We start from the raw sequence: 57671 nt of genomic DNA on the forward strand, positions 1-57671 counted from the left end.
ACCTTGTCCGGCGGCCAGCGCCAGGGTGTCGCGGTGGCGCGCAGCACGGCCTTCGCGAAGCACCTGGTGATCCTCGATGAGCCGACCGCTGCGTTGGGCGTCAAGGAAGGCAACATGGTGCTGGAGCTGATTCGCCGCGTGCGCGACAAGGGCTTGCCGGTGATCCTGATCAGTCACAACATGCCGCATGTGTTCGAGATCGCCGACCGAATTCACATCCAGCGACTGGGCAAGCGCGCTGCGGTGGTCAATCCGAAAAAGATCAGCATGTCGGATGCGGTGGCCGTGATGACAGGCGCCAAACTGGCGCACGAATTGCCGCAGGATGCGCATGCCTGAGCCGCGCATCCGGATTGAATCCGCAGCCCGATGACGACGGCATCAGGCACCGTCGACGCCGACGATCTCGGGCGTCTGCGACCGCGCGGCTCGAACCAGATTGGCATGAGCCAGTTCAACGAGCGCGTGGTGCTGCAGGCGATCCGCTTTCACGGCAGCATGCCCAAGGCGGATATTGCGCGGCTCACCAATCTGAGCAGCCAGACCATTTCGCTGATCATCAACCGGCTGCTGGACGAAGGGCTGGTACTCAAGCAGCCGTCGCGCAAGGGCCGCATCGGCCAGCCATCGGTGCCGATCGCACTCAACCCGGAAGGCGCCTACGCGATCGGGGTCAACATCGGACGCCGCAGCATGGATGTGCTGCTGATCGATTTTGTCGGGAATGTGCAGAGCCGTTCGTCGTTGCCGTATGCGTATCCTGATCCAGCCCGGCTGTTTCCTGAAATTGCCAACCAGTTGGCGCGTCTGCATGATGTGATCGGCGCCGAACGCGCGCGGCGACTGTGCGGCATTGGTGTCGCGGCGCCGCTGATGCTGGGTGGCTGGCATCAATTGCTGACGCTGGAGCCGGCCCAGACCGATCAATGGAACCAGATCGATATTGCCGCGCGCATCCAGGCCATGACGGCGCTGCCGGTGCAGTTTGCCAAGGACACGGCGGCGGCCTGCGTGGCCGAGCTGGTGGCAGGGCGGGGACGCGGCATCAAGAGTTTTTTGTATGTCTTCGTCGGTACCTTCATTGGCGGTGGCGTGGTGCTCGACAGTCATCTGCGCAGCGGGCGACACGGCAATGCCGGTGCCCTCGGCTCGATGCCGCTCGGACTGGCCAGGGCCGATGCGGCTGCGCCGCCGGAGCAGCTGCTCAGTGCCGCCTCGTTGTTCAATCTGGAGCAGTTGTTCGATGCAGCCGGCCTGGACACGACCGCCTCGACCGACGCGCGCGCCCTCGAGGCGCCGTGGTACACGCACACGATGGCGTGGCTCGATGATGCCGCCTGCGCGATTGCGCTGACCATCAACAGCGCCACCGGCCTGCTTGATCTCGACGACATCATCATCGACGGTTCGCTCGATCGCCGTCTGCTGGCGCTGCTGCTGGTGCGGGTCGAGGCGGCACTGGATGATTACAGCTGGGAAGGCATCAGCCGGCCGGCCGTGCTTGCCGGTACCATTGGCGCTGATGCGCGCGCCATCGGCGGGGCGCTGCTGCCGTTGTATGCGCACTTCGCGCCGGATCGCGACCTGTTTCTGAAACTGGATAAATGACATGCCAACGCTGCCCGATTTTCGTTCCCGCACCACCTTGCTCGATCACATTCGCGCCACGCTGGCGTTCTACGATCCGCGCTGCGTCGATCCGAGCGGCGGCTTCTTCCATTTCTTCCTGGACGATGGCAGCGTGTACGACCGGCATACCCGCCATCTGGTCAGCAGCACGCGCTTCATCTTCAATTATGCGATGGCCTCACGCCAGTTCCGGCGACCGGACTATCTGCAGCAGGTGCGCCACGGCCTGGCCTTTTTGCGCGACGTCCATCGCGATCCCGATACCGGCGCCTATGCCTGGCAATTGCAATGGCGCGACGGCCGCACAACCATCGATGATGCGACCAATCATTGCTACGGTCTGGCCTTCGTGCTGCTGGCGTATGCGCATGCGTGGATGGCCGGGGTGCCGGAAGCGGGGCCGTACATCGCCGAAACCTTCGCGTTGATGGAGCAGCATTTCTGGCAAGCGGAGCATGGGCTGTATGCCGATGAAGCCAGTGCCGACTGGTCCACGCTGGCGCCGTATCGCGGCCAGAACGCCAACATGCACGCCTGCGAAGCGCTGCTGGCGGCGTTCGATGCCACCGGCGAGGTGCGCTATCTGCATCGCGCCGAGACGCTGGCCCACAACATCACGGTGCGCCAGGCAGCGCGCGCCGGCGGCATGATCTGGGAGCATTACCACGCCGACTGGTCGGTCGACTGGGACTACAACAAGCACGACAAGACGAATATCTTCCGGCCGTGGGGCGTGCAGCCCGGGCATTTGACCGAGTGGGCCAAACTGCTGCTGATCATGGAGCGCCATGGCCCGGCATTGAACACCCCGGGTGACTGGCTGCTGCCGCGCGCGCGCCCTGTTCGACAGCGCACTGGCGCATGCCTGGGATGGGCAGCATGGCGGCATGCATTACGGCTTCGGTCCGAATGGCGCTGTCTGCGATGGCGACAAGTATTTCTGGGTGCAGGCCGAGAGCCTGGCTGCAGCCGCACTGCTGGCCGAACGCAGCGGCGATCCGGTGTATTGGGAGTGGTACCAGCGCATCTGGGCCTGGTGCTGGGAGCATTTCATCGACCATGAGCATGGCGCCTGGTATCGCATTCTCGGCCCCGACAACCGCAAGCTCACCAATCAAAAAAGCCCGGCCGGAAAGACCGACTATCACACCATGGGCGCCTGCTACGAAGTGCTCAATGTGCTCTGACCGTCAGCCAAAAAAGCCATGCAGGAACCAGCCGCTGCCGTGACTGCCTGAGCGCAGCCGGAATATCCACAGCAGTGCAAACAGCTCGTTCTCGGCGATGAAGTAATCGCGCAACGCCAGCGCATCGTCCCACCAGCCCGATTCAATCCGTTCCGGTCCGGCCAGCAGCGTCAACGGACTCTGGTAGAACGGTTTGTGCTGGCGCGTGATCAAGGGCAACGGCTGTTGCAGCAGCCAGGCCGGACGGGCCGCCAGCGGCAGGCTGAGGACGCCGGTGCCGCGTGCACGCCGTTGCAGCAGCGGCTGTGACTGGTGACTTCGTTCGGGGCGGTGATCGGCGTAAAAGGCCAATTGGCGTACCGCGTCGGCGCCGAGCCGGCTTTGCAGGCGTTCGACCAGACGGCCCACGCTTTCGGTCTGCGACGCCGGGCTGGCGAACAGTTCCTGGTTGGGCGCCGCCAGCGCGGTGACCTGGTCTGCGCGCAAGGTCAGTTCGATCACCGGCGCCATCAGCGCGAGCTGGCCCAGCCGTTCGCGCAGCAGCAGCGTCAGGTGGTCGGGATCGCGGCTGGCGCTGGCCAGCTGGATCGTCACGGGGGTGCTGCGATGATCGCGCTGGCGGGTCGGTTCGTGGTGCAGCCACAAGGTGATGCTGCTGATGGCCGAGTGGTGCGCATGGAGCCAGCCGGTCAGTTGCAGCAGCAGCCGGCGCGCGGCAAACAGCAAGGCATCGGTGTGCTCCACCCGGGCCGGCAATTCCAGCCGCACATCGAAGCAGGCCGGAGCGGTAAACCAGCCATGCACTTCGGCTTCATCGCCATACGCACGATCGATGGTGCGCAGCAGGTCGTTGCCAAAGCGGCGCGCGATACCGGCCCGTGGCATCTGGCGCAACTGTCCCAGGGTATGGCAACCGATGCCGGTCAGCGTCGCCAGATGCGGGCGTGCCGCTGCGATCGCCGCAAGCGCAATCGGCGCCAGCATCTCAGGCAGGTTCTTGTCACGCCAATCGCTGTCGTCTTGCGCCAGCAGCCAGGCCGCCGTCGCCGTGGGCGCGCAGGCCCATTGCGTTTGCAGGCCCAGATCAGCGATGCCGGCCAGCAGTTGCGCGGCGAGCTGGTCGAGTCCATTGAACAGCGTCAGGCTGGCGCCGACGTCGAGCAGCAAGCCGTCGGGTTGCAGCGCGACCTGCGGTGTGAAGCGCAGCGCCCACAACGCCGCTTCGTGCAAGGCCTGTTGCTCTTGTTCGGGAATGCGCGGCACGACCTGCAACTGCGCACTGAGCGACCACGCATTGGCTTCCGACATGCCTGCTGCGATGCCGGCATCGAGCGCGGCCCGGTTGCACCAGCCGACCCGTTTGTGCTGGGTCACGACCACCGGTGTACCGGGTTCGTCAAGCCGGCAGCGCAGTACGGTATCGAGCGGCAGTTGCGATAAATTGAGGGCGATCCACAGCATGGTCAGGTGTCACGGAGAAGTCGGGCACGCGCACGCGCTCGGCAAAAGGTTGATGGAGTACGGCGGGTACGGCCAGCGGCAGGATCACCGGCTGCGCATGCACCGGGCCACGGCGCTTGATGACCTCGACCGACAACTGGCCGGACGGCGCCGCCCGGCAGGCCAGCCGCAGCGGCGCCGGCGAGGATTCATGCTGGGCATTGGCCGGGCGCATCACGAAAGTCAGGCCCTCGCAGCCGGCCGCAGCCAGTTGCAGGCGGCGCAGATGATCGGCGCGGCATTGCGGTAGCCAGCACAGCAGGGCGCCGAAACTGGTGCTCTTCAAGGTTTGTTCAATGGCCCAGATGCGGTCGGCCGGTTTGTCGGCCTCGACCAGCAGCACATGGGTCAGATCGATGCCCAGCTCGGTCAGCGCAGCGGCAAACGGGATATGCGGCGGCGCCATCAGGATCACGGTTTTTCTGGCCTGGGTGAGGCTGGCAATGATGGGTGCGAGCAAGCGCAATTCGCCAATGCCCGGTTGCGCCAGCAACAGTTCGATCAAGACCGAGGCGGGCCAGCCGCCATTGGGCAACTCGCGGTCCAGCGCCGTAAAACCGGACGGCGTCGTCACGGCGCGATAGGAGCCCATCTGGTTGCCGCGCCAGACGACATCGGGCATTTGCGCCAGCAAGGCGGCGGCGGCTTGCGGTGCGGCCATTCGGGTGGGGGATGCGAGCATGGGAACCTCCGGGCAGGTGAGTTGGACAAGTGACAGTGGTTTGATGAAACACTGTATGAATACACAGTATATGTGATATCCGATGCCTGTCGTCAAATGCCGGGAAAACAATTCGCCATGCTGTCTGTTTAGCGTTTCACCCGCGTTGCCGTTTTATTCACAAATCGCAATGATCTGGTTGAGAGAATCACACGCCAGCGCAAATACATCGGCAGGTGCTTGCTTCATCGGATGCGGTTTTGCCTGACGCATCTTCCAGTCAAAGGACTTTGGCTGATGCGTGAGGATGTAGCTGACAACGCCCTTGACGCCGACAAACTGAATGGCGAAGGGGTTCGTTTCGTTGTATGCCGCGGTCGTCATTGGCAATCCGATGACGATGCCGGTGCGCTCATTAAACGCTTTTGGCGACAGCACCAGCAAGGGATGGACATCACGCATTTCTTTGCCCACTTGCGGGTTGCAGTCAATCCAGATCACGTCGCGGCGGTCAGGCGACCAGAATTTACCAGTCGCCATCAAAATACCTCGACACCAACACGGCCACCGGTCGTCATCACCTCACCGCCGTGTTTTGCGGGATCGAATGCCGCCAGTTTCTGCGCCAGCGACAATGTTGGCGTGCCGACACGCTTGACGACAACGCCCGACTCCTGAATCGATATTTCGACCGGTTGCCCGACTGCGAATCGGGCCGATCTGGCGATGGCGGCGGGAATGCGTACAGCCAGGCTGTTGCCCCACTGTTGAACGGTAAGACTTGCTTTGACCATGTCAATTCTCCATTGATGTGTAAAGTAGATACGAGTCTATACATTTATCCATCTGTGTCAACGCGTTAATACACGCGCCTGCGATGAGATCGGAATGCATTGTTGATCAAACCACATGCCGCCAAAAATGGATTCAACCATGCAGCTTTATCCCGCTGACCGACCGATGCAGCTATGATCTGTGCCTGACCCGCACTGACTTGCCCCATGAACTTCGATCCGCTGCATCCCCGCCTGGCCTTTGTCGACCTCGAAACCACCGGCGCCACCGCCACCTCCGACCGCATCACCGAAGTCGGCATCGTCGAAGTCGATGAGGACGGCGTGCGCGAGTGGAGCAGTCTGGTCAATCCGCATTGCAGGATTCCGGAATTCATCGAAGGCCTGACCGGCATTTCGAATGCCATGGTGGCCGATGCGCCGAGCTTCGAAGACCTTGCGGCGGAAATCCATGCGCGCCTCGAAGGACGGATTTTTCTGGCCCACAATGCGCGCTTCGATCATGGTTTTCTGAAGAACGAATTCCGCCGCCTCGGCATCGATTTTCGGCCGACCGTGCTGTGCACCGTCAAGCTCTCGCGCAAGCTCTACCCCGGCTTTGCCAAACACAATCTGGATACGCTGGCCGAGCGCCATCGCCTGCAGGTCACGGAGCGCCATCGCGCGCTGGGCGATGCCAAGCTGATCTGGCAGTTCTGGCAGGTCATTCACGCCACGCTGCCGCACGAGCAGATCCATGCAGCGGTGAAGGAATTGACCACGCTGCCCAGCCTGCCGTCGAATCTGGATGCCGCGCTGATCGACGACTTGCCGACCACGCACGGTGTCTACCTGTTTTACGATGACAGCCAATTGCCGCTGTATGTCGGCAAGGCCAACAATTTACGCCGGCGCGTGCTGTCGCATTTCAGCGGTGATCACACCTCGTCGAAAGAGCTGCAACTGTCGCAGCAAATCCGGCGCGTGGAATGGATCGAGACGGCCGGCGAACTGGGTGCGCTGCTCAAGGAAGCCGCGCTGATCAAGCAGCTGATGCCGACCCACAATCATCAGTTGCGCCGCAATGAAGAGACCTGCGCCTGGCGGCTGGTGCAGCATGGCGAGCAGTGGAAGCTGGCGCTGGTCAATACCGAGGATCTGTTTTTCGGCGATGAAGAACATCTGTTCGGACCGTACGCCAGCACGCGCAAGGCGACCACTGCCCTGAAAGCGATTGCCGATGCCCATCAGTTGTGCCACGCCTTGCTGGGTCTGGAAAAGGTCCGCAGCGGCAAGGCCTGCTTTGCCAGTCAGGTCATGCAATGTCCGGGCGCCTGTGTCGGGCGCGAAACGGCGCAATCGCACACGGCCCGCATGTTCGCCGCACTGGAAAGCGAACGCATGCAGCGCTGGCCGTATGCCGGGCCGGTCGGAATTCGCGAGGGCGCTGCGCTGCACATCGTGAATAACTGGAGTTATTACGGCACCGCCGGCGACGAGGCCGCCGCGTGGGAGTTGATCGAACACGGTCAGGCACGGTTTGATCGCGACGTGTACAAGATCCTGCACAAGAAGCTGGCCGCGTTCGGCACGCAGGTACGGCGGTTTTTTTAAGGTGGCAACGATGCGACGATGGATGGTGTCGATGCTGTTGCTGCCGGCGCTGTGCCAGGCCGACGAGATTCCAGCCTTTTCGCAGATGCAGGCAGGTGCGGCGGTGACTGGCTGGAGCGTGCTCAAGCCGGCCCCGAAAGCGCCCGATACGCTGTACGCATTGGTGCAGGACGAAGGCCGTGTTGTGCTCCGGGCCGATGCCAACCAGTCGATGTCAGGGCTGGTGTTTGCCAACCGCATTGATCTGAAAAAAACACCATTGCTGCAATGGCGCTGGAAGATCACCGCGCCGGTCAAGAGCGGTGACATGACGCGCAAGTCGGGCGATGACTATGCGGTGCGGATTTACGTGATGTTTGATTATCCGGCCGACAAACTCTCGTTTGCCACCCGCGCCAAACTGAAAATCGGCGAAGCGCTGTATGGCCAGAATATCCCGACCGCGGCAATCAACTATGTCTGGGACAACCATCAGCCGGTCGGCACCATCGCATCCAATGCCTACACCGATCGGGCCCGCATGATGGTGCTTGAAAGCGGCGCCGGCAAGGCCGGGCAATGGGTCACGGAAACGCGTGATGTGGCGGCGGATTTTCGCGCCGCGTTCGGTGAGGATGCGCCGGATGTGGTGGCCGTTGCGCTGGCCACCGATACCGATAACACCGGCGAACATGCGATCGCGTGGTACGGCGATCTGCAGTTTATCGGGCGTTAAACCGCGGCACGCTCACGCTTCGGCGTTCTGGCCGGCTTCCGTGCGGCAATCAGCGCAACCGTTCAATTTGCCTGTCGATAAAAGCGATACGTCGCGGTGTACGGCACCCGTGCGACTTGCTGCGCGATGGCTGCCGTACAAGGCGTGGAGGGCGCCAGCCCGGCCGAGGTAAACAGGCGCTGGATGCTGGTGGTTTTGCCCAGCACGCCACTGCCAGAGGTTGACCTGGCGCTCAGCAGCAACCAGGGAATCGCCGCTGCATCCGGGCCGGGATCGCTGCCCACCACGGCGCCGACAACGCGACTGCCGTCGATCGATTCCCAGGTCGGCCCGCCAAAGTGCTTGCCCAGTGGCTGGCCGGCGCGATCCAGCAGCGTTGCTTCCGGTCCCTTGAATTTCCAGGCATAGGCTGCCGGCATATCGGGCTTGGCGCTGCATTCATAGATTTGCACGCCAGACGCCAACGCTTCCAGAAACATGGACTGATCCGGGGCGGCGCGCAATGCCGCCGGGACATCGGCCTGCTTCGCGGGACTGGACACGCAGCCAGCGATCGTGAGGCCGGCAATCAGATACAACGCGGGTTGGAGTCTGGATGGTTTCATTGGAGATCCCTGGAGTGGCGTACATGAATGAATGCGCGCTAAACATCGCGTCGCAGCGGTTCGACTTGGAGGTGCGCAGGCGGAAGTTCGTTCCACCCCTCCCGCATTGGTTCTGACCGATAGCCAGCCCGGGGCGGCCAACACGAATTCCGCTCACGACATATACTCCAGCTCCCATCTTCCCACGTCACGCTGCCATGAAAATTGCTCGCATCCCGATTGCGCTGGCCTTGCTTTCCGCTGTCTTGCTGGCTCTGTCCGGCCTTGGCGTGCGGCTCGGCTGGTGGTCGTTTCCCACCGGATTCCAGATGCTGCGCTGGGTGGTCTACATCGGGCTGGCGGCGGCAGCCGGCGGGCTCATCGGGCTTGCAGTGCCACGCTGGCGCGCCGGCGCGGCGGTGGTCCTGCTGCTTGGTGCCGTGCTTGGCGCTGCATGCGCCTGGTTTCCGTGGCACATGCTGCAAACCGCAAAATCCTTGCCGCCGATTCACGATATTTCTACCGACCTGTCGGACCCGCCCGCGTTCGTGGCGGTCGCACCGCAACGTCCTGCCCCGGCCGCATACGGCGGCAGCGCGATTGCGGCGCAACAGCGCGCCGGCTATCCGGATATCCAGCCGTTGCTGCTGACCGATAGCAAAGCGCTGGCCTTCGCGCGCGCATTGTCTGCGGCAAAGCAGGCCGGCTGGGAAATCATCGCGGCCGACCCGCAAGACGGTCGCATTGAGGCAGTCGCGACGACCTTGTGGTTTGGCTTCAAGGACGATATCGCGGTGCGCGTCAGGGCGGCCGACGGCGGCAGTCGCATCGATGTCCGATCGGTATCGCGGGTCGGCAAAAGCGATGTTGGCGCCAATGCTGCGCGCATCCGCGCCTACTTTGCCGCGGTGCAGGCGGAGCCGGCGGCACGCGCTGCCGGCTCCGCGTATTGAATACCTTGATGTGCTACCCATCCATCTTTCGAAAGACTTCATCATGACTGACCTGTCCGCTTTCCCGATCACGCGCAAATGGCCCGCGACCCACCCTGAACGCCTGCAGTTGTATTCGCTGCCGACGCCAAACGGGGTCAAGGTCTCGATCATGCTGGAAGAATGCGCGCTGCCTTACGAACCGCATCTGGTCCGTTTCGACGCGGAAGATCAGCTGTCGCCGGAATTCCTGTCGCTCAATCCAAACAACAAGATCCCGGCCATCCTCGACCCGAATGGCCCCGGCGGCCAGCCGCTGGCGCTGTTCGAGTCCGGCGCGATCCTGCTGTACCTGGCCGAAAAAACCGGCCAGTTCCTGCCGGCCGATCCGGCGCGGCGCTATGAAACGATCCAGTGGCTGATGTTTCAGATGGGTGGCATCGGGCCGATGTTCGGACAGCTTGGCTTCTTCAATAAATTCGCCGGCAAGGACTATGAGGACAAGCGCCCGCGTGACCGCTATGCGGCGGAATCGCGTCGCCTGGTGGGCGTGGTCAATCAGCGCCTGGCCGAGCGCGCGTGGATCATGGGCGACGACTACACCATTGCCGATGTCGCCACTTTTCCGTGGATACGCAACCTGATCGGTTTTTACGAGGCCGGCGATCTGGTGGGCATGGCGGATTTTCCGCATGTCACGCGCGCGCTGGATGCTTTCGTGGCACGTCCGGCGGTGCAGCGCGGACTGGAGATCCCGGCGCGGGTCTGAACCTTTCCGGGGCGCAGCGGCTGCGGTAGAATCGGCAGCCCGGCGCGATCCGCCGGCAATGCCACTTCCTTGTTCACCTACCCCGCTGCAAAGGCCGTTGCATGACCCTGTTTCGATTGATCGGCACCTTCGTGCGCCTGCACTGGCGTTCGTATGGCGCAGCTGGTGTAATGTTGTTACTGGTCGCCATCCTGACGGTCTGGGTGCCGCGCAAGATCGGGCATGTCATCGATGCGCTGGTGGCCGGGCAGCTCAGCGGCATGGCGTTGCTGCAGGAATTGGGCTGGCTGGTCGCGATGGGGGTGGCGATTTACTTTCTGCGGGTCGGCTGGCGCCTGGAACTGTTTGCCGCCGCCTATCAATTCGGGGTCGACCTGCGCACCCGCCTGTATGCGCGGCTGTGCCTGCAGGGTCCGAGCTTTTATCAAAAACAGCGTACCGGCGATTTGATGGCGCTGGCCACCAATGACATCGATGCCGTGGAAATGGCGGCGGGCGAAGCCATGCTGGCCGGCTTCGATGGCTCGCTGACGCTGGTGATGGTGCTGGCGATCATGTTGCTCGGCGTCGACTGGCGTCTGACGTTGATTGCACTGGTGCCGTTTCCCTTCATGGCCTTCGCGTTCTGGCGCATTTCGAACCAGATCCATACTGCCTCGACCGACGCCCTCAAGCGTTTCAGCGACCTCAACGATCACGTGCAGGAGACGCTGGCAGGGGTGCGCACGCTGCGTGCCCTCGGTCTGGAGCAACGCAGCGCGGCACGCTTTGCCGAACTGGCCGAACATGCCGCTGCAGCCAATCTGGCCGCGCAAAGCTGGGAAGCGGCCTACGAACCGGCGGTCGGGATCACGTTGTCCACCGCCGGCGTGCTGACCCTGGCGCTGGGTGGCTATCTGGTCTGGAACAATCAACTGAGCATCGGCGCGCTGACCAGTTTCACGATCTATCTGAGCCAGTTGATCTGGCCCATGTTTGCGGCCGGCTGGGTACTGTCCTTGATCGAACGCGGCCGCGCTGCATGGGAACGGCTCGAACCGGTGCTGGAAGTGCCGCTGTCAGTCGACGATCACGGCACCGTCACGGACTGGACGCCGGGACGGCTGGCCTTCAACGCGGTGGATTTTTCGTATCCGACCCATGACGCGCTGGCCTTGCACGACATTTCGCTGCATCTGGAGTCAGGCCAGACACTCGGCCTGGTCGGTCCGACCGGGTCAGGCAAGACCAGCCTGTTGCGGCTGCTGCTGCGGCAGTTCCACCCGCTGCGCGGCAGCGTCGAATGGGGCCGGCACTCGCTGGAAGACTACACGCTGGCGACCTTGCGCGAGGCGATCAGCTGGGTCCCTCAGGAATCGTTCCTGTTCTCGGCCACGATTGCCGACAATATCGCCATGGCCCGACCGCACGCCAGTCGCGCCGAGATCGAGCAGGTCGCCGAGCTGGCTGCCGTGCGCGAAGATATCGGCCGCTTTGCGCAGGGCTTCGACACCCCGGTCGGCGAGCGCGGCATCACCTTGTCCGGCGGCCAGCGCCAGCGCGTGGCGATTGCGCGCGCGTTGCTGGCCGACAGTCCCTTGCTGCTGCTCGACGATGCGCTGTCGGCAGTCGACACCGGCACCGAAGCGGCGATCCTGCAGCACCTGCGCGAGGCGCGCCGCGACCGCACGGTGATCATTGCCAGCCATCGCCTGAGTGCGGTGGTCGACGCGGACCAGATCCTGGTGCTGCGCGACGGCCGCATTACCGAACGCGGCAACCACGCGCAACTGCTGGCGCTGGATGGCTGGTATGCCAGCCAGTGGCGTTACCAACAACTGGAGGCCAGTCTCGATGCGCTCTGAAACCCTGCAGGCGATCGACCTGCTGCGCCATTCGGCTGCGCCAGACCGTAAACATCTGTGGCTGGGCGTGCTCTGGCTGGTGGTGGCCGCGGGACTCGAAGTGCTGGGCCCATTGATGGGGAAAGTGCTGATCGACGATCACCTGCTGCCGCGTCACCTCGACTGGCCGCGGATGATCGGGCTGCTGGCGGCCTTCCTGGTCAGCGGCTGGATCGCCAGCGCGCTGCGGTATCTGCAACTGGTGCGCCTGTCCGGGCTGGCGATGCGCTCGGTGCGACGCCTGCGCGAATCGGTCTACAACCATGTGTTGCGCCTGCCGATGACCTTCTTTGACACCGCCATCACCGGCAAGCTGGTCAGCCGTGTCACCAATGACACCGAAGCAGTCAAGAATCTGTATATCCAGGTGCTGTTCGTCATGCTCGACAGCAGCATCGTGGTCACCGGTGCGATGCTGGCGATGGCGTGGCTGGACTGGCGCCTGATGCTGATCGTACTGGGGTTGTTTCCGACCGTGGTGGTGATCGTCTGGTTTTATCAGCGCATGAGCGCGCCGGCGGTGGCGCGGGCGCGCGAGTTGCGCAGCGAGATCAATGCGCAGATGGCCGAGTCGATCGGCGGCATGACGGTGCTGCAGGCGAGCAATGCCACCGCGCGCTTCAGCCAGCGTTTCTTGCGCACCAACCAGCTGCATTACGCCGCCCGCGTTACCGAATTGCGCGCCAATGCCTGGCTGTTGCGACCGGCACTCGATTTTCTCAATATCCTGCTGCTGGTCGGCGTGATCTACAGCTTTGGCCAGCGCCAGTTCAGCGCGCTGGAAGTTGGCATCCTGTACGCGTTCGTCAGCTACATCGCGCGCGTGGTCGATCCACTGATCCAGATCACCCTGCAGTTCAGCCAGTTGCAGCAATCGGTGGTGGCGGCGGCGCGCGTGAACACCTTGCTGCATGAGTCCCGTCCGCAACGCAATGTCAGCGACCTCCATATTGGCGCGGGCGCGGTGTCGATTCGCAACCTGCGCTTCGGCTACCGCCCCGACCAGATCGTGCTGCACGACCTGAGCCTGGATATTCCGGCCGGTGCGTTCTATGGCGTGGTTGGCCACACCGGCAGCGGCAAGTCGACGCTGCTCAGTTTGCTGCTGCGTTTTTACACCGCATCGGCCGGGCGCATCGACATCGACGGCATGGCGCTGGCGACGATTGGCGACGATGCGTTTCGCGCCGACGTCGGCCTGGTCCCGCAAGATCCGTTTCTGCTGGCCGCCAGCGCGCGTGAAAATATCGACATGGGACGCGGTTACTCGCAGGCGCAGATCGAAACGGCGGCACGTGCAGCCAAGGCGCATGGCTTCATCAGCGCGCTGGAGCAGGGCTACGATACGCCGCTGGGCGAAGGCGGCGCGCGTCTGTCGACCGGACAAAAGCAGTTGATCGCGATTGCGCGGGCGCTGGCCGGGCAACCGAAAATCCTGTTCCTGGACGAGGCCACCTCACATATCGACAGCGAAACCGAACAGGTGGTGCAGGCTGCGTTGAACGAGTTGCGCGGCAGCGTCACCATCATCGCGATTGCGCACCGTTTGTCGACCATCCGCGATGCCGATCGGATCATCGTACTCAATCATGGACAGATTGCCGAGTCCGGTGCGCACGAGGCGCTGATGGCCATCGAGGACGGGATTTACCAGAAGCTGTATCTGTTGCAGCAGCTGGGGGATTAACCCGGTAACGCTTGAAGCAGGGCGCTCACAGCGCAGCCGGTGGCGCAGTGCTGCAGAGCAGGGCGGCGACGGCCAGCACGGCGGCCAGCAGCGCAGCTTCAAGCTGCAGCAGGCGTTTAAACCGGCGTTGCCACAGGGCCGACACGGATGCATCGGTGCGCAGACTCGCCAGCAGCGGCGGCATCGCCCACCAGCGATTGATGGCGCCAAGAATGACTGCCAGCGCCACCAGCAGCAACTTCAGCGTGAGCCACTGCGCCCACGCGTTTCCCTGAAGACCGGCGAGGGTTCCGGCGCCGCGCCAGCTGCTGATGGCGCCCGTCAGGACAATGCCTGCCAGCGCTACCGTCGCCGAGGCCGACAGGCTTTGTACGTAGCCTGACTGCGCCAGACGATCGGCGGACAGCGTGCTGCCGCGGCGGCGCAGCACCACCAGCGCCGACAGCATGACCTCGCCGACCCAGACGCTGACCAGCAGCAAATGTGCCGTCTCGATCACGAACGGCCAGCTCAGCATGCCGTCCGCGACGGCGTGACTGACCGCGCTGCGACTGAGTGCAAATACCAGCAGGCTGAGCCATCCGAGCCTGGCGCCGATGCCCCAGCGCTGGCCAACGCGTTGCAGGGTCGGCAAAAGGCACAGCGCGGCGATGCTGACCAGCCAGCCGTGTCCGAAATGGGTGGAGATAATCAGCGGCCAGAGCGCCGGTCCCGCCTGCGTGACCGGCAGTTCTGCCATGGCCGCCGCTTCCAGCACCAGCACCACCAGCAACAGCAGGCCGACCCAGACCATCGCGCCAGTCTGCCAGCGCGCCACCAGCAGGCGCTGCTGCCGCCCCCATGGGCCCTGACTGCCGGTCAGCTGCCAATCGGTCACGGCCGCGCCGACCAGCACGGCGAACCCGAGGTTGAGTAGCGCAATGGCCGCTACCGTGACGAAACTGACCTCCTCCACTACTTCACCTGAAAACCGAATTGGCCCTTGGTGCGATGCCCATCGTGGGTCATGGTCGACCATTGCACCCGATAGCTGCCTGACAGCAGCGCGGGCACTGCCAGCAGCATGGTCTCCGGCTGGTCCGGCGCAATCGTGGCCGGGGCGGTGTTGACGGCGCGACCCTGCCGGTCCAGCAGCGTCACCCTGGAAAACGGTGCGTCCAGTGCTTCGTTAAAGCGCAAGCGGATTTCGCCTGGCGGGCTGGCCAGCGTCGCACCGGCGGCCGGACTGGATTCCTTCAGCACCGCGTGGGCAAAGGCAGAGGGCGCCACCAGGATGGCGCTTGCTGCGGTCAACGCCAGCAGCAGGGTGGATTTCTTCATACTCGGTGCTCCGTAAAAAATTGAATTGGTCAGTGCTGCATCTTGCCGTCACGGGTGACGGTCATGGTGCTGGCATCGGCTTGCGGACCCTGCGCCGACGTCACCGGCGGCAGCTCGCCGGTCCATTCCTGGGCCACGGTTCCGGCCGGATGGCGATACCAGCCGGGATCGCGGTAGTCATCGCGCGCCAGTCCGTCGCGCACCTTGACGGTGGTGAACATGCCGCCCATCTCGATGCCGCCGAACGGGCCGTCGCCGGACATCATTGGAAGCGTGTTTTCCGGCAGCGGCATCTGCATGCCACCCATTGCGCCGCCCTTGTCGCCCATCACCATGTAGGACGGCAGCAGCGCATTGATTTTTTCCGACACGCCGCCTTGGTCGACCCCGATCATGGTGGGCACCTGATGGCCCATGGCGTTCATCGTGTGATGCGATTTATGGCAATGGAAAGCCCAGTCGCCCGGCGCATTGGCGTTGAATTCGATGGCGCGCATCTGTCCGACGCCGATGTCCGTCGTCACTTCAGGCCAGCGTGCCGTCGCTGGCACCCAACCGCCATCGGTGCCGGTGACCTCGAAGGCGTGGCCGTGCAAATGCACCGGATGATTCGTCATCGTCAGGTTGCCGGCCCGGATCCTGACGCGGTCGCCGCGTCGCACCACCATCGGATCGATGCCGGGAAAGGCGCGGCTGTTGAAGGTCCACAGGTTGAACTCCAGCATGGTGCTGGTCTTCGGTGTGTACGCGCCCGGATCGATGTCGTACGCATTGAGCAGGAAAACAAAGTCGCGATCGACTGCGTGCTCGGCCGGATTCTTCGGATGCGTAATCCACGAACCCATCATGCCCATGGCCATCTGCACCATTTCGTCGGCATGCGGGTGGTACATGAAGGTGCCGGCGCGCTGTGCCACGAATTCATAGACGAAGGTCTTGCCCGGTGCGATGCCGGGCTGGGTCAGTCCGGTCACGCCATCCATGCCATTCGGCAGCGGCTGGCCATGCCAGTGAATGCTGGTGTGCTCGGGCAATTTGTTGGTGACAAAAATCCGCACGCGATCGCCTTCCACCACCTCGATGGTCGGGCCCGGACTCTGGCCGTTGTACCCCCACAGGTTGGCTTTCATGCCGGGCGCAATCTCGCGCACCACCGGTTCGGCCACCAGATGGAATTCCTTGACGCCGTTTTTCATCCGCCACGGCAGGCTCCAGCCATTGAGCGTGACCACCGGGTGGTAGGGACGGCCGTTTGGCGGGGGCAAGGGCGGCATGGTCGCCGCACTCGGTTGCAACGGGGCTTCCGGCAGCGATGCTGCGCCGACCTTGCTCACCAGCGCGGCGCCCAGCATGGTGCCGACACTGCCGGATAAAAATGCGCGACGGGTTGTCATGGTGTAGCTCCTTGTTGGGTGACGGGCAAGCGACCGCCCAGTGCCGCCTGCAGATTGGTGTCGGCGATCCAGTAGTCTTTCAGTGCCGTGATGAAGCCGTTGCCGGCGTTGGCCTGTTCGCGCGCATCGGCCAGCAAGGCGAAGGGGCTCGCCAGCATGCCGTTGTAGCGCAACTGCATTTCATCGGCGATCCGCTTGCGCAGCGGCAGGACCTGATCGCGGTAATGGCGCGCCAGTTGCCACGCGGCGCGATAGTTGGCATGGCTTTCACGCGCCTCGCTGCGCGCATTCACGGCAATTTCGGCCAGGCGGCCGGCGGACGCGAGGTAGCTGGCTTCGGCACGCGCAACGCGGGCGCCGCCCCAGTCGAACAGCGGGATTTCGAGTGTCACTTCGTAACCCGGCGCGCTGGGCTGGCCGGTGGCTGAATTGCGCACCAGGCCGAGGTCAAGCACGTTGACGAAGCGGGTGGTTCTGGTGAGCCCAAGCGATGCGGCGGTTTCCTGCAACTGCAATTGTCCGGCTTGCACATCGAGCCGGTCGCGCAGGGCGCTTTGTTCGACCTCCGGCAGTTCTGCAATCGCCGCCGGCAAATCCGGCAGGCGCTCCGGCAGCCGGAACTGCGCGGCGTCGCCCGACAGGCCGAGCAGGCGTGTCAGCTTTTCGCGCGCGGCCAGCGCGTCTTTGGTAGCGCGGCTTGCTGCACCGATCGCATCGACGTGGAAGGCCTGCTCGCGCAGCAGATCGAGCTGGCTCCAGTTACCCGCCTGCGTCATGCGCGCCGCCAGTTCGGCGCCGGCAGCTGCAGCCGCATTGACTGTGCCGGCATAGTCGGCGCTCTGTTGCGCCGCGATCGCCTCAAAATACGCGCGCCGCGTGTCGTACGCCATCTTCAGCGCGGCGTCTGTCACCAGCAATTTCGTTTGTTCGAAGCGACGGCTTTCGATGCGACCGGCCAGCGGCAGCGTCAGCACGCGCAGCAGATTAAACGTCAGCGTGCGTTCGATCGCAACCTCGTCGCCGGAATGGGTACGCTTGAAGCCAAACGCGGGGTTGGTCAAACGACCAGCCTGCACCAGATCGGCTTCGGCAATGCCGAGACTGGCATAGGTGGCCTGCAGCCCGCGATTGTTGAGCAAGGCAATCGTGACAGCGTCGTCGACCGAGAGCGGCGTCTGCAATTTTTGTGTGATCAGGGCCGCCAGCGCGCGTTCGTCGTTCTCGGTTTTGATCGGATGCACTTCGATGCCGAGGCGCTGCCGGGTGAGTTGATTGACGCTGTCGAAGCCGCCGTCCTGCGAAAAGCTGGCGCAGCCGGCGAGCAGCAATATTGCGGCAGCCACGCCGGGCCGCGCCAGCGCGACCCTCCGTAACATGGTTTTTTTCAAGATGACCTCATCTGCGAATTAGCACGAATGGTCTGCGCGCAGCGCGCGCAAAACCAGCCTCTGGGTGTCAGGCGAATGAGGTTTTGGGCGGGCGTTCCGGATGCCCGGTGACAACCGATGGAGGAAACACCTGCAGCGTGGCGATGCGGGCCGAAGGGAAATGCAGTTCAGGAAGGGCCGGCAGTGCTGGCGGCGTCATCATCACGCCAACGCAGCAGGCGGCGCAGGCCCCGCATTGGTGTGTCCCATGGTGACTGCCCTGGGTGAGGTCGGCGTGTTCCGCCATGTTCGCGTGATGATGGGCATGATCGGTCGGCGCGATGGCCGCAGCGCCTGCGTTCGAGGGCGCGCACGGCAACATGCCTGACGCCACGGCGCCATGCAACGGCATCGCGAACATCAGGCAGATCATCAATATGTGAAAAATTGCGCGCATGGCGGAAGGTTACACGACTTCGGCGAACAGCCGCGCGCAATTGGCACGAACCGGTCGCGCGCGCGGGCCGCGCTGCTGGTATTGTCTGTGACCAAATCAATGATCACCGAGTGCAATGAAACGTCCCCGCTTCGCCCCCGATAATTTCATGCTGCTGATGATTGCCACCGTGATCATGGCCAGCTTGCTGCCATGCTCCGGCGTCACGGCGCAGGCCTTCAATGGCATCACCAATGTCGCCATCTGCCTGCTGTTCTTTCTGCACGGCGCCAAGTTGCCGCGCGAGGCAGTGATCGCCGGCCTGACGCACTGGCGACTGCACCTGACGGTGCTGGCCTGCACGTTTGTCGTGCTGCCTTTGCTGGGACTGCTGCTCAAGCCGCTCGCCTCGGTACTGGTGACTCCCGACCTGTATCTCGGCCTGTTGTTCGTGTGCGTGCTGCCATCAACGGTGCAGTCGTCGATCGCATTCACTTCGGTGGCGCGCGGTAACGTGCCGGCGGCAGTGTGCGCCGCCTCCGCCTCGAATCTTCTGGGAATATTTCTTACTCCGGTGCTGGTCGGCTTGTTGGTGGTCGCCCATAGCGGCGCGGCGTCGTCGTTCGAGGCAATTGGCAAGATCGCGCTGCAGTTGCTGCTGCCGTTCATCGCCGGGCAGATTGCCCGCAGGTGGATCAGCGGCTGGCTGGACCGCAACAAGGGGGTGCTCAAATTCGTCGATCAGGGCTCGATTCTGCTGGTCGTCTACACCGCCTTCAGCGAGGCGGTCAATCAAGGACTGTGGCAGCAATTGCCGATGCATTCCCTGTTGGGCCTGCTGTTGCTCGATGTGTTGTTGCTGCTGTTGATCATCGCGATTGCCACCGTCGGCAGCCGCTGGCTCGGCTTCAACAAGGAAGATGAAATCACGATCGTGTTTTGCGGTTCGAAAAAGAGCATGGCCAGCGGTATTCCGATGGCGAAGATTTTGTTTGCCGGACCCGCGCTCGGGGCGGTGGTCTTGCCATTGATGCTGTTTCATCAGATCCAGTTGATGGTGTGTGCCGTGTTGGCACAACGCTATGCGCAGCGGCTAAATCCAGTGACGAGGGTTCGGGAAGCACCGAAGATTTAGTGATGTCTGTTCGCTTTTTCCAACAAAATTCGTGGCGTAAAAATTTGCAACACAAGATTTAACAAAATTTCACATATGCATGATATGTTTCTCCAAGGCAAATTATGATGCCCTTGACCAGGAGACATGCATGTCGTTCACACAACTTCGCGCCGCGCTTGCGCTTTCCGCACTGACCTTGCTGGCTTCCTGCGGCGGCGGTGGCAGCAGCACTGCCGGCAGCGGCGGTGCTGCCGCTGTCACTCCCGGCCGGGACGGCAACACGCTGCCCATTGAGGTCACCAATCCAACCGACGCGCAGGCCTCGCGTTTTCTGGCACAGGCATCGTTCGGCGCGACCAGTCCGGGCATCACGGAAGTCGTCGCCGGCGGCGACAACGGCTGGCTGACCAGCCAGTTCGCCAAGCCGCAAACACTGCACCGCGACTATCTCAATGCAGTGGCAGCGACGCTGGCAGCAGGCACGACACTGAATCAAAACAACTTCTTCGAAACGTTCTGGAAGCAAGCCGCCACAGGCGATGACCAGCTACGGCAACGCATGGCATTTGCGCTGTCGCAAATCTTTGTGATTTCGATGCAGGATGCCGGCATTGGTGACAATCCTGTCACTGCCGCCGCCTTCTACGACATGCTGGGCGCGGATGCTTTCGGTAACTTCCGCAAGCTGCTCGAGGATGTCTCGCTGCACCCGGCGATGGGGGTGTATCTGACCTCGATTCACAATCAGAAAGAATCCAGCACACGTACGCCGGATGAAAATTATGGTCGCGAAGTCATGCAGCTGATGACCATCGGGCTGTATCAACTGAACCAGGACGGCAGCCTGAAGCTGACCAATGGCTTGCCCGTCGAGACCTATACCAGTGCCGACATCAGCGGCATGGCGAAGGTGTTCACCGGCTGGAGCTGGGCCGGCCCGGACAAGACCAACACGCGCTTTTTTGGCGGCACGCCAGACCCGGATCGTTACTGGAAGCCGATGCAGAGCTATCCGCAATACCATTCGACCGCCGAGAAATCCTTTCTTGGCGTGACCATCCCGGCGCAAACCACGGCCAATCCGGAAGCCAGTCTGAAGATCGCGCTGGACACCCTGTTCAACCATCCGAATGTCGGTCCGTTCATCGGCCGCCAGCTGATTCAACGGCTGGTCACCAGCAATCCGAGTCCAGCCTACGTGGCGCGCGTCGCAGCTGCGTTTGCCGACAATGGCGCCGGCGTGCGGGGCGACCTGCAGGCCGTCATCCGTGCGATTCTGCTTGATACCGAAGCCCGCACCGACAGCCGCATCGGCGCCATCGACAGCGGCAAGCTGCGCGAGCCGATCCTGCGCCTGGCGGGCTGGATGCGGGCGTTCAATGTCACCTCGACGTCCGGCCGGTTCCTGCTGACCAATCTGGATGACGCGCTGTTTTCGATCGGCCAGTCGCCATTGCGCTCGCCCTCGGTATTCAATTTTTACCGGCCTGGCTATGTGCCGCCCAACACCTCCATCGCGGCTGCCAACCTGGTCGCGCCGGAGATGCAGTTGACCGGCGACACGTCAGTGGTCGGCTATCTGAACACGATGCGCGACATCGTCCCCAACGGCATCGGCACCAGCCGCGACGTCAAGAGCAGCTACGCCACCGAGCTGACGCTGGCGGACACACCGGACAAACTGATCGATCGCGTCAACCTGCTGCTGCTGGCCAACCAGATGTCGGCGACCCTGCGCAGCCAGATTCTGACCGCGATGAATTCGGTGGCGATCTCGGCGACCGATGCGACGGCCGCTGACAAGGCGCGCCGCAACCGTATTTCGCTGGCGGTGTTTCTGACGCTGGCTTCCAATGAATATCTTGTCCAGAAATGATCGGGGCCTGACATGACGACCAAACCCAACGCTTCACGCCGTGAATTCCTGCGCACCGCCTCGATCCTGTCGATGGTGGGCAGCGCCGGCGCACCGTTTGCACTTAACCTTGCCACCATCGGCGCCGCTGCAGCGCAGACAGCACCGACCGATTACAAGGCCATCGTTTGCCTGTTCATGGCGGGCGGCAATGATCACGGCAACACCGTGATGGCGACCGACAGCACGTCGTGGAGCGAATACATCCGGCTGCGCACCACGACCGATGCCGGCTCGATCGCCTTGCCGGCAGTCGGCAACACCGGCGGCGTCCTGCCGATTACCCCGCTTACGGTCCAGAGTGGCCGCACTTTCGCGCTGCACCCGTCGATGCAGGCGCTCAAGACGGTCTTTGACGCCGGTCGCGTTGCGGTGGTGGCCAATGTCGGTCCGCTCATCATGCCGACCACGCTGGCCCAGTACAAGGCCAACAGCGTCAAGTTGCCGCCCAAGCTGTTTTCGCATAACGACCAGCAATCACTGTGGCAGTCGTCGATGCCGGAGGGCGCCAAATCGGGCTGGGGCGGGCGCATGGGCGACTTGCTGGTGGCGTCGAATTCGACCCCGATCTTCACCGCCATCTCGGTCTCCGGCAATGCCGTCTTTCTGGCCGGCCAGACCATCAATCAGTATCAGGTCAGCAATTCCGGTGCGGTGCCGATCAACTCCTTGTCCGGATCACTGTATGGTTCGAGCGCCGCGGCCAATCCGCTGCAGGCGATCGTCTCGGCCGACCGCGGCAACCTGTTCGAAAAGGAGCAGGCCGCTGTGATTCGGCGCTCGATCGCGGCGCAGGGCACGCTAGCTACCGGCATGCTGGCGGCGGGCGGCAGCGGCATTCCCAATCCGGCCCAGTACATCAATCCGAACACCGGAAACCTGGCGACCAACTCGCTGGCGGTGCAATTGCAAACCGTCGCGCGCATCATTGGCGGGCGCAGCGCGCTGGGCGCCAAACGACAAATCTTTTTCGTCAATATCGGCGGCTTCGATACCCATGATAACCAGCGCACCAACCAGGCCGATCTGCTGGCGCGCGTGGCGCATGGCCTGGCGTATTTCGACAGCATGATGGGCAGCCTGCAGGGCACCGACTTCCGTAATCAGGTGACACTATTTACCGCATCGGATTTCGGCCGCACCTTCACCAGCAATGGCGATGGCACCGATCATGGCTGGGGTTCGCACCATTTCGTCATGGGTGGCGCGGTCAAAGGCCAGGATATGTACGGCCTTTTCCCGGTCACCGGGGTGAAGCACGATCAGGACGTCGGGTCCGGCAGCTTGTTGCCACAATTTTCTGTGGATCAATACGGCGCGACGCTGGCAAGCTGGTTCGGGCTCAGTGCGACGCAGATCGCCGATGTCTTCCCGTCCATCAACAATTTCACCCAAAAGAACATTGGCTTCATGATGTAAATTTCGCCGCCAACGCGACCAAAAAATCGTGCGTTTCAGCACGATTTTTTTTGCGTGCAAGTCGGGTTTTTGTCGTTAAAGCAGCTGGAAATTTGATGGACAAGTGATCCCTTCAAAATCCGTTGCGCATTTAATAATCGACGCAAGCATGGGCATTCTGAAGATGCAAATCTGACCATGTAGCGTGCTCTTTTCGCAATCATTGCAGAGTTGAAAAGCCAAATCGTTCGTCGCAAGACGGCCTGATTTTTCTTTCAATCCACTTCGTAATATTGTCGACAAGGGAGTTTTCATGCGCAAATCAATCATCACAACGCTCGGGGCGGTTTTTTTCGTTCTCGGTGAATCAAGCGGTCAGGCGTCTACGCTCGTTTCCATGGATCTGCTGGGCAGCGGCGACGGACTGTTGACGGTCGACAGCACGACCAACCTGCAATGGCTCGATATTCCGGCCACCCAGGGACTTTCGGTGGACCAGGTGCTTGGCGGGTCCGGCGGATGGGCCGGGCGCGGCTTTCGGTACGCTACCTTTGACGAAATCAAGGGTTTTCTGGTCGATGCAGGGTTGACCGAATTCGGCAGCTATTCCAACCCGACTGGCGCTGGCTGGATGCACGGCAGCGTGGCTACAGGTCAGCAACTGCTCGACCTGACCGGCACCACCAACCCCGGCCGCATCGCCGGTCTGATCGCACCGATACCCTGCGGATCGTGGACTTCCAGCGTATGCGACCAGCATCTGGAAAACGGCGTGTGGACCGACACCAAGAACTACACCTACACCGTTGTGCTGCAGCTCAATAACGCCAATGGCATCAATACGATTTCCTCGGACGGCGCCAACGCCACTTATGCCAATTACGTCAACGCGGGAAGCTGGCTGGTGCGGGCGGTGCCGGAGCCGAGTGCGTTTGTCTTGACGCTCACCGGACTGGGGATATTGGGCATGGCCGGCTGGCGCAAGAAAAAATACTCGGCCTTTGCCTGAGTGGCGGGGATGCCATGGCCGAGGATCGTCGCCTTCATGATTTCCGCGCCTGTGCCGCGTCTGCGGCGCGCGGCGGATTTCGGCGGCCGTCACTGTTTTCGATCGGTACGGTGAAGAACTTTCAACAACGACACCAGAATTCCCGCGTACAGTGCAGTCACCTTCATTTCCTTCGACTGCTTCCATGATCATCACCAATATTGAAGACCTGCGCATTCTTGCCAAACAGCGCGTGCCGCGCATGTTTTACGATTACGCCGATTCGGGATCGTGGAGCGAGTCCACGTATCGCGCCAATGTCAGTGATTTTGAGGGCATCAAGTTTCGACAGCGGGTTGCCATCAACATGGAAAACCGGTCATTGATGACCACCATGATCGGACAGAACGTGGCCATGCCGGTGGCCATCGCGCCGTGCGGCATGACCGGCATGCAGCATGCGGACGGCGAGATTCTTGCAGCGCGTGCGGCCGAGGCGTTTGGCGTGCCGTTCACGCTGTCGACAATGAGCATTGCATCCATCGAAGATGTTGCCGCCAACGTCAGCAAGCCGTTCTGGTTCCAGCTGTACGTGATGAAGGACCGCGCCTTCGTCAACGATCTGATCGACCGTGCCAAGGCCGCCGGCTGTTCGGCCCTGGTGCTCACACTCGATTTGCAGATTCTCGGTCAGCGCCACAAGGACCTAAAGAATGGCCTGTCGGCGCCACCGAAACTGACGCTGCCAAACATACTCAACATGATGACCAAGCCGCGCTGGTGCACCGGGATGCTGGGCACGAAACGCCGGATATTCGGCAACATTGTCGGCCACGTCAAAGGCGTCGAAAACATGTCATCGCTGTCGGCATGGACCGCGCAACAGTTCGATCCCGCGCTCTGCTGGGACGACGTGCAATGGATCAAGGAACGCTGGGGTGGCAAACTGATCCTCAAGGGCATCATGGACCCGGAAGATGCACAGCTTGCTGTCAAGAGTGGCGCCGATGCCCTGATCGTCTCCAATCATGGGGGACGGCAGCTTGATGGCGCAGCGTCGTCGATCGCGGCACTGCCGGAGGTGATTGCCGCCGTCGGCGACAGCATCGAGGTGCACATGGACGGGGGCATTCGCAGTGGTCAGGATGTGCTCAAGGCGCTGGCGTTGGGCGCCCGCGGTGTCTATATCGGACGTCCGGTGTTGTATGGGCTGGGGGCGATGGGTGAGGCAGGGGTGGCGAAATGCCTGGAACTGATCCAGCGCGAACTTGATATCACCATGGCGCTATGCGGCCAGACCGATGTGCAGAAAATCGGCCGGCACATATTGCGATAATTACGTCAATCCTTCGGCAGTCGGGATGACGCCGGCCTGAGGTCGGTTTCCTGCATGTTGTCGACGAACTGGGCGTCGGCAACCTGATAGCGGTTCTTGCCAAGGCCTTTGGCCTCGTACAATGCCGCATCGGCGAGATTGATCAACGCATCCGATGCGCGGGCATTGAACGGATAGATGCTGATGCCAATGCTGCTCGTCACCGAGACCGCGGTGCCGTTGATCAGGTACGGTTCGGCAACCTCGCGCAGCAGTTTTTGTGCCGGCACATGCACATCAGCCGGATCGTTCATCTCGCCCAACAGCATCATGAATTCGTCGCCGCCGATGCGCGCAACAGTGTCTTCGCCGCGCGCGGCATGCAGCAAGCGAGTGGCGACCATTTGCAGCAAGGCGTCGCCCACGTCGTGACCCAAGGTGTCGTTGATGTCCTTGAATCCATCGAGATCGATGTAGAGGACCGCGACATGATTGCGCTTGCGTTTGGCATGCTCGATCGCGCTGGCGATGCGATCCTTGAGCAGGCGCCGGTTCGGCAGGCCAGTCAGCGGGTCGTGCAGCGCCAGCACGCGCATCGCTTCGCGGTTACGGGTCGCCTCCTTGTACAGCAGGCGCACCTCCAGCGAATTGCGAATGCGCTGGACCAGTTCAACCACGTCATACGGCTTGCCAATGAAGTCCTTGGCGCCGGCTTCCAGCGCCTGATTGGTGCAGTCGATGCGCGCGCTAATGGCCAGGACCGGCAGCCAGTCATCCTGTTTGAGCTTGTGCAGCTGCGCCATGACGCCGAAACCGTCCAATCCCGGCATTTCCAGATCGAGCAGGATCAGATCGTACTGATGGTGCTGGTGCAGCGCCGCGACATCGTGCGGTAGCGTGGTCGCACTGACATTCGTATAGCCCTCGCGTTCGAGGATGGCCTGAAGCAAGTCGATATTGGCAAAGCCATCATCGACAATCAGGATCTTCGCCTTGCGTAACGCATCGGTACTGAGAATCATGACTGCAGGAGGTGAAAAAAGCGCGCGGTTCGGAGGAGAAAAATGTGTGGAAATCATCATTACCCCGAGCGTAACAAATCTTGCACGGTATCAATGTACGGCAACACGCATAACTTCCAGTTAGCAATGACGACTACCGCAAGGTGAAAAGCGGGATCCTCCCGCTTCGCGAGCTTAATTCCCGGCAGGCACCGGATTGGCAATATAGGCAATGAAGGCGTCTGTCGGCACCGGCCGGCTGAAGAAATAGCCCTGGTAGAAAAAACAGCCCAGCGTCGCCAGTCGTTGCTTTTGCGCCAGCGTTTCAACGCCCTCGGCAATGACCGCCAGTCCGAGGCTGTTACCCAACGCAACGATGGTCCGGGCGATGGCTTCATCATTCGGATCGGTCAGGATATCGCGTACGAAGGATTGATCGATCTTCAGTTGGTCGAGCGGCAGGCGCTTCAAATAGGACAGCGACGAATAGCCGATACCGAAATCATCCAGCGAAAAGCCAACGCCTTTGGCCTTGAGCTGGCACATCTTGAGCACCGTGTCTTCGACGTTGTCGATCAACAGACTTTCGGTCAGCTCAAGTTTCAGCCGGCGCGGATTGATGCCGGTCTGGTGCACCACGGCCAAGACATTGGCGACAAAATCGGGTTGCCGGAACTGGCGCGCACTGACATTGACGGCCAGCGTCAGGTCCGACAGCGCCGGGCTGAGCGCCCATTTCGCCAGTTCGCGACAGGCAGTCTCAAGCACCCAGTTCCCCAACGGGATAATCAGGCCGTTTTCTTCCGCCAGCGGAATGAATGCACCCGGCGGAACCAGGCCGCGCACCGGATGATGCCAGCGCACCAGCGCTTCCGCGCCGGTGGGCATTCCGTTGGCATCGACTTGCGGCTGGAAATGCAGCAGGAACTGATTCAATTTGAGCGCGCTGCGCATTTCACTTTCCAGCGCCATGCGCGCACTGACCGTGGCCTGCATGTCCGAATCAAAAAATTGCATCGTATTGCGGCCGGAGGCCTTGGCCTGGTACATCGCCAGGTCGGCGCGTTGCAGCAATTCGTCGACCCCGCATGATGCATTGGAGAATAGCGTGATGCCGATACTTGGCGTGGTGAATGCTTCGTGCTCGCCCATCAGGAAGGCGTCGCCAAACGCGGCGATGATCTTTTCCGCCACTTGCTTGGCGCGCGAGGCGCCTTCCGCCGCGGTGTCGCCCAGATCGACCAGCAGGATCACGAATTCATCGCCGCTGAGCCGGGCCACCGTATCGCAGGCACGCATGCAGTACGACAGGCGCACCGCCACCAGTTGCAGCAACAGATCGCCCATGTCGTGGCCGAGCGAATCGTTCAAGGCCTTGAAATTGTCCAGGTTGATGCAGAGCAGGGCGCCGAACCGATAGCTCCGGTCACTCGCATCGATCGCGTGCTGCAGGCGGTTACGCAGCAGCATCCGGTTTGGCAGGTCGGTCAGCGGATCGTAGAAGGCGAGGTGCTCGAGGGCATGCTCTGCCGCCTTGCGTTTGGAAATATCGCTTTCAATGGCAAGGATGCCGGACGGCTGCCCCTGCTCATCACGGATCAGGGTCCAGCGCGCTTCGACCGCAATCGAGCCGCCATCCTTGCGTCGCTGCAGCAGCTCGCCGCGCCATTCACCGTCGAGCTGAACGCGCTCCAGCGGTTCGTGCAGATCGAGCGCTTCCTCGGCGCTGCGCGTAATCATGGCCATGTCGAGTGCTTCGTCACGCCCCCAGCCATACAGCCGCTCGGCGCCCTGATTCCAGAATGTCACCGCACCGAGCATGTCGCGCACCATGATCGCATCGGTGGCGTGGTCCAGCAGTGCGGCCTGGCTGCGCATGCGGGTATTGGTCATTTGCTGGGCCAGTTCGGCGCCGACGCGGGCGCCAACAATACGTAACGTTGACAGCGTGTGCTCAACCCGCTGCAGCTGCTGGTCGGAGCACACGAACAACACGCCAACCGGCATGCCGTCGGCATCGTCGAGACGCAATCCGACAAATGAGCGCAGATGACCGGTAGCCTCCGGTGCAAGGCCGGGGAAGCGCATCGGGGCCGCGTCGTCAATCGCGCAATGGCCGGCCGACAGGACCTTGGCAAAGGTCGTGTCGCGCAGTGAACAACTGAAATTGGAGACGGTCTCGTCATCAATGACGGCGGCAATGATCTGGACGGATTCACACTGGGTGTCGGTAAAACTGCCAATGAAACCGGCGCGCGCGCCGACCGCTTCGGTCATGCTGCGCGCCAGCTGGGCAAAGAAACTGCCACTGTCCGATGTGGTGGCCGAGACGGCGATGGCCACCTTCTCGACGGCGACCTGAAGTCGCTGACGTTCGTCCTGAACGCGCCGGTTCACGATGCCGAATGCCAGATTGTCGGCCAGTTCGCACAGCAGCGACATCTCGGTCGACGAAATCGGATTGGCTTCGGTTGCGTACAGCGCCAGCACGCCGAACGTATGTTTGCCTTCGCGCAGCGGCAGGCACACCACCCCGCGAAAACCAAACTCATCGACATGTTCACGCCACGACGCAAAGGCCGGATCGGTCGCGGCGTTCTCGATCATGGTTGCCTCGCCGCTGCGGATGGTCATCGCTGCCGGACCCTTGCCAGGCCCGCCTTCGATTGACCAGCTCAATGGCACGGCGGAGAGAAAATCGGCTGGCAGCCCCACTTGCGCCATCGGTTCGATACTGCAGGCGGCGTCCTGCCGCGCATAGCCAACCCAGGCGACGCGGTAGCCACCGAGCTCGCAGACGATGCGACACACTTCGGCCAGCAACGCCAGTTCCGGCGTCGCCTGCACCACGACCTGGTTACAGGCGCTCAACATGCGCAAGGCCCGGTTCAGGCGCGCTACCCGCTGTTCGGCTTGACGTCGTGGCGTGACATCGCTGATGCCGCCGACCATGCGCACCGCGCGGGCCTGGGCATCGCGGATCACGAAGCCGCGGTCCGCGACATCGGCATAGCTGCCGTCGTGGCGGCGAAAGCGATGTTCGTCGATCCAGCTGGTACCGACCCCGTCGATGACGGTGTGAATGCCGTCGGTCACCCGAGCCAGGTCGTCCGGATGAATTCGGCTGGTCCATGAGGAGATATCGGCTTCGATCTCTTGTTCCGGGTAGCCAAACACGCTTTGCATGCCGTCGTTCCACCAGATCGCGTCCGATGTCAGATCCCAGTCCCACACGGTATCGGTGGTTGCGCGGGCGACATTGCGAAAGCGTTCTTCGCTGACGCGTCGCTCCTGCTGCCCGATGATCTGCTCCGAGATATCCCTGGCGACGCCGTATATGCTGACGATCTTGCCGTCCACGACGACCGGGACATTGGTCACCTGCAGATGCACCGGTTTGCCCGACTGGCTGATGATCGCGGTCTGGTAATGGGCGCTTTCACCACCGACGGCGCGCTGGAAATGGACCAGCGTATCGGCCAGCCTGTCAGGGGCGATCAATTGCGCGAACGAGGCTCCCACGATCCCTTCGCGCGGATAGCCTGCCATTTGTTCGGCGCGGCGGTTGATCGTGACGAACTTGCCATCGAGGTCGAACAAATAGACCGCATCCGGGTGGTTGTCGAACAGCGATTGATGGTACTGCTCGCTGATGGTCATGCGTGCGGCAGCAGTCTGCTCGACCTGCCGTGCCAAGGCCGCGTGCTCAAGCTCAAGGCTGACAAGTTGGCGCTGCAGGCGCCGATTCGTGACGATCAAATTGATTTGTGCGGCAAGTTCGCCGGCGTCGCTGCTGCGCACCACGGTGGCGCCAGCAGGCGAGGCCCCATGCAGCCGGCCGGTTTGCAGCACCACGGCGCACGGGTGGGTTGTTGCAGGATGCCGCAGGGACTTAAGAAAGTCGCCGGATGGGTCCTCGATCGCATCGATATTGAGCACGACCACATCGGCCGGTTCGTTCTGCAACAAGGTGGCCAGCGCGTGATTGGGCAGCCGCACGACCACCTGACCAGCTTCCTCTAACCGGACGCAAAGTGCATCACCCAACGCATCGGGCAGTTCTCCGACAATCACGATTTCAGAAAAAGCGGGCATGTGCATGACTTGGGTCAGATGCGAAAAGTTAACGAACGTGGAAGTGCCAATGTAACGAATACCATACTTTCAGTCATGCCTACAAAAACACCGTTGGATAAATGCAATCACCGGTCGCCCTCAGCCCGCGAGCGGTTGCTCGGGTTTGGCAAGCAACGTCCAGACCGCAATGAACATCGCGGCAATTGCCGGCCCGATGACGAAGCCTGTCAGCCCGAACAGGGCAATGCCGCCGACCGTCGACAGCAGCACCAGGTAATCCGGCATCTGCGTCTCCTTGCCGACCAACAGCGGACGCAACAGGTTGTCGACCAGTCCGATCACCAGCACCCCAAACAGGATCAGTGTCACCCCCTGCCAAAGCATGCCGGTAAGCAAAAAATACAGCGCAACCGGCGCCCAGATGAGTGCGGCGCCAATGGCCGGCAACAGCGACAGCACGGCCATCACGACGCCCCACAGCAGTGCCCCCTGAATCCCGAGAAACCAGAACATCAGCCCACCCAGCGTGCCCTGGCTGGCCGCGACCACCAGGTTGCCTTTGACGGTGGCGCGCACCACGGTACTGAACTTGATGAACAGATGGTCCTTTTGCGCCGGGGCGAGCGGAATCGCCTGTTTGATCCGGGCGGTCAGCGCCGCACCGTCGCGCAGCAAAAAAAACAGCAAGTACAGCATCACGCCAAAGCCGATCACGAAATCGAGCGTGTTCTGGGTCAGATGAACCACCTGCGCAGTGATCGCCTGGCTGCCGGCGCGCACAGTCTCAGTCAGTTTCGCCTGAAAGGCGGGCAGATCATCGAGGCCAAAGCGGGTCATCCAGTGCACCAGCCATTGCGGCAGGGCATCCATCGCCTGCTGGAAATACGCACCGAAATCCATCGATCCGCTGCGGATTTTCTGGACGACCAGCGCGCCTTCCTGGATTAATGCCAGGCCGGCCAGGATCAGTGGCAAGATCACGATCAGCGTGACGATTCCCATCGTGATCAGCGCCGCGAGCGTGGCGCGCGCTCCGCATCGCAGCAATACGCGCTGCTGCAGCGGCGCGAACAGCAAGGCCAGCACCGCCGCCCAGAAGACTGCGCCGGAAAATTGCCAGAGCACGCAGCCAAATGCCAGCGTGACAAGAACCAGGAGGAGCAGAAAGGTTTTTTCGTGGAGTTCGGCTTTGGTCATCGGAGCTTCTCAGTGGGTGAGGGAGTGTCGCATGGATAGTTGGCTTTTAGCAACTATTCGTTGTGACAGACGATGTAAATACCAGACCAGCAGGACTGCCGCCACAGTCAATCCCAGCACCAGCCCGATCCAGAAACCGGTGGCGCCCATCGGCACCGCCGGGCTCCATGGAAACCACGCCGGCGCCAGGCCCAGCACGCAACCGAGCGGAATGGAAAAGCCCCAGAAGGCCGTCAAATGGATCACCATCGGCGCGCGCGTGACCTTGTAGCCGCGAATCGCACACGAGGCAGCCACCTGGGTTGCATCGGACAGCTGGAACAGCGCGGCAAACAGCAGCAGCAGCACGGTCATTTCCTGCACGGCCGGATCGGAGCTATAGGCCGCCGCAATCGCATGGCGGAAGCCCGCGATGAAGGCCGCCGAAGCAATCCCGAACGCGAGCGACAATGCCACGCCGACCCAGGCCACAAAGCGCGCCCGCACCGGATCCCCTTCGCCGGAGGCCTGCCCAACGCGGGTCAGCAGACCAATGCCCAGGCTCAGCGGCACCATGAACACCAGCGAAGAAAAATTCAGCGCAATCTGATGCGCCGACATGCTGACCACGCCGAAGCGCGCCACCAGCAAGCCAATCGCGCCAAACGAACTGACCTCGGCAAAATGGGTGATGCCGATTGGCATGCCCAGCCGCAGCATGCGCCGGATTTCCGGCCAGTTCGGCGCCTCCCACTGCGAAAACGGAAAGCTGCTGCGGTACGGCTCGGCCCGATGCATCCACCAGATCATCGCGGCCAGCATCAGCCACAGTCCAAGACCGGTAGCCCACGCGCAACCGACCGCACCCATCTGCGGAAAGCCCCAATTGCCATACACGAGCAACCAGTTGACGGCGATATTGAACAGCAGGCCGAGCAAGGCAATCACCATCACCGGCTTGGTCTGGTTCAGACTGGTGCTGTAGCCGTACAGCACCCGGTAGGCGGCAAACGGCAGCAGGCCGATGCTGATCACGTGCACAAACATGGCGGCCTTGTCGCGCACCAGGGGTGTCAGGCCAAGATGATCAAAGATCAGGACCGAGCAGTTCGCCAGGATGCAGGCAAGCAAGCCGATACCGAGTGCTTTCCACAGCGACTGCCGCACCGAGTGGGCGATCCGGTCAATGGTGCCGGCGCCGACTTCATGTGCGACCACCGCATTAATGGCCATCATCACGCCCATCACGGTGACGATCACGATGCTCCAGATCGACGCCCCCAGCGAGACGGCGGCCAGGTCGTCCGCGCTCAGATGCCCGGTCATCGCGACATCGGCCACCGACATGCCGACAGTGGCCAGCTGCCCGATCAGCATGGGCCAGGCGAGGCGCCACAAGGCAGTGATTTCGGTCAGGATATTGGCGCGGCGGGAGTGCAGAATGGTGAACATGACAGGGAGCTCAAACACGGAGGTGCGATTCTACCCGCTGCCGCCCGGCCGGGCGCGTTCCGAACGATCGATTTGCGTTGCCGCATGTTGTGCGACGAAGCCGTCGAAGCCGTCCAGCAAGCGCTGCAGCCCGAGCGCTGGTTCGCCCAGTTGCAACAAGGCATGGCAGGTGGCCTCCAGCGTGGAGAGCTGATCGTCGCGCTGGGCTTTGCGAATGCGATACTGCGATGGCGGAGTGGTTTGCAAACCCAGTCTGGGCAAATTTTGCAGCGCTGGGTTGAGATACAGCATTTTACGGCTCTTGCGCCAGGTGCCATCCAGTACAATCACGCGCAGTTGGGTCAGATCCGTCAACGCCTGCGGCTGCAGCGTCGGCGGTGCGACCAGGCCGGCGCCGGCCGGGCTGGCAGGGTAGAGCAGTACGGTGCATTTGTCGTCGTCCGGCGGCAGCCATTGCGTCGCCGAAAACACCTCGCCAGTCAGCATCCGGCTGTTCTGCAAGCCCAGATGCAGCAGGCGGGCACTGCCTTTGGCATTGTTGACTTCCAGCCGGTGCTGCAGAATGACGACTTCGACCGCCGTCGCCAGCGGCACGATCCACGCGCAGATACAGGTCGACTGCGCGCGCAGGCAGCGTGGGCACATCGCCCGCCGAAGCGCGACCAAAGTATCCATTGAACACGTCACCTTTACTTGAAAATGCACCATGCCGAAAAATAAAAAACCCGTCGCCAGAAAATCTGCCGAGTCGCCTGAACAAAAAGACGAAGCCATGACGCGGCAGTTATGCGCGCTGGCGATCTACCTGGCGGGCAACCCGGCGAAGAATGCCACGACCGTCGAGAACGCGGAAGATTTTCACAAGATCATCAAGAAAACCCTGCATCAGAAAAAAGACGACATCCTGTACGAAGCGCTGGAATGGACCAAGCACGATGCCGGCCGCGCCCATCACCTGCTGAAAGCCACCATCGAAGAGATTGCCGAAGTGGTGACGATCGGGCGTGACGGTGCGTCCGCAACCGAGATCAATGCCTTCGTCATCCCGTTGTTCGTGCATTCCACCGGCGGCTTGAAAAATGCGCAGTCGTTCCAGGATCAGGAAGCCTATGAACTGCTGACCAAAAGCCTGCAGCAGGCCGGACTGGAAAGCCCCGACGCGACGGTCGTGCTGGTCAATCACGGCTACGGCCTGGATGAAATCGACAGCATCACCTTCAGCCATTTACACGAAATGGTGCGCGACGCGCACGCCGCCATGCACGACATGCGGGCTGCCACCGCGACCGCGATTCAACGCAGTTTCGGCGAGCCGGTCGATGAACCGTTCGCGGCCGACGACATGGCGGTCGAACTGCGTTTCCTGCTGGGCTTCTCGATGAAGGCGGCGGACGATCCGTTTTACCAGATCCCGGCAGACGAGACCGCAGCCGACGCCTGGTTTGCCGGGCGCGAGACCCGATTCCAGACGTGGGCCGAGCAGGTCACGCCACTGGTAAAGCGCTGCTTCGCGCCGGCAGAGCGCGACATCGAAGTGCATTTCCTGTACCAGGACTTATTCCATGGTGGCAAAGAGCGCGGCATCGCCGAATACTTCACCTTGCAGATGATGTCGGACCTGAATTACGGACTGAGCGAACATGGCATCGCGCCGCAAGACGCCCGCGCGGTGATCGCGCCTGCCGAAGTGGGTGATGAAAAGGTACTGCGCGTGAACCTGTACGCCGTGGCCGATGGTGCACTCATCGCCTCGTCCGAAAAACCGCTGGGCCTGACTGCCGACTGGGGCGCCGAAGTGCTGGATGTGCGCGATGCGCTCGGCATGATCGGCGTCGTCACGATCGCCGAAGCGGTCAAATTCGACGACGAAGGCGCACCGACGGACATCGCCGCAGCAACCTGAGCCGACACCGCCGGTTTTAATTGACTCTGACCCCAATTAAATTGAATTAATTGGGGTCAGAGTCAATTAAATGGCCTGAATTTAGAACGACGCCAGCATCTTGCGCACGGCATCCTGCACCGCTGGATCGCTGAGGCCAACATCGCCGCGCGTTTCGATCAGCCGGTCGCGGTAGAGCGATGGCCAGCCGAAGGCGTCGTCATCGATGGCGAACCAGTTGGCCGGTTTGCGGCGTTCGACATCCCCCAGCACCTGCATGCCGCGCGGCATGGTGTCGAACGCCGTTTGCAGCATCCCCAGATGGTGGAAGGTCGAGCCGATCACGCGTTCCTGCAGCGTGGCGGACAGGTCGTATTTTGCCGTATCGAAGCTGACCGCACGAACCCAGCTGGTCGACAGCACGATGCGCAGTTCGGGATAGGGCGCCAGCAGCTCGTCGAGAATCGGCATCCATTCGAAGAAACGCTTGTCGGGATTGGCCAGATACAGCCCGCGCTTGCGGTTGCGCATGACGTTGCTGTCATGCAGTACGCCGTTGTAGTCGAGATAGAGAATGTTCATTGGGGTTCAGTCGGTTCGGATGAAGGGTGAAGTGCTGGTGCCAGCAATAGCGTTTCGAGCGCGAACACATGCGGGTCGTGCTTGCCGAGCGCGCGCAACGCTGCGGCCAGATCGAGCAGGTAATCGCGATTGCGTCCGCTCGGACCACTGGCGGCGTCAATCTGGTCGACGATGCTGCGGTCGGACGCCGGCCCCAGCCATGCTGCATTATCGTCCATCGCGATATACACCAGGCCATCGGCGCTGCCGCCGTCGTCAAAGGTCAGCGTCGTGGTGAAACGCAGGTAGCCATTTTTTTCGCGATGGTCCAGATGATCGAACACTTGCGGCGTAATCAGGTAGGCCATGCCGTCGCATACCGCGCCGGCCTGCGGCACCAGCGTGAGTACGCGTCCGGGTGCGTCCGGCGTGCCGCGATGATCATGCGAGCCCTGCCAGAAACGCCGTTCCCAGCCACCAATGGTTGCCGGACGGCGTTCGATAAAGGGAAAATCCGCCTTGAAGATCAGCGACCCGTAGCCGAACAGCCAGAGGCTGTCGTGGTCGTCAAAGCGATGCAACAGGCGATTGGCTGCGGTCGTATCGAAGGACATGATGCAGTGTGATGAATCAGGCTTTTTTCAGGAAGCAGGTTTTCAGTACCAGTCCCTTGACCTTCTCGGCGTTGCATTCGATCTCTTCCGGGTCGTCGGTCAGGCGGATGTTCTTGATCACGGTGCCGCGCTTGAGCGTCACCGAGGTGCCCTTGACCTTCAGATCCTTGATGGTGGTGACCGAATCACCGTCGGCCAGAAGATTGCCGTTACTGTCTTTTACGTCCATGGATGCATCCTTGCGCAGCGTCTGCCTGCCTGTTTGAGAGTGCCCGGATTATAAGCGACCCGGACGACATGCCGTCAGATCGGCAGGTGGTCACGCCGCTACAACTCAGGAAATGCGTCCGCACGCCAAGCCCGGTGGGCATTGCGACCAGCGATGCTGGCCTGGCTTCAAGGCGGCGGGATGGGCCGGCTTGCCGTCATCTTCACCTGCCGCAGCTGCAGCGGTTAAAATCGGGCGCATATTTGTCGATCCCTTTCCTGGTTAGCGCGCCCCGATGCATCAAATCCTGGTTATTGCCATTGCCCTGTTTGCGTTGCTGATCGCCGCGGAGTTCGGTTACGGACTACTCCGGCAGCGCAACAATTACCGTCTCAACGATGCCATCAGTAGCCTCAGCCAGGGTTTGCTGAGCCAGGCGGTCGCGGTTTGCACGCAGCTGTTCCAGATCGGCCTGTACGAAATGCTCTACCCGCACGTCGCCGTATTTGACAACGCCGCGATCTGGGATCTCTGGTACGGCTGGCTGATCGCCCTGGTGCTCTACGATTTCTTCGATTACTGGCTGCATCGGGTCAGCCACGAAAGCGCCATCTTCTGGGCCGCCCATGTGGTGCATCACCAGAGCCAGTGCTTCAATCTCTCGACGGCGCTGCGGCAGGAAAGTTTCTATCCGATCATGGGCTGGATCTTTTTCATCCCAATGGCCATTATCGGTGTGCCGCCGGAGCTGTTCGGCATCGTCGGGCTGGTGGTGATCCTGTATCAGTTCTGGATTCACACCGAACACATCGGCAAGCTGGGCTGGTTCGACCGCGTGTTTTCCTCGCCCTCGAACCACCGCGTGCATCACGCCACCAATCCACGCTATCTCGACAAGAATTACGGCGCGATCCTGATCATCTGGGATCGTCTCTTCGGCACCTTCGAGGAAGAAACCGAGCCATGCGTGTACGGCACCGTGACACCCCTGAACAGCTGGAATCCCTTGTGGTCGGTAGCGGTCGTGTACGCATCGCTGTGGGCGCAACTGCGCACGACGGCGGGATGGCGCGACAAATTGCGGGTGTTGTACAAGGGACCGGGCTGGCAGGCCGGGCAGGGCACTGCGCCGGTTGCGACACCGGTCAATGCTGACCGCTTCAATCCCGCCATCGGACGCTTGCAGGGATGGGCCGCGTGCGCTCTGTTTGCGATTGCGCTGGTCGCGACCTGTCTTTTTCTGTGGTGGGCGGATGACGCGACCAGTTTGCAGAATGGCTTGTTCCTGGCGGGGATGGCGGTGTGGCTGTGGATGATTGGTGCAGTCCTTAGGGATTCGGTAGTTATCAAAGTACCGTTTAAGATGTCTTCATTCTGGGTAAATGGAGCTGCTGCTGATGAAGACGAGCACACTAGAGCGCAACGGCGTGTCGACGCAGATCGTCGATTTGATTGGGCGTCTGATTGACCTGATCGAGTGGCCAGCGCGACGCCGCGCGATGGGCGACGTAACAGTGACGTTACTCGATGGCAAGCAACGTGTTGCAGAGGATGCATTCGGCTGGAATCGAAAGGCCGTTGAGTTGGGCATTCATGAACATCAAACTGGCATAGCCTGCATCAATGACATTACGGCCAGAGCTAAGCCAAGAACAGAGGACAGGCACCCCAAGCTGTTCGCTGAGATACAGACCATCATGGAGCCGCACAGCGAATCCGAATCAAGCTTGCGCAACACTTTGCTGTACACCAACATGACGGCTAAGGCGGTACACGAGGCACTCGTGCGAAAGGGCTGGTCTGAAGCATCCCTGCCCAGCGTGCGCACTATCTCAAACCTCTTGAGGCGCCAGGGTTACCGACTGCGTACAGTGGCCAAATCCAAGGTGCAAAAAAAACCGCCCAAACCGATGCCATCTTCGAGAACGTCAGACGTCTGAACACATTGGCTGATGCAGATGAGCACATCTTGAGGCTAAGCATGGATACCAAGGCGACGGTGCATGTTGGCGATTACTCCAGGGGTGGGCGTTCGCGTGGAGTCGAGCCTGTCAAAGCCCTGGACCATGATATGTGCATGAAGGAGAAATTAGTACCCGGCGGCATACTGGAGCCAGTGACTGGAAAATCGTTCCTATTTTTCGGCACGAACTACAAAACCAGCGACTTCATGGCCGACGGCTTATTCCTGTGGTGGCAGCACAGGCAGCCAGAACTGCCAGTGCTTAAACAGCTCGTCATCAACTTGGACAATGGACCAGAGTGCAACGGACGGCGCAGCCAATTTCTCTTGCGCATGACAGAGTTCGCGGATTTGACAGGGCTGTGCGTGCGACTGGTTTATTACCCGCCCTATCACAGCAAATACAACGCCATCGAGCGCTACTGGGCGGGACTGGAGAAATCCTGGAACGGCTACTTGCTCAGCACGGTGGATACGGTCATCCATCGAGCTGGCAATTTTTGCTGGAAAGGCATGCGCACAATGGCATGCTTGGTGGACGCCATTTACGAGAAGGGTGTCAAACTATGCGGTATTGAGAAAACAGAACTTGAGCAACGACTGGAACGATCCGAAGAGTTGAATTGGTGGGATATAACAATTCAACCTAAAAAGGTGCGTTTGTAATTTCTAAATCCCTTAGCGGAAAAAGCGTGATTCAGCGCACACCGGCCTGACGAGCGATTTATCGCGGCGAGCCATTTGGCGTCGATCGTGTGGCCGGCGGTCACAACATCGTCGTTCCGCCACCGGCTTTTCGATCCGATCGCTGTCCGCGCTGTCATCCGCACCTTCGGCTTTTCCCTTTTCAGGCTCGCACCAGCGCGCCCGGTCGCGCCGGCGCACAGCGAGACCGGCCCATCGTTGCCAACGTAATCGCGCCGTCAGCTCATCGCATATCCACTCACCCCTTTCTTGCGCCGCACCGCATACGCCACCATCCCGATCCCGATCACAATCAACGCCCACGGCTCCGGTTCCGGCACTGCCGGCACGCTGCCGGTATCGGGCGCAAAGCCCACGCCATTGGCGGCGAAGCCATCGAGAATCCCGAACGCACCGTTGGTATAAGCGCGCGCGTTGGTGCGCAGGATCTGCAGGTTGGTGGTCGAGCCGGCCAGAATCTGCGCGGCATCGAGTGGCAGGAAGTTAAAGCCGATGACACCGAAGGCGCCGCGATCGACCGAGTCCGACGATTGCGTGCCGGTGCTGAAGGGGCCGAAACTGTTGGCGGTCTGGAAGGCGTCGACGGCGAGGTTGCCGTAGTTAAAACCGGTCAGGCGTTCGATGCTGCTTTGCGAGCCGGGGTTGTTGACGAACTGGTAGTAGAAATCCAGCCCGTTGCCGTTGTCATACACCGCCGAACGCGCGGTGCCGCTGTAGCTCGGGGTCGATACCGGGGTGGCGACAAAATTGAGCAGGGTGCCGCCAAATCCGCCATCGACGAGATCGACCGGAGACGTGGTGGTTTGCGGTACCACCGCGGTTGCCCCGGCAGTGAAACAGACCGTGCTCAGCAGGCTGGCAAGGAGTGCGTGGTTCAGGCTTGGTTTCATCAGAGTTCTCCAGAATGGTTGCGCACCGTAACGGCGGAGTGGGACCAGAGTGGGACTGAATGCGCAACGCCGCCCAGTCGTTCCGTTATGGTCGGCCATGCCTGTTCACTGTTTCTGCGATGGCGCAAGGGGCGTGGCTTGTTTGGCGCATGGGTGCACGATGCTGGAGATGGATCAATGAAAATTCCGGCTGTTAATCGTCAGGCTGCCGAGCAATTCCGAATGATCGACCACCCGTTTGGCGATCAGATGCCGCACCTCGCCGGCGACCTGCCAGACGCCGTACACCGTCAGCAGGCTGGCCTGCAGGATGTCGCGGCGGTGGCGTTCCTGCACATCTTTCCAGACGATCACGTTGATGACGCCGGTCTCGTCTTCGAGCGTCACGAACATCGTGCCGTTGGCGGTTTGCGGCCGTTGCCGCATGGTGACCAGCCCGGTTGCGCGCACCAGTTTGCCATTGGCAAAGCCTTTCATTTCCAGCGCGGTCGATAACTGCATGGCTTTCAGCCGCGGTCGCAACAAGGCCAGCGGATGGCGTTGCAGCGTCAATCCCAGCGACTGGTAATCGGCCACGATTTCATGTCCTTCGGAAGCCGGCGGCAAGGCCAGCGGTGCTTCCAGCATCGGCGCCTGCCGCAGCAACGGCGTGGTCGGTTGCAGCGCCGCCGCTTCCCACTTGGCCTGACGCCGATGTCCGGCCAGCACGACCAGCGCATTGGCCTGCGCCAGCGCCTGCAGATCCGGTTCATTCAGTTCGGCGCGCCGCGCCAGATCGTCGATGCTGTCAAACGGGCGGATCGCGCGCACCTCGATGACGCGCTGCGCGGCGGCGCCCGACAAGCCGCGCACCAGGCACAGCCCGAGCCGCACATCCGGCTGCGCGGCGCCGGTTTCTTCCAGCGTGCAATCGACGTCGCTGATCATCACATCGACCGGCTGCACGATCACGCCATGCCGTTTGGCGTCCTGCACCAGTTGCGACGGTCCGTAAAAACCCATTGGCTGCGAGTTGAGCAGGGCGGCCAGAAACGCTGCCGGTTCATGCCGCTTGATCCAGGCCGACACATACACCAGCAGCGCGAAGCTGGCCGCATGCGACTCCGGAAAGCCGTACTCGCCGAAGCCTTCGATCTGACTGAAAATCTGCTGTGCAAAGCCGGGATCATAGCCGCGCGCCAGCATGCCATTGATGACCGGGTCGCGGAATTTTTCGATTTCGCCCTTGCGCTTCCAGGCCGCCATCGAACGGCGCAGGTCATCGGCCTGGCCGGCGCTGAAACCGGCCGCGAACATCACGATCTGCATCACCTGTTCCTGGAAAATCGGTACGCCCAGCGTGCGTTCCAGCGCGGCCTCCATCTCGGCGTTGACATACGTGACCGGTTCCAGCCCCTGGCGGCGGCGCAGATACGGATGCACCATGCCACCCTGGATAGGCCCCGGCCGCACGATCGCCACCTCGATCACCAGATGATAAAACCGGTCCGGCCGCAAGCGCGGCAGCATCGACATCTGCGCCCGCGATTCGATCTGGAACACGCCGACCGTATCGGCCGCGCAAATCATCTCGTAGGTGGCCGGGTCTTCGGATGGCACATCCTGCAGCGTGAACACTTCGCCGCGGCGCGCCCCGACCAGATCGAGCGCACGCCGGATCGCCGACAGCATGCCCAGCGCCAGGATGTCGATCTTCAGAATGCCGAGCGCATCGAGATCGTTCTTGTCCCACTCGATCACGCTGCGTTCGGCCATGGCCGCATTTTCGATCGGCACCAGCCGCGCCAGATTGTCGCGCGCGATCACGAAGCCGCCCGGGTGCTGCGACAAATGACGCGGAAAGCCGACCAGCGTCTGCACCAGCAGCAACAGCTTCTGTACCAGCGGCGCGGCCGGATCAAAACCGCATTCGACCAGCCGCTCGGCAATCACCTGTTTGCCATCCCACCACTGATGCGATCGCGACAGCCGGTTGACCTGATCGAAGTCCAGTCCCAGCGCGCGGCCGACATCCTTCATCGCCGAGCGCGGCCGGTACGAAATCAGCACCGCCGTCAGCGCGGCCCGATGGCGACCGTATTTTTGGTAGATGTACTGGATCACTTCCTCGCGTCGCTGATGTTCGAAATCGACATCGATATCGGGTGGCTCGTTGCGTTCTTTCGAGATGAAGCGTTCGAACAGCACCGACATGCGGGCCGGATCGACTTCGGTAATCCCGAGGCAATAACAGACCGCCGAATTGGCCGCCGAACCGCGCCCCTGGCACAGGATGTTCTGGCTGCGCGCAAAGCGCACGATGTCGTACACCGTCAGGAAGTAGGGCTCGTAAGCCAGGTCGTGGATCAGTGCCAGCTCATGCTCGATCTGTTGCTGCACCTTCAGCGGCGTGCCGCCGGGGAAGCGGCGCGATGCGCCTTCAAAGGTCAGCCGCCGCAGATAGCCATCGAGCGATTCGCCGGCCGGTGCGATTTCTTCCGGATATTCATAGCGCAATTCATCGAGCGAAAACGTGCAGCGCTGCGCCACCACCAGGGTTTCATCGAGCAGCGCGCGCGGATAGATTTGCGCCAGCCGCACCCGCGCGCGCAAATGCTGTTCGGCATTCGGCTGCAGATCGAGGCCGCATTCGGCAATCGGCTTGCCCAGCCGGATCGCCGTCAGCGTGTCCTGCAACGGCTTGCGCGAACGCACATGCATGCAGACATCGCCGCAGGCCACCAGCGGCAAGCCGGTTTGACCCGACAGTACCGTCAGGCGGGTGCGCCACAGATCGTCATCCAGCCGATGCAGCAGTTCCAGCGCAATCCAGCTGCGGCCGTCGAACCGGCGTGCCACCCACTCGGCCTGCTGCAACTGCTGCTCGGGCGGATGTGCGCGTTGCGGAATCAGGATGGCCAGGCAGTCCGGCAGATTGGTCAGTTCAGCGCTTTCGAAGTCGCGCGTGCTGAGTTGGTAGAAGCCCTTGCCGGCACGGCGACGGCCGTTCGTGATCAGTTGCGACAGGTTGCCGTAACCCTGCCGGTTGGTCGCCAGCAGCAGCAGCTTCATGCCGCAATCGAGCGTGACCTGGCTGCCGATAATCAGCGGCAAGCCCTGCTTCCTGGCTTCCACATGCGCCCGCACCACCCCCGCCAGCGAACATTCGTCGGTGATCGCCAGCGCACTGTAGCCAAGGTTGAAGGCGCGCTCGATCAACTCGTCGGGATGCGACGCGCCGTGCAGAAACGTGTAGTTCGAGTGGCAATGCAGCTCGGCGTAAGGGGGCAGGTGAGGGGACATGGCGCTGCAATATACTGTATGGATGAACAGTATATGTGATTGCGCCCATTGGCAGGGAACTGGATGGGAAGGGGTGAGTGATCGACGCGATTGTCAAAGCGCATCACGCAGTCGCCAAGGCTGGAGTGCATGCCAGTCTTGCCATCGCTGCGGAAGCCGTCGCCAGCGCAGCAGCGTCGATTGACGCGACGGCTTCGGTGCAAATGCTATCGGCAGTTTCGCGCGCGGCATTGACCAGCGCGCGCCCGGCTGGGCGAAGCACGGCCTGACGATCTCCATTCGCCCCCTCGCGCACCACCAGCCCTATCTTCTCAAGCAAGATGAACTGACGCAGCACAGACGATTGCGGCTGACCAAGTGGCCGCACCAGTTCCGCCATGCTTACCCGGCCATCATCCACTTGCGCGAGCAGATTCAGCAATGCAAAGTCATTGAAACTGATGCCATGGTGTATGCCCAATTCGTGGTCAAGCTTGAGTTGCAGGCTGGCCTGGGCACGGTGCAGCGCCAGGCAGAAGCCGAGCGGCGTGTTCATCGAGGATTCCTTCCCGGTTCGTCATAGCCGAGTTCGCCATGGCATGGTATTTCCTGGCGCCACAGGCTGACCAGCATGTCCAGCTCCTGTGCCGCATTGAAGGCGGGATCTTCGCTGGGCTTGACCATGTCGAGTACTTCGAACAGAAAGCTGGCCTCACCGTGCTCGACCCAATCCTGCGCCAGCTTCGCATTACGATGCTGCCCACACTGCAGTTCGAAGTGATGTCGGTTGAGCGTGCCCTGCGCGTTCGCACTTCCGGCAACCAACGCCCGGCCCGTGATCTGGTTCCGGATCGCATAGACACCGGCTCGGGTCTTCGTGTCCAGATACTCTCGTTTCAGCGTTTTTCTGTTTGTCATCGTCAATCCTCTTCGTCACAAATATGTCACGGCGCAAGCGCTGGCAGGTCTGCCAACGGCACTGGACAGGCAAGGCGCCTGACGTAATCGCGCACGTCGGTCGGCCAGGCGCCGGTCAGTTGGTGGAACTTTGTCTCATCGTTCGTGAACAGCGCGCGCGCGGTCTCTTCGAACCCAGCCATGTCACCAGCCATGGTCGACATGAAGTGGTACGCACTTTCAGTGCTCTGGCGTTGCCGGTCTCGATCCACGTTGGCCCGGCGTGCCTCCTCAACCAGTTTCCGCAGGGTCACCGAGGCGCCGCCTGGCTGTGTCGCCAACCAGTCCCAGTGGCGCGGCAGCAGCGTGACTTCCCGCGCCACAACCCCAAGCTTTGGCCGGCCACGGCCTCGTGGCTCAGCAGATTCCCCGGAATCGCTCAGTGCCGATGCGTTTTCGTGCAGCAGGTGCATCTCTGGCGGCAGACGTGCCAACATCTCGGCATCGCTTCCTCGAATGTCGATATCGACAACCTGGCCAGTCTGGTCGCAGAAGGTCAGCAGCGAACTGGCTACGCCCGATGCCAGTGCGTGTTTCACAGCCAGTGCATTGACCGCCAGGCTGCCAGAGGCAATTTGCTTGTGGCCGTCGAAGGTGGTGTAGGAAGGTGTCGCGGTATTCATCACGGTGGGATTTGGCTTGAATTGAATGTGCCAATAATACCCGGGTTAAATTACTGCGTCAATAATACCCGGGTAAATTTAAATCGTGATGCGCAGCGCCAGCATGTCGGTCAATTATTCATCGATGGAGTGAATCTGATGCGCCAACCCTCGGTCTGGCCAGCGCGGTTGATTCCATAGCCGACGACGGTATTGCCATCGCTTGACAGTCCGGTCGCGCGTTGCAGTTTCCAGCCTTGCAGGGAAGCACTGAAACCGTAGTCGCTCTGCAGTGCTGCCTCCAATGACCGAGTGCCGTGAAGCGTATCCCAGATCAGCGCGACATCTCCCTGCGGTGCAACACCCCAACCAACAATGATCTGTCCATCGCCGGAGACCGCACTCGGCGTGGTATTGGTCATGCCTGCCGGTACGGTGCCGGCAGCCGTCATGCCCAATAGTTGCGTCCAAAGGAAGGCATGAGCATGACCGGTTTGTCCCACCGAGTAGCCCACCACGACACTGCCGTTGCGTGAGGTTGCCGTGGCCGACGAGGAAACATCCCCGGCCAGCCTTCCCAACATACTGACCGTGCCGTTCGAACTCCATAGCATCGCCCCGTTCAGGACCGGATGCCCTGCGCCCGCAATGACGCTGGCGTCGGTGGAAATCGCCAGTGCGCTGCTGGTGCGGTCGCTCCCGCCGCCAAATTGGCCGAGCGAGACCATGCCCGAGGCATCGGTCCAGCGAAAGGCGGCATTGTTTGTCGTCAAACAGGTACCGACCACCACATTGCCATCGCCCGACACGCCGCCGGGAACGCACAGTGCGACGTTGGCCAGTGACGCCAATTGCACCAGTCCGGTAGCGGCACTCCAGCGGAACACTGCGCGCGTCGCCGACAAGGCATCTCCCTCGCCGACCACGATCGCGCCATCTGCCGACACGGCCCGGGCACTGCTGAACGTTCCGCCCGGCATCCGGCCCAGTTCGAGCAGGCCGCCCTCGGCGCTCCAGCGCACGGCGTGCAATTCTCCGGACGCCGCCTGGGTCGAGCCCACCACCACATTGCCATCTGCGGACACTGCCAGCGCCTGACTTGCGGTGCCGCCAGGAATAAAGCCGATGCCCACCAAACTTGCCTGACGGGCGGCATCCACCGCGGGCGCCGAATGGCCGCCACAAGCGCCCAGCGCCAATGCACAACAGGCGATGCAACATGCCTGTGACCATTTCGGTGAGGTCGCGGGTGCATCGACAAAGTGACTCGTCCTGAAGCAGGTCTGATCCATTGGATTTCTCTCGGAGCGCGGAGTGGAATCAGCACTTTGAGCGGCACACGGGCACGCTACAAGAGCGGCAGCAAGATTCATTGACTGCTCTCAACCCACTGGCAACCTGGTTCGGATTTTCCTGATTGCACGCACAGAGTAGGCGTGGCGCTGCCGAGGTTGCGATTGCGCCACGATGCGATCTCCACGTGCATGGTTTAACCATGCACCACCCGGCTGTCCTGCGGCGCCTGCTCACGCTCCAGCAATCCGTAATCGCGCACGACGGCCGCAATGCGCAGGCGGTAGCCGGCAAAAATCGTCGACCTTCCGCGCGACTGCGCGGCGCGATGTTCCTCGGTGTTGCGCCAGCGTTGCACCGCCTCCTCATCGCGCCAGAACGACAACGACAGGATCTTTTCCGGCTGGCGCAGGCTTTGAAACCGTTCAATCGAGATGAATCCATCGATCTCATTGAGCAACGGCGCCAGGCGCGCTGCCATGGCGAGGTACTCCTGCCGGGTGTGGTCGTGCGGACAGACTTCAAAAATCACGGCAATCATGGCGATCCCTTCGGCGTGGTGGTAAAGAATTGCGGCAGGCGCGCGTTCGCGGAGGGCCGCAAGGTCCAATCGAGCGCGGCCCGGTCAAGCCGGACCGGCAGCGCGAGCAGGTGCTGAATCGCGGTTGTTGCGATCCGCGTTGCCAGTGCCTGTCCGGGGCAGGCATGAGGCCCGTGTCCAAAGCCCGGCAGGCGGCGCTGCGGGCGCTCCAGCACAAAGACATCCGGGTCCGGATTGGCGTGCGCGTCGCGACCGGCGGCAGCCAGCAGCAGCAGGATGGTGTCGCCCGGTTGCAGTGCCACGCCCGCCACGATGGTCGGTTGCGCCACGAAGCGACGGGTATTTTGTATTGGCGGATCAAAGCGTGCGACCTCCTGCACCAACGCGCCAGCAAGTTGCGGATCGTCGCGCAGCTGTGCTTCCAGCTGTGGGCGGTCAAGCAGGGCGACGATGCTGTTGCCGATCAGGCCGGCGCTGGCTTCGTGGGTCTGTGACAGCAGCCCGATCAGATTGGCGAGAATCGCCTCCTGGTCATCCCAGCCGGCGTGGGCGGCCTGGCGGCAGATAGCGTCCAGCAGCGTGGCGGGCGTCAACGCGCTGGTCTGCACCAGCCGGGCGAAGCGTTGCTGCAAGGCTTGCGCGGCGACGCTGGCATCGGCCAGTTGTGACGGTGTCGACAGGGGCGACAGGCAGCGCACGAAATCCGCCACCCACAGCGCCAGTTCCGGCAGTTCGTCCTGACCAAGGCCAAGCAAGTCGGCCACGACCCAGGTCGGCAGATCAAATGTCCAGCGTGTGAGGGCGGCGCCGTCGGGCAGGCCGTGCTGCTGTCCCAGCAGCCTGGCGAAATGGGCCGTGCGCCGGGCAATGACGGACGGATCCAGTGCCGCCAGCGCCTGCCCGATGACCTGCTTCGGGCGCGCATGGCCGGGACCGTCGTTCATCCGGATCAGTCGGCCAAAAACCGCACCGGCGCTGCTGCCGGCGAAGGCACGGGGTACGGCTTCGCCAGACGGACGCACCAGGCAATGCGGGTTGTCCATGACCTCCTGGACGGCTGTGGCGCGACTGGCAATCCACAGTCGCAAATGGGGATCGAAATGCAGCGCCGGTCCTGCCAGCAGCTGCTGGTACCAGGGATAGGGATTGACATGGCTGGCAGCGGCGACGGCGTTGGATGGATACATGGGAATCTCTTGCAGGTGAGAGGTGACAGCACATTGTATGGATTGATCGCATTGAACAATTCGCTTACGATCAAACTGTCGATGCGTACCGGTGTTGGCTGCGCGAAAGGAGAGACGATGTCCAACGAGTTTGCCGATACCAGACTGGCCGGCGTGGCCGCAGCCATTGCGGAGCCGGCGCGGGCGCGCATGTTGTGTTGCCTGATGGATGGATACGCCCGCACCAACACCGAACTGGCGGTGCTGGCCGAAGTCAGTCCCTCGACGGCGAGTGTCCACCTGGCCAAATTGCGCGAGCAGCAACTGGTGCATGTGCTGGCGCAAGGCAAGCATCGCTATTACACGCTGGCCGGCGCCGACGTGGCCGCTGCGCTGGAAGCGCTGATGCGCGTGGCCGGCCTGCCGCGCCCGTTGTTTGTCTCGACCACGCCGGAGCGCTTGCGCAACGCGCGCACCTGCTATGACCACATGGCGGGTACCGTTGCCGTTGCGATGCATGACTATATGGCGCGGCACCAATGGCTCCATCCCGTTACACAAGAAGGCGGCGACTATCAACTCAGCGAGGAGGGCGCGGCCGCACTGGAGCGACTGGGCCTGGATGTAGACAAAGCCGGCAAGGCACGGCGCCGCTTCGCCTGTGCCTGTCTGGACTGGAGTGAGCGTCGTTCCCATCTGGGCGGAGCGCTTGGCGCCGCGCTGCTGTCCGTGCTGCTCCGGCAAGGCTGGATCGAGCGCGATCTCGATAGTCGCGCACTTGGCATCACGCGCGCAGGCCGGCGTCATTTCAAACGCGTTTTTGAGCTCGACTGCTAGAACTTGTCCTGGCCAGGTTTCTGGCGTCGAAAGAATCTCCGTGCGCGTCAATCCTTGATCACGTTCAAAGTGGCCACTTGTCGTCACTGATACGATGTCTCATCCCCGTTCTTGCCGGAGCACCCCTCATGTGCCAAGCGACTTCCCGGTCTGGAAATAGCAGGCGGAGGCTGTCGCAATGCGCGCTGCCGAGGCCCTCGGCCCGACAGGATTCGATTCTTGAGGAGGTCAAATCATGAGCAAATTTGTTGTGTTGTATCTGGTGCCGGTGGCAACAGTCGATCACCTGATGGCGAATTCCACACCCGAGCAGATGAAAGCCAGCATCGAAGAATGGACCCACTGGATGAATGCCAATGAGCGCGCCTTTGTCGATATGGGCGCACCGCTGGGCAAGACAAAACGCGTTACCGCCGGCGGAATTGCCAGTGTCAGGAACGAGGTGACGGGTTATACGATCATCGAGGCCGAATCGCACGAGGCCGCCGCAAGGATGCTGGAAGGACATCCGCATCTGCAGGTTGCCGGGGCCTACATCGATGTGATTGCGGTGATGCCGATACCGAAGGCGTAGCCGTGGCGCCGCAGGGCCTGCTGTAGACTGGCGGGCATGCTCCTGCGAATCCACCATGCCGCCATCATCTGCGCAGACTACGCACGCTCCAGACGCTTCTACGTCGAGACGCTCGGACTGACCGTCGTGGCCGAGCATTTCCGGGCCGAGCGCAATTCCTGGAAGCTCGACCTGGCGTTGCCGGACGGTGCGCAAATCGAGCTGTTTTCGTTTCCGGACGCGCCGCCGCGGCCGTCCTGGCCCGAGGCGCAGGGCCTGCGTCATCTGGCTTTTGCGGTCAACGATGTAGCGCGCTGCAAGGCCGAACTGGAAGCGGCCGGCATCGCCGTCGAACCGATCCGCATCGATGAATTTACCCAACGCCGCTTCGTCTTTTTTGCCGATCCGGATGGCTTGCCACTGGAACTCTACGAGGTTGCGCCGCAGCCAGCCTGATCCATCGTACTGCGCCAAGCGCGACTCGCTGCAATTGATCCCTGACGATTATTCACGATGCCGTGTCCCCAGGATCCGGTAATCACAAGTTGCGCTGACAGGCAACTGGCGGCGTTCACAACGCGATGTCACGCATCCCGCATCGGCGCGTGGCCCACCCCCACGACTGCAATGACCGCTGAAAATTTGGAACTACCCGATTCCATCTGACATAAAACGGGAGTTCGATAATAAGCGTGCGTCACCTGGGGTGGCGCAGGCGATGCTGTATGGCGCCTGCGCCAGCCTGACGCCGCGCGACCTCGACAACGCGGTCGAACGCATCAGCAACGCCGAGCGGCGCGCGCAGTTCATCGAATTCATCGCCAACTGGGAACCCTGGCAACAGCATCTGGAACGCGCCCATCCGGACGTGTTTGCCGAACTCGAGCGCAACGCTGCGGCCGAACGCCAGCTGTTGTCGGAGCCGCCGCCATTCACCAATGACAATGATTACATCCAGATGTGCCGGGACATGGAGGCACTGCTGACATCACTGCGCCAGAACAAGATCCGGCAATTGACGCGCAACTTTATTGTCGAGTCGCGCGCCAGCATGGCACCGAGCGAACACAAATAGACAGGCCGCCCCGATCCTGCACGCAGCTCGCTCAACAACGCGGTAGCGCTCGACGTTACCGTCGCATCTTGCCGCGCCATTACCGAAAGTAGCAGCGCGGCGATGCTTGCTATGTTGGAGTCATTCCTGCATGGTCGATCTCCATGAAAAACCTGTTCTCGCGCGTCTACTTTTCGGTGTCGACCACGGCGTTGATCGCCTTGTTGATCGGCTTGACCCTGACCGCCGTGGCCTTTGTCTCGATGCGCCGTTCCGAATCGGAAATGCACAACCAGCAATTCCGCACCAGTGCCAACATTCGCATTGCGGCGGTGCAGGGCGGACTGGTCGATGCCGTCGAACAGTTGCGGGTCGTCAATCAGCTGTTTCAGGTGGTCGGGGTGGTCAGTGCCAAGCAGTTTCATGACTTTGCCGCCCCGCTGCTGCAGCGCTATCCGCAACTGCAGGCGCTGAGTTTTCAGCGCACCGTCACGCACGCCGAGCGCGAGGCTTTCGAAGCCGCCCGACGCCACGCCGATCCGGCATTTCGTATTGTCGAGATGGCCGGCGATCAGGTGCGCACGGCGGCGATTCGCCCGACCTATAAAGTGGTCGATTACATCGAACCATTGGCGGGCAACGAGGCGGCGGTCGGGCTCGACACCGCCGTCACCTCGGATCAAACCGCGGCACGGCGGCGCTCGCGCGCCAGCGGTCTGCCGACCGCGACCGGATTGCTATCGATTGCGCAACACAAAGGCTGGCATACGGCCTTTCTGATCATTGCCCCAGTGTACCGGAGCGGTCTGCAGCTCGATTCCGTCGCACAGCGTGAAGCCGCCACGATTGGCGAAACCGCGGCGGTGTTTCGGATTGATAACCTGATCGATACCATTCTCGATGCCAGCGGCGTGCGCGCCGAGCCGGGCATGGTGATAAGCATCTTCGCCTCCGCCCGGCCGGATCCATCGCAACTGGCATTTCGCGAGGGGCGTGCCGGCACGCTGCGGCAGCAAACTTTCTCGTTGCTGCCGTACTGGCTGCTGGTCGACCGCGCCGATCCGGTGGCGGAGACATTCGCACTGGCAGGCAGCATCTGGCGCATGGAAGTGGCGCAGGCGGAAGTGTCATTTCTGTCGAATTACAACGCGTCACTGTTCGTGCTGCTGGGCGGCGTTTTGTCGAGCCTGCTGGCGGCGGCGTATGTGTATTCGCTGGTCTCGCGCGACATCGTGGCCGAACGCCTGGTCGGTGAACGCACCGTGGTGCTGCGCACCGCGAACCTGCGGCTGTCGGAGGACCTGGCGCAGCATGTGCGCACCGAAAGTGCATTGCGCCTGCATGAACGGGCGATCCAGGTGTCGCCGAATGCCATCCTGATCTGCGCCGCCACCGCACCGGACTACGCGATCGAATACGTAAACCCGGCGTTCGAGCGCATTACCGGTTACAGCAAGGCCGATGTGCTGGGGCGCGGCCTTGAATCGATGCAGGGAAACGGCATCGACCAGCAGAACCTGGATGAGATTCGCACCTGTCTGCGCGAAGTGCGCGAGGGCCACGCGTTGATGCGCAATTACCGCAAGGACGGCACCGGTTACTGGAGCGATCTGTTCATTGCACCGGTGCGTGACGAGCGGGGCGCCGTCATTCAGTTCGTCTTTGCCCAGTACGATGTCAGCTCGATCATGCGCTTCGAAGCCGAACTGGCCTATCAGGCCAGGCACGACACGCTCACCGGCCTGGCCAACCGGATGCTGTTCACGGAGCGACTGGGCCAGGCAATGAAGGCCAACCAAGGCGACGGCGCGCAGATCTGGGTGTTGTTCGTGGATCTGGACCGATTCAAATTCGTCAACGACACCCTCGGCCACGAGGCCGGCGACGAGCTGCTGAAAGTGCTTGCCGCGCGGCTGCAATCGGCGGCAGCGGGCGTCGATACCGTCGCCCGCGTTGGCGGCGATGAATTCCTCGTGCTGTTGAATGAGTCTCCCGATGATGGCACCGGCATGGCGGCGCTGCGCAGCATCATGGATGCGGTCGTGTTGCCACTGCAGGTGCAGGGCTACGAATTCATTCTCACCTGCAGCATTGGCGTGGCCATCCATCCAACCGACGGCGACACGGCCGAAACGCTGATCAAGCACGCCGATATTGCGATGTACCGGGCCAAGGAATTGGGCCGCAATACGTTCCAGTTCTACACCCGGCAAATGAGTGAGCGCAGCCTCGACCGGCTCAATCTCGAAACCGATCTGCGCTATGCGCTGGAGCGCGATGAGTTTGTCCTGCACTACCAGCCGCAAGTGAGTTTGCGCGATGGCCGCATCGTTGGCATGGAAGCGCTGATCCGCTGGAATCATCCGCTGCTGGGATTGATCCCGCCGGTCCGGTTCATTGGCCTGGCCGAAGACATGGGATTGATCGTCCCGATCGGGCTCTGGGTCGCGCGCACCGCCTGCCTGCAGGTGAAGGCATGGCAACACGCCGGCCTGGGCGAGTTACGCGTGGCGGTCAACCTGTCGCCGCGTCAGTTCATGCAGAAGGGACTGGTGCAATCGATTGCCACGGTGCTGAGTGAAACCGGGCTGGCCGCGCGCTATCTGGAACTTGAACTGACCGAAAGCATGGTCATGACCGATGTCGACAATGCGATTTCCATCCTGGGCGAATTGAAAAATCTGGGCGTGCCGATTTCGATCGACGACTTTGGCACCGGCTACTCCAGCCTGTCGTACCTGCGCCGCTTTCCGCTGGATGTGCTGAAGATCGACCGCTCCTTCATCAATGACGTGACCAGCGATGCCAACAATGCGGCCATCGTCGTCTCGATCATTGCGCTGGCCCACAACCTGCAGTTAAAGGTGATTGCCGAGGGCGTCGAAACTGCCGAACAGCTGGCATTCCTGCGCCAGCACGGCTGCGACCAGATGCAGGGCTACTACTTCAGCCGGCCGGTGCCGGCGCCGGAATTCGAACAACTGCTGCATCAGGGACGCTGCCTGCCGATGCTGGCGTCGCTCTGAACGACGCCGGCATGCAGCGGCGTTTCAGCGGTTGACGGTTTTCATGCTGCCCTCGGGGTAGCGCAAGCCACTGGCCGCGCCCAACGGGAAAATCGCTTCGATCGCAGCCAGCTCGGCGCTGCTCAGTATCATGTCGAGTGCCTTGACGTTTTCTTCCAGATAGCTGCGCCGCTTGGTGCCCGGAATCGGCACCAGATCATCGCCCTGTGCCAGCACCCAGGCCAGCGCCAGTTGTCCCGGCGTGCATCCCTTGCTGGCGGCGAGTTGGCTGACCTTCTCGACCAGCTGCAGATTGCGGGCGAAATGTTCGCCCTGGAAGCGCGGACTGCTGCGCCGGTAGTCGTCGGCGGCAAACTGATCCGGACTGGTAATGGCGCCGGTCAGGAAACCACGTCCGAGCGGGCTGTACGGCACAAAGCCGATGCCAAGGCGACGGCAGGTCGCCAGCGCGCCCTGTTCGGGGTCGCGCGACCAGAGCGAATATTCGCTTTGCAATGCCGTGATCGGATGGATCTTGTGGGCCCGCTCCAGCGTTTCCGATGAAGCTTCCGACAAACCGATGTAGCGAATCTTGCCGGCCTTGACCAGCCCAGCCAGTGCCCCGACGGTGTCCTCGATCGGCGTGGCTGGATCGATGCGATGCTGGTAGTACAGGTCGATGGTTTCCACGCCCAGCCGTTTCAGGCTGCCTTCGACCGAACTGCGTACGTACTCGGGCGTGCCATTGACGCCGCGCGCCTGCGGATTGGCGGGATCGCGCACGATGCCGAACTTGGTGGCCAGGAAGACCTGGTCGCGCTTGCCCTTGATGGCCTTGCCAACCAGTTCTTCATTGATGTACGGCCCGTACATGTCGGCCGTGTCGAGCAGCGTAATGCCGAGTTCGATAGCGCGATGAATGGTGGAGATCGATTCGGCGTCATCGCGGTTGGCATAAAAATCACTCATGCCCATGCAACCGAGGCCGATGGCCGATACGGTCGGGCCGTTGGCGCCGAGCTGACGCGTCTTGATGGGAGTTTGCATTGGTGGATTTCCTTATGGCCGGTGCCGACGGTGCGGCGGTGCACCGATTCTACAAGGCTTCGGACAAACGGATCGGCGTCGCCAAGCAGCGGCAGCGTTGCGGTTCGCGCACGCCGGGTCAATGTCGAAGCGATAAGTTTCTCGAACAAAAAACTTTCCACCGGGCATAATGGATCTTGCGGTTATTTTTTATTGAAACCAAAAGTAGTTGTGCTTTTTACCAAGGGTGACAATGAACGACGAAAATTCCTTCCCGGTGGACAGCTGGCTGCCGCATATGCGCGATGTCGGCAAATGCGAGCGCTCCCTGAGCGAGCTCGATCTGCGCTGGCGCATGATCGAGTCGTCGGCGCAGATGAATTGTCCGCTCGAAGCGCGCTCGATCCTGCCGATCATGGCCGCCACCCGCGGCCGTTTCAGCCAGCTCGAAGGCGAACTGGTAGTAAATCTGGTGCGCGAGAAAATGCGCAATGCGATGGCCGCACTGACCACCAAGGCGCAGTACGTGATTGACATCGTGGTGCGCAATTTGTACGAGCGCACCGCCGACGTCGGCTTTCTGGCCACCGATGGCGACCTGTGCGGATTTGTCGCCGGCAGCCAGACCGACGCAGCGGCAATCCGCCAACGTCTGCGCGCCTACCGCGAAAAATATACCGTCTACGACGACATCATCCTGCTCGATACCGAGGGCAGGGTGCTGCTGCGCATCGACGACAGCGCGACGCTGGACTGCAGCCGTGATGCGCTGGTCCGCCAAAGCCTCGCATCACAGCATTTTGTCGAAACCTTTCGCGCCACCGATCTGCTGCCGAACCGGCGCGCCGGACTGATCTATTCGCGTCGCATGCTGCATCCGCAGACCGGCGCCGTGATTGGCGTGCTGTGCTTGTCATTTGCGTTCGAGGAGGAAATGGGCCGGATCTTTGCCACCCACGGCGACCCGCAACAGCACGCCAAAATGCTCCTGCTCGATGGCGACAATCGCGTCATTGCCAGCGCCGATCCGCTCTGGATTCCGCTCGGCGCGCAGGTGCCGGTGAATCGGTCCGGGCAGCCGGCACTGGTGATGTTCGCCGGTCGCCAGTATCTGGCGCGCACGGTGCCGTCGGCCGGCTATCAGGGCTATCCCGGCCCGACTGGCTGGCAGGGTCAGGTGATGATTCCGGTCGAGCTGGCATTCTCGGCCGCGCCAGCCAGCGTGCTGGCCAATCTTGACGCGGCGGTGGCGGACGGCTTGCTGTCGCATGCCCGGACCTTCTGTCCGCCCTTGTTTGCCATCATGAAGGAGGCCGAAGCGACGGCGGAGACCATCCGGCGCGTGGTCTGGAACGGGCAGGTGGCGACCGCCGGCCAAGGCGGCGACGGCACGCGCCTGAAATCCATTCTGGAACAGATCAGCGACACCGGCACGCGCAGCAATACGCTGTTCGCCCAGGCCATCGGCGGGCTGTTCGAAACCGTGCTGGCATCACGCCTGTCGGACAGCGGATTCGTCGCGCACTTGCTGGTCGATCTGCTCGACCGCAATCTGTACGAGCGCGCCAACGACTGTCGCTGGTGGGCCTTGTCGCCGGAATTGCGCAGTCTGATGGCGCGCCCGGAACCGACCGGTGCGGCGCGCATGGCGCACATCCTTCGCGCCATCAACGACCTCTATACGGTGTATGCCTGCCTGTTCGTGTATGACCGCAATGGCTGCATCATCGCCACCTCGCGCGAGGCGGCCGGCGCAGCGGGCTATCCGGCCGTGACCGACGAGACCTTGCAGCGGGTGCTGGCGCTGGGTTCCGGGCAGGCGTATTACGTCACACCGTTTGCGCCATCGGCCATGGTTGACGGGCAATCGACCTATGTGTATCACGCCGCCATCCGCGACCCGGCCAACGACGCCAGCATCGTCGGCGGGATCGGGATTGTGTTCGATGCGTCGGCAGAATTCCTCGCCATGCTGCGCAGCGGCAGCGCCGCCGGTCAGAACGTGCAGGCCTACTTTGTCGATCGCAGCGGAGCAATTCTCGCGAGCACCGATGCCAGTTGCAAGATCGGCTCCCGACTCGAGATGGCGCCGTCGATGCACAAGCTGGCCGCTGGCAGCAGCGCGTCGCAGGTGTGCATCCAGAACGGGCAGTACGCGATCATGGGTTGCACTGCCTCGCATGGCTACCGCGAATTCAAGGTGTCCGACGGCTATCGTGACGACATTCTGGCGGTCGTGGTGGAGTCGTTCGGGCCGGTGCGCGAGGGCGTTGTGCGCGCGCCGTCCACCGAACTTGGGCGGCAAATCGACGTGCGCAACCCGCATGACTTCGCGACCTTCTTCGTCGATGGCGCACTGTTTGCGCTGCCCGCCGACGCGGTCTGCGAAGCACTGCCGGCCGCGCACATGTCGCGCGCATCGCTCGGTGCAGGCGCCGCCTGCGTCGGGGTCCTGCCGCTCGAATCCGGCGGCGCGCAAACCATGACCTGGGTGTTTGATGCAGCGGTCCTGCTGGCGGGCGAGAAAACCGCGCTGGATGCCGCCAGCCAGATCATCGTGATCCGGCAGGGCGATCGGCGGCTGGGCCTGCTGGTGAACAAACTGCACGCGGTGGTGTGCGTCGATGCGGCCGATCTGGTGGCCACGCCGCTGATCGACCACAGCGCGGCCTCGCTGGTGCGGCAAGTCATCAAGGCCAATGCCGGCGAGTTGCTCATTCAGGTGCTCGATACACCCTGCCTGTTCGAGCAGGTCATGGGGCGGACAGAACCCGCGCCGTTGCTGCGCATTGTGCCGCCAGTGCAGTCGGCGGCCTGACCGGAACGGCTGGAGCGGCCACGCCGCCGTACGTGCAATGGGCGGTGGCGGACTGCGCAACGCTGCATGCGGTTCGGACATGCATGGGGCACTCGCACTTCACAAAGTCGAGCCAAATCGAGCGCGCTTAAGGTGGAACCATGTCTTGCAACAGGACATTCATGCGGAACCTGTCTTTTAATTTCGTCACTACGAGTAAACCATGTTCCCGCGCTTTCCTTCTTCGACTTCAGCCTCAAATTCAACCTCGCAGTCAACGCCGGTTTCAATGTCAAGCCAGGCCATCGCCTCCGCCCCGATACAGGGATCAATGACGACCTCTTCTCGGACGCCGACGGAATTCGCGCGCGCAGCGGAAGGAAACTGGCGACTTCTGCTTGATCCGTCTCGCGCTGCGCCACAACAAGCGAATGTGGCGCAGGCAGACCTGAGTGAATTCACCCCTGACGAGGTCGGCTATTTAATGCGCGCATTGCGCGACAGTGCTGCCCAGACGCCTGTGACGACCAACGTGTTAACCCGCGCGTTGGAAGGAAGTCCTGCATTCGCCGATGCTGCTGGAGCGTCGCCATTCGATCTGGAAGCTGCAGCCGAACATTTGTTCAGGTCAGATGAAGAATCCGACAGCGGGGACTGTCCTATGCCCGTCCATGACATCTCAGCGGCCAGCCAACCCGGCAGATTTGAGCCACCGTCATCGAAACGGCCGCGTGCCGACGAGCGGCCGTCCTCCGATGAATTAGCGCGCTTCCTGCTCACCGAGGAGCAGGTGCGCCCAGGTCAGGATGCAAGGTTGCCACGCGCCGAACCCAACGTTGGATCATCTCGAATTGCGACTTTTGCAG

Annotated in this window: 50 protein-coding genes and 2 pseudogenes (2 of these 52 running past the window's edge); 25 read left to right on the top strand and 27 right to left on the bottom strand. The window is 61.9% G+C overall.

Annotated features, from left to right (window positions below):
* The 3 genes and pseudogenes from RCH09_RS10365 to RCH09_RS10375 all read left to right on the top strand — a co-directional run.
* A protein-coding gene (locus RCH09_RS10365) for an ATP-binding cassette domain-containing protein (protein WP_326941007.1) crosses the window boundary here: on the top strand, positions 1–339 show its final stretch. 456 nt of this gene lie to the left of the window's left edge; only the last 339 of its 795 coding nucleotides appear in the window; the start codon falls outside the window, past its left edge; it ends in the stop codon at positions 337–339.
* 30 nt (positions 340–369) lie between these two features.
* Entirely contained in the window at positions 370–1608 is a 1239-nt protein-coding gene (locus RCH09_RS10370) for an ROK family transcriptional regulator (RefSeq protein WP_326941008.1), read from the top strand.
* 1 nt (position 1609) lies between these two features.
* Positions 1610–2816: pseudogene (locus tag RCH09_RS10375) on the top strand (AGE family epimerase/isomerase).
* 3 nt (positions 2817–2819) lie between these two features.
* On the opposite strand, the gene RCH09_RS10380 reads toward RCH09_RS10375, so the two are convergent.
* The 4 genes from RCH09_RS10380 to RCH09_RS10395 form a co-directional block, all read right to left on the bottom strand.
* Positions 2820–4277: a Y-family DNA polymerase gene (locus RCH09_RS10380; protein ID WP_326941009.1), complete on the bottom strand. Its 1458-nt coding sequence runs from the start codon at positions 4275–4277 to the stop codon at positions 2820–2822.
* Positions 4213–4998: a translesion DNA synthesis-associated protein ImuA gene (imuA, locus tag RCH09_RS10385; RefSeq protein ID WP_326941010.1), complete on the bottom strand. Its 786-nt coding sequence runs from the start codon at positions 4996–4998 to the stop codon at positions 4213–4215. Before imuA ends, RCH09_RS10380 begins: the two co-directional genes overlap by 65 nt.
* Positions 4999–5151: 153 nt before the next feature.
* Complete coding sequence (locus RCH09_RS10390) at positions 5152–5517, bottom strand: type II toxin-antitoxin system PemK/MazF family toxin (protein ID WP_326941011.1); 366 nt, start codon at positions 5515–5517, stop codon at positions 5152–5154.
* Entirely contained in the window at positions 5517–5771 is a 255-nt protein-coding gene (locus tag RCH09_RS10395; RefSeq protein WP_326941012.1) for an AbrB/MazE/SpoVT family DNA-binding domain-containing protein, read from the bottom strand. Before RCH09_RS10395 ends, RCH09_RS10390 begins: the two co-directional genes overlap by 1 nt.
* 207 nt (positions 5772–5978) lie before the next feature.
* Between RCH09_RS10395 and RCH09_RS10400 the strand changes: the two genes are divergently transcribed.
* Entirely contained in the window at positions 5979–7364 is a 1386-nt protein-coding gene (locus tag RCH09_RS10400; RefSeq protein ID WP_326941013.1) for a 3'-5' exonuclease family protein, read from the top strand.
* A gap of 10 nt (positions 7365–7374) precedes the next feature.
* A complete protein-coding gene (locus tag RCH09_RS10405) occupies positions 7375–8079 on the top strand; it encodes a DUF3047 domain-containing protein (RefSeq protein WP_326941014.1) in 705 nt (234 codons plus the stop codon).
* A 62-nt stretch (positions 8080–8141) separates the two neighbouring features.
* Here RCH09_RS10405 and RCH09_RS10410 read toward each other — a convergent pair whose 3' ends face one another.
* Positions 8142–8684, bottom strand: a complete 543-nt coding sequence (locus RCH09_RS10410; protein ID WP_326941015.1) for a DUF3455 domain-containing protein — start codon at positions 8682–8684, stop codon at positions 8142–8144.
* Positions 8685–8881: 197 nt separating this feature from the next.
* Between RCH09_RS10410 and RCH09_RS10415 the strand changes: the two genes are divergently transcribed.
* From RCH09_RS10415 to RCH09_RS10430, 4 genes are all read left to right on the top strand, one after another.
* Positions 8882–9616: a DUF1499 domain-containing protein gene (locus RCH09_RS10415; protein WP_326941016.1), complete on the top strand. Its 735-nt coding sequence runs from the start codon at positions 8882–8884 to the stop codon at positions 9614–9616.
* A gap of 43 nt (positions 9617–9659) precedes the next feature.
* Positions 9660–10364, top strand: coding sequence for a glutathione S-transferase N-terminal domain-containing protein (locus tag RCH09_RS10420; RefSeq protein ID WP_326941017.1), 705 nt, complete (start codon positions 9660–9662; stop codon positions 10362–10364).
* A gap of 101 nt (positions 10365–10465) precedes the next feature.
* Positions 10466–12208, top strand: coding sequence for an ABC transporter ATP-binding protein (locus tag RCH09_RS10425; protein ID WP_326941018.1), 1743 nt, complete (start codon positions 10466–10468; stop codon positions 12206–12208).
* Entirely contained in the window at positions 12198–13934 is a 1737-nt protein-coding gene (locus RCH09_RS10430) for an ABC transporter ATP-binding protein (RefSeq protein ID WP_326941019.1), read from the top strand. Before RCH09_RS10425 ends, RCH09_RS10430 begins: the two co-directional genes overlap by 11 nt.
* Before the next feature lie 25 nt (positions 13935–13959).
* Here RCH09_RS10430 and RCH09_RS10435 read toward each other — a convergent pair whose 3' ends face one another.
* The 5 genes from RCH09_RS10435 to RCH09_RS10455 form a co-directional block, all read right to left on the bottom strand.
* Positions 13960–14889 carry a CopD family protein gene (locus RCH09_RS10435; protein WP_326941020.1) on the bottom strand — a complete coding sequence of 310 codons (930 nt, stop codon included), beginning with the start codon at positions 14887–14889 and terminating at the stop codon, positions 13960–13962.
* The gene (locus tag RCH09_RS10440; RefSeq protein ID WP_326941021.1) at positions 14889–15254 is read right to left on the bottom strand and encodes a copper resistance CopC family protein; all 366 of its coding nucleotides are present in this window, start codon (positions 15252–15254) and stop codon (positions 14889–14891) included. The genes RCH09_RS10435 and RCH09_RS10440 overlap by 1 nt, the downstream gene beginning before the upstream one ends.
* Before the next feature lie 29 nt (positions 15255–15283).
* Positions 15284–16648, bottom strand: a complete 1365-nt coding sequence (locus tag RCH09_RS10445) for a multicopper oxidase family protein (RefSeq protein WP_326941022.1) — start codon at positions 16646–16648, stop codon at positions 15284–15286.
* Positions 16645–18024 (bottom strand): TolC family protein, encoded by a 1380-nt coding sequence (locus RCH09_RS10450; protein WP_326941024.1) that lies wholly within the window; start codon positions 18022–18024, stop codon positions 16645–16647. The genes RCH09_RS10445 and RCH09_RS10450 overlap by 4 nt, the downstream gene beginning before the upstream one ends.
* 79 nt (positions 18025–18103) lie before the next feature.
* Positions 18104–18472, bottom strand: coding sequence for a hypothetical protein (locus tag RCH09_RS10455; RefSeq protein ID WP_326941025.1), 369 nt, complete (start codon positions 18470–18472; stop codon positions 18104–18106).
* Positions 18473–18587: 115 nt separating this feature from the next.
* On the opposite strand from RCH09_RS10455, the gene RCH09_RS10460 reads away from it, so the two are divergent.
* From RCH09_RS10460 to RCH09_RS10480, 5 genes are all read left to right on the top strand, one after another.
* Positions 18588–19586 (top strand): bile acid:sodium symporter family protein, encoded by a 999-nt coding sequence (locus RCH09_RS10460; RefSeq protein ID WP_326941026.1) that lies wholly within the window; start codon positions 18588–18590, stop codon positions 19584–19586.
* Between the two features lie 130 nt (positions 19587–19716).
* The gene (locus tag RCH09_RS10465) at positions 19717–21444 is read left to right on the top strand and encodes a DUF1800 domain-containing protein (RefSeq protein WP_326941027.1); all 1728 of its coding nucleotides are present in this window, start codon (positions 19717–19719) and stop codon (positions 21442–21444) included.
* A 12-nt stretch (positions 21445–21456) separates the two neighbouring features.
* Complete coding sequence (locus RCH09_RS10470; protein ID WP_326941028.1) at positions 21457–22902, top strand: DUF1501 domain-containing protein; 1446 nt, start codon at positions 21457–21459, stop codon at positions 22900–22902.
* A 292-nt stretch (positions 22903–23194) separates the two neighbouring features.
* On the top strand, positions 23195–23890 hold the full coding sequence (locus RCH09_RS10475) for a PEP-CTERM sorting domain-containing protein (protein ID WP_326941029.1): 696 nt from the start codon (positions 23195–23197) through the stop codon (positions 23888–23890).
* A 184-nt stretch (positions 23891–24074) separates the two neighbouring features.
* Positions 24075–25205 carry an alpha-hydroxy acid oxidase gene (locus RCH09_RS10480; protein WP_326941030.1) on the top strand — a complete coding sequence of 377 codons (1131 nt, stop codon included), beginning with the start codon at positions 24075–24077 and terminating at the stop codon, positions 25203–25205.
* 5 nt (positions 25206–25210) lie between these two features.
* Here RCH09_RS10480 and RCH09_RS10485 read toward each other — a convergent pair whose 3' ends face one another.
* The 5 genes from RCH09_RS10485 to RCH09_RS10505 form a co-directional block, all read right to left on the bottom strand.
* Positions 25211–26206, bottom strand: coding sequence for a diguanylate cyclase domain-containing protein (locus RCH09_RS10485; protein WP_326941031.1), 996 nt, complete (start codon positions 26204–26206; stop codon positions 25211–25213).
* Positions 26207–26380: 174 nt separating this feature from the next.
* A complete protein-coding gene (locus RCH09_RS10490; RefSeq protein WP_326941032.1) occupies positions 26381–30280 on the bottom strand; it encodes a bifunctional diguanylate cyclase/phosphodiesterase in 3900 nt (1299 codons plus the stop codon).
* Positions 30281–30400: 120 nt separating this feature from the next.
* Positions 30401–31459: an AI-2E family transporter gene (locus RCH09_RS10495; RefSeq protein WP_326941033.1), complete on the bottom strand. Its 1059-nt coding sequence runs from the start codon at positions 31457–31459 to the stop codon at positions 30401–30403.
* A 9-nt stretch (positions 31460–31468) separates the two neighbouring features.
* On the bottom strand, positions 31469–32890 hold the full coding sequence (locus tag RCH09_RS10500; protein WP_326941034.1) for an MATE family efflux transporter: 1422 nt from the start codon (positions 32888–32890) through the stop codon (positions 31469–31471).
* 30 nt (positions 32891–32920) lie between these two features.
* Positions 32921–33565 carry a tRNA-uridine aminocarboxypropyltransferase gene (locus tag RCH09_RS10505; RefSeq protein ID WP_326941035.1) on the bottom strand — a complete coding sequence of 215 codons (645 nt, stop codon included), beginning with the start codon at positions 33563–33565 and terminating at the stop codon, positions 32921–32923.
* 97 nt (positions 33566–33662) lie between these two features.
* Between RCH09_RS10505 and RCH09_RS10510 the strand changes: the two genes are divergently transcribed.
* The gene (locus RCH09_RS10510; RefSeq protein WP_326941036.1) at positions 33663–34793 is read left to right on the top strand and encodes a DUF2863 family protein; all 1131 of its coding nucleotides are present in this window, start codon (positions 33663–33665) and stop codon (positions 34791–34793) included.
* Between the two features lie 81 nt (positions 34794–34874).
* Here RCH09_RS10510 and RCH09_RS10515 read toward each other — a convergent pair whose 3' ends face one another.
* Genes RCH09_RS10515 through RCH09_RS10525 form a run of 3 tightly spaced genes read right to left on the bottom strand, consistent with a single transcriptional unit; the run spans position 34875 to position 36176 of the window.
* Positions 34875–35354: an HAD domain-containing protein gene (locus RCH09_RS10515; protein WP_326941037.1), complete on the bottom strand. Its 480-nt coding sequence runs from the start codon at positions 35352–35354 to the stop codon at positions 34875–34877.
* Complete coding sequence (locus tag RCH09_RS10520; protein WP_326941038.1) at positions 35351–35947, bottom strand: gamma-glutamylcyclotransferase; 597 nt, start codon at positions 35945–35947, stop codon at positions 35351–35353. Before RCH09_RS10520 ends, RCH09_RS10515 begins: the two co-directional genes overlap by 4 nt.
* Positions 35948–35963: 16 nt before the next feature.
* Positions 35964–36176 carry an alkylphosphonate utilization protein gene (locus tag RCH09_RS10525; RefSeq protein WP_326941039.1) on the bottom strand — a complete coding sequence of 71 codons (213 nt, stop codon included), beginning with the start codon at positions 36174–36176 and terminating at the stop codon, positions 35964–35966.
* 274 nt (positions 36177–36450) lie between these two features.
* Between RCH09_RS10525 and RCH09_RS10530 the strand changes: the two genes are divergently transcribed.
* The gene (locus RCH09_RS10530) at positions 36451–37623 is read left to right on the top strand and encodes a sterol desaturase family protein (protein ID WP_326941040.1); all 1173 of its coding nucleotides are present in this window, start codon (positions 36451–36453) and stop codon (positions 37621–37623) included.
* Between the two features lie 229 nt (positions 37624–37852).
* A pseudogene (locus RCH09_RS10535) lies at positions 37853–38784 on the top strand (ISAzo13-like element transposase-related protein).
* A 257-nt stretch (positions 38785–39041) separates the two neighbouring features.
* On the opposite strand, the gene RCH09_RS10540 reads toward RCH09_RS10535, so the two are convergent.
* The 8 genes from RCH09_RS10540 to RCH09_RS10575 form a co-directional block, all read right to left on the bottom strand.
* Positions 39042–39713: a PEP-CTERM sorting domain-containing protein gene (locus tag RCH09_RS10540; RefSeq protein WP_326941041.1), complete on the bottom strand. Its 672-nt coding sequence runs from the start codon at positions 39711–39713 to the stop codon at positions 39042–39044.
* Positions 39714–39887: 174 nt separating this feature from the next.
* Positions 39888–42995 (bottom strand): error-prone DNA polymerase, encoded by a 3108-nt coding sequence (locus RCH09_RS10545; protein WP_326941042.1) that lies wholly within the window; start codon positions 42993–42995, stop codon positions 39888–39890.
* A 103-nt stretch (positions 42996–43098) separates the two neighbouring features.
* On the bottom strand, positions 43099–43530 hold the full coding sequence (locus tag RCH09_RS10550) for a MarR family winged helix-turn-helix transcriptional regulator (protein ID WP_326941043.1): 432 nt from the start codon (positions 43528–43530) through the stop codon (positions 43099–43101).
* A complete protein-coding gene (locus tag RCH09_RS10555; protein ID WP_326941044.1) occupies positions 43527–43892 on the bottom strand; it encodes a GIY-YIG nuclease family protein in 366 nt (121 codons plus the stop codon). Before RCH09_RS10555 ends, RCH09_RS10550 begins: the two co-directional genes overlap by 4 nt.
* Before the next feature lie 26 nt (positions 43893–43918).
* A complete protein-coding gene (locus RCH09_RS10560; RefSeq protein ID WP_326941045.1) occupies positions 43919–44554 on the bottom strand; it encodes a DUF2239 family protein in 636 nt (211 codons plus the stop codon).
* Positions 44555–44664: 110 nt separating this feature from the next.
* Entirely contained in the window at positions 44665–45666 is a 1002-nt protein-coding gene (locus RCH09_RS10565; RefSeq protein WP_326941046.1) for a hypothetical protein, read from the bottom strand.
* Positions 45667–46022: 356 nt separating this feature from the next.
* Positions 46023–46367, bottom strand: a complete 345-nt coding sequence (locus RCH09_RS10570; RefSeq protein ID WP_326941047.1) for an antibiotic biosynthesis monooxygenase family protein — start codon at positions 46365–46367, stop codon at positions 46023–46025.
* Positions 46364–47554 carry a cytochrome P450 gene (locus RCH09_RS10575; RefSeq protein ID WP_326941048.1) on the bottom strand — a complete coding sequence of 397 codons (1191 nt, stop codon included), beginning with the start codon at positions 47552–47554 and terminating at the stop codon, positions 46364–46366. The genes RCH09_RS10570 and RCH09_RS10575 overlap by 4 nt, the downstream gene beginning before the upstream one ends.
* 117 nt (positions 47555–47671) lie before the next feature.
* Between RCH09_RS10575 and RCH09_RS10580 the strand changes: the two genes are divergently transcribed.
* From RCH09_RS10580 to RCH09_RS10600, 5 genes are all read left to right on the top strand, one after another.
* Positions 47672–48370, top strand: coding sequence for an ArsR/SmtB family transcription factor (locus RCH09_RS10580; RefSeq protein WP_326941049.1), 699 nt, complete (start codon positions 47672–47674; stop codon positions 48368–48370).
* Positions 48371–48605: 235 nt separating this feature from the next.
* Entirely contained in the window at positions 48606–48944 is a 339-nt protein-coding gene (locus RCH09_RS10585; RefSeq protein ID WP_326941050.1) for a hypothetical protein, read from the top strand.
* 36 nt (positions 48945–48980) lie between these two features.
* On the top strand, positions 48981–49379 hold the full coding sequence (gene gloA2 / locus RCH09_RS10590) for an SMU1112c/YaeR family gloxylase I-like metalloprotein (RefSeq protein ID WP_326941051.1): 399 nt from the start codon (positions 48981–48983) through the stop codon (positions 49377–49379).
* A 250-nt stretch (positions 49380–49629) separates the two neighbouring features.
* A complete protein-coding gene (locus RCH09_RS10595) occupies positions 49630–49998 on the top strand; it encodes an NEL-type E3 ubiquitin ligase domain-containing protein (protein ID WP_326941052.1) in 369 nt (122 codons plus the stop codon).
* A 143-nt stretch (positions 49999–50141) separates the two neighbouring features.
* On the top strand, positions 50142–53003 hold the full coding sequence (locus tag RCH09_RS10600) for a bifunctional diguanylate cyclase/phosphodiesterase (RefSeq protein ID WP_326941053.1): 2862 nt from the start codon (positions 50142–50144) through the stop codon (positions 53001–53003).
* A gap of 24 nt (positions 53004–53027) precedes the next feature.
* Here RCH09_RS10600 and RCH09_RS10605 read toward each other — a convergent pair whose 3' ends face one another.
* On the bottom strand, positions 53028–54029 hold the full coding sequence (locus RCH09_RS10605) for an aldo/keto reductase (protein ID WP_326941054.1): 1002 nt from the start codon (positions 54027–54029) through the stop codon (positions 53028–53030).
* Between RCH09_RS10605 and RCH09_RS10610 the strand changes: the two genes are divergently transcribed.
* The 3 genes from RCH09_RS10610 to RCH09_RS10620 all read left to right on the top strand — a co-directional run.
* Complete coding sequence (locus tag RCH09_RS10610; protein WP_326941055.1) at positions 54029–54199, top strand: hypothetical protein; 171 nt, start codon at positions 54029–54031, stop codon at positions 54197–54199. The genes RCH09_RS10605 and RCH09_RS10610 overlap by 1 nt on opposite strands.
* Before the next feature lie 62 nt (positions 54200–54261).
* Positions 54262–56826, top strand: a complete 2565-nt coding sequence (locus RCH09_RS10615; protein WP_326941056.1) for a chemotaxis protein CheW — start codon at positions 54262–54264, stop codon at positions 56824–56826.
* 310 nt (positions 56827–57136) lie between these two features.
* Positions 57137–57671, top strand: the beginning of a protein-coding gene (locus tag RCH09_RS10620; protein ID WP_326941057.1) for an ankyrin repeat domain-containing protein. The gene runs 1421 nt beyond the window's last position; only the first 535 of its 1956 coding nucleotides appear in the window; the start codon lies at positions 57137–57139; its stop codon lies beyond the right edge, outside the window.

The organism is Actimicrobium sp. GrIS 1.19, assembly GCF_035984655.1.
Taxonomy (GTDB): domain Bacteria; phylum Pseudomonadota; class Gammaproteobacteria; order Burkholderiales; family Burkholderiaceae_D; genus Actimicrobium.

Coding starts and splice junctions, on each gene's coding strand:
- RCH09_RS10430 (WP_326941019.1), top strand. CDS start 12,198: ATGCGCTCTGAAACCCTGCAGGCGATCGACCTGCTGCGCCATTCGGCT.
- RCH09_RS10615 (WP_326941056.1), top strand. CDS start 54,262: ATGAACGACGAAAATTCCTTCCCGGTGGACAGCTGGCTGCCGCATATG.
- RCH09_RS10530 (WP_326941040.1), top strand. CDS start 36,451: ATGCATCAAATCCTGGTTATTGCCATTGCCCTGTTTGCGTTGCTGATC.
- RCH09_RS10585 (WP_326941050.1), top strand. CDS start 48,606: ATGAGCAAATTTGTTGTGTTGTATCTGGTGCCGGTGGCAACAGTCGAT.
- RCH09_RS10440 (WP_326941021.1), bottom strand. CDS start 15,254: ATGAAGAAATCCACCCTGCTGCTGGCGTTGACCGCAGCAAGCGCCATC.
- RCH09_RS10505 (WP_326941035.1), bottom strand. CDS start 33,565: ATGGATACTTTGGTCGCGCTTCGGCGGGCGATGTGCCCACGCTGCCTG.
- RCH09_RS10425 (WP_326941018.1), top strand. CDS start 10,466: ATGACCCTGTTTCGATTGATCGGCACCTTCGTGCGCCTGCACTGGCGT.
- RCH09_RS10570 (WP_326941047.1), bottom strand. CDS start 46,367: ATGATTGCCGTGATTTTTGAAGTCTGTCCGCACGACCACACCCGGCAG.
- RCH09_RS10460 (WP_326941026.1), top strand. CDS start 18,588: ATGAAACGTCCCCGCTTCGCCCCCGATAATTTCATGCTGCTGATGATT.
- RCH09_RS10410 (WP_326941015.1), bottom strand. CDS start 8,684: ATGAAACCATCCAGACTCCAACCCGCGTTGTATCTGATTGCCGGCCTC.
- RCH09_RS10605 (WP_326941054.1), bottom strand. CDS start 54,029: ATGCAAACTCCCATCAAGACGCGTCAGCTCGGCGCCAACGGCCCGACC.
- RCH09_RS10475 (WP_326941029.1), top strand. CDS start 23,195: ATGCGCAAATCAATCATCACAACGCTCGGGGCGGTTTTTTTCGTTCTC.
- RCH09_RS10395 (WP_326941012.1), bottom strand. CDS start 5,771: ATGGTCAAAGCAAGTCTTACCGTTCAACAGTGGGGCAACAGCCTGGCT.
- RCH09_RS10520 (WP_326941038.1), bottom strand. CDS start 35,947: ATGTCCTTCGATACGACCGCAGCCAATCGCCTGTTGCATCGCTTTGAC.
- RCH09_RS10445 (WP_326941022.1), bottom strand. CDS start 16,648: ATGACAACCCGTCGCGCATTTTTATCCGGCAGTGTCGGCACCATGCTG.
- RCH09_RS10525 (WP_326941039.1), bottom strand. CDS start 36,176: ATGGACGTAAAAGACAGTAACGGCAATCTTCTGGCCGACGGTGATTCG.
- RCH09_RS10370 (WP_326941008.1), top strand. CDS start 370: ATGACGACGGCATCAGGCACCGTCGACGCCGACGATCTCGGGCGTCTG.
- RCH09_RS10455 (WP_326941025.1), bottom strand. CDS start 18,472: ATGCGCGCAATTTTTCACATATTGATGATCTGCCTGATGTTCGCGATG.
- RCH09_RS10515 (WP_326941037.1), bottom strand. CDS start 35,354: ATGAACATTCTCTATCTCGACTACAACGGCGTACTGCATGACAGCAAC.
- RCH09_RS10575 (WP_326941048.1), bottom strand. CDS start 47,554: ATGTATCCATCCAACGCCGTCGCCGCTGCCAGCCATGTCAATCCCTAT.
- RCH09_RS10415 (WP_326941016.1), top strand. CDS start 8,882: ATGAAAATTGCTCGCATCCCGATTGCGCTGGCCTTGCTTTCCGCTGTC.
- RCH09_RS10450 (WP_326941024.1), bottom strand. CDS start 18,024: ATGTTACGGAGGGTCGCGCTGGCGCGGCCCGGCGTGGCTGCCGCAATA.
- RCH09_RS10490 (WP_326941032.1), bottom strand. CDS start 30,280: ATGCCCGCTTTTTCTGAAATCGTGATTGTCGGAGAACTGCCCGATGCG.
- RCH09_RS10540 (WP_326941041.1), bottom strand. CDS start 39,713: ATGAAACCAAGCCTGAACCACGCACTCCTTGCCAGCCTGCTGAGCACG.
- RCH09_RS10400 (WP_326941013.1), top strand. CDS start 5,979: ATGAACTTCGATCCGCTGCATCCCCGCCTGGCCTTTGTCGACCTCGAA.
- RCH09_RS10600 (WP_326941053.1), top strand. CDS start 50,142: ATGAAAAACCTGTTCTCGCGCGTCTACTTTTCGGTGTCGACCACGGCG.
- RCH09_RS10500 (WP_326941034.1), bottom strand. CDS start 32,890: ATGTTCACCATTCTGCACTCCCGCCGCGCCAATATCCTGACCGAAATC.
- RCH09_RS10465 (WP_326941027.1), top strand. CDS start 19,717: ATGTCGTTCACACAACTTCGCGCCGCGCTTGCGCTTTCCGCACTGACC.
- imuA (WP_326941010.1), bottom strand. CDS start 4,998: ATGCTCGCATCCCCCACCCGAATGGCCGCACCGCAAGCCGCCGCCGCC.
- RCH09_RS10390 (WP_326941011.1), bottom strand. CDS start 5,517: ATGGCGACTGGTAAATTCTGGTCGCCTGACCGCCGCGACGTGATCTGG.
- RCH09_RS10380 (WP_326941009.1), bottom strand. CDS start 4,277: ATGCTGTGGATCGCCCTCAATTTATCGCAACTGCCGCTCGATACCGTA.
- RCH09_RS10485 (WP_326941031.1), bottom strand. CDS start 26,206: ATGATTCTCAGTACCGATGCGTTACGCAAGGCGAAGATCCTGATTGTC.
- RCH09_RS10560 (WP_326941045.1), bottom strand. CDS start 44,554: ATGAATACCGCGACACCTTCCTACACCACCTTCGACGGCCACAAGCAA.
- RCH09_RS10550 (WP_326941043.1), bottom strand. CDS start 43,530: ATGAACACGCCGCTCGGCTTCTGCCTGGCGCTGCACCGTGCCCAGGCC.
- RCH09_RS10470 (WP_326941028.1), top strand. CDS start 21,457: ATGACGACCAAACCCAACGCTTCACGCCGTGAATTCCTGCGCACCGCC.
- RCH09_RS10580 (WP_326941049.1), top strand. CDS start 47,672: ATGTCCAACGAGTTTGCCGATACCAGACTGGCCGGCGTGGCCGCAGCC.
- RCH09_RS10420 (WP_326941017.1), top strand. CDS start 9,660: ATGACTGACCTGTCCGCTTTCCCGATCACGCGCAAATGGCCCGCGACC.
- RCH09_RS10555 (WP_326941044.1), bottom strand. CDS start 43,892: ATGACAAACAGAAAAACGCTGAAACGAGAGTATCTGGACACGAAGACC.
- RCH09_RS10480 (WP_326941030.1), top strand. CDS start 24,075: ATGATCATCACCAATATTGAAGACCTGCGCATTCTTGCCAAACAGCGC.
- gloA2 (WP_326941051.1), top strand. CDS start 48,981: ATGCTCCTGCGAATCCACCATGCCGCCATCATCTGCGCAGACTACGCA.
- RCH09_RS10510 (WP_326941036.1), top strand. CDS start 33,663: ATGACGCGGCAGTTATGCGCGCTGGCGATCTACCTGGCGGGCAACCCG.
- RCH09_RS10405 (WP_326941014.1), top strand. CDS start 7,375: ATGCGACGATGGATGGTGTCGATGCTGTTGCTGCCGGCGCTGTGCCAG.
- RCH09_RS10545 (WP_326941042.1), bottom strand. CDS start 42,995: ATGTCCCCTCACCTGCCCCCTTACGCCGAGCTGCATTGCCACTCGAAC.
- RCH09_RS10495 (WP_326941033.1), bottom strand. CDS start 31,459: ATGACCAAAGCCGAACTCCACGAAAAAACCTTTCTGCTCCTCCTGGTT.